Source organism: Bacillus sp. ISL-77, assembly GCF_018613105.1.
The window spans coordinates 720-58,390 of sequence record NZ_JAGGQY010000003.1 but is presented as its reverse complement, the minus strand read 5'-3'; the positions used below and the strand labels follow the sequence as shown (position 1 = coordinate 58,390).

The following is a 57,671-nucleotide window of genomic DNA, read 5'->3' as shown; positions in this document are numbered from 1 at the left end:
TTTTTGACGATTGCTTCAGGCCTTTTAAAGATAAAGTAATAATAATACCGCTAAAGATACTGGATAGGATTGCACTTCCTATCCCCATAAAAATAAGCCAAAGCAACTTATTATCAATTGATTTACGATACAAATCTTTCACCTCAAATGTATGCAATTAGAGGTATTATTTGTAAATTTGTTAGAAGTATGCAGATTCTATCTAGACAATAGTTACTTATTTCTAATTAACCTAATATGAATTGGTAGTATAAGACCGAAAGCAATAAGAAACACAATTATTGAAATTAACCAATTCCATCCTTTAAATTTCATATACCCAACATAGACCATCCCAAATTCTATACTGGAATGGTAGATGCCATGGCAAACTCTATAGTCAAAGTGATTCCTGATTTCCTTGCTCCTCAACTTCCATTTCTTGTTGGTTTAACGAGCATGCCATTCACTTTCTTTATGGCAAACGATCCTTACTATTTTGGTATTGTTCCTATTCTAGCTGAAACTGCTTCACAAATAGGAATCGATAAACTAGAAATTGCACAAGCATCACTTCTTGGACAGCCTCTTCATTTGTTAAGCCCGCTTGTTGGCTCTGTTTATGTATTAATCGGGCTTGTTGGTATAAATTTTCGTGATCATATTAAATTTTCTACTAAATACGCAGTCGGCAGCGCCCTTGTAATGATTGTTGTTGCTATTCTCTCAGGTGCACTGTCCCTTTAGTAGGATTTGCTTTCTGAAAATTCAATATCATCTTTGTACCTAAATAATCTGATTATATAAATAGGTAACCAATTAAAAATTAATGTTTTCAATATGTTTATTATATGTATCAGTATTTTAAGGTCATTAAGGTATATATGTCTTAAATGATGTACCTTGTGCTAGATTTCTCGAAAACTACTGTTTATCGGATACATATAAACAATGATAAAGGGTGCATCACGTCAACGCTTTTTTTCTGATACTGTATATAAGGGGCAGTTTAGTTTAAAAAAGAAAAAGCCTGTATCGATGATAACTTAGTTATTATCGATACAGGCTTTTAAATTTAATACTTATATATATTTAACTTCCTAGATGGTCGTTAAACGCGTTTTGTTCCAACATATCTTGGATGCCAATAGGGGTTGTTTGTGCTTGTAATCATGACTCCTTTTGAAGAAGAAGACATAATCATTTTACCATTCCCGATATACATCGCAACATGTGTCGGCTGACTTGCCTTGGTTGGAGCAAAGAACATTAAATCACCTGGTTGTATATAATTATAGATACGATATCCGTTTCCATAGAACATTTGAGCGGCTGTTCGGTTTAGCGTTCTTCCAGATTTCGCATAGGAATATTTAATAAGACCTGAACAATCAAAGCCACTTGTTGACATTCCGCCCCAACGATAAGGTACTCCTAAATTAGACTTTGCAACCGCAACTGCTTTTGAATTATAATATGCTGCTTCCGCTTTATCACCCATGTTAGCAAACAAAGAGCCGCAAGAAACGATAATGACAAATGCTACGATGAATTTCTTTAGCATGATTGTTACCTCCTAGTGTGATTTGTTAGTCTTAATATACTAGGAAGGTGTAACAGAGACATCACAGCCAAATTACAATTTCATTACAAAATTATATTGATATAATTTTAAATCGAATTTAAAGATCAACCCCAAACAACTTAAGCTCCTCCGGATCATGAGCGAGCACAATCATTCGTTCAAATTTCATTCCGACCTTTTCAAGCAGCCTCGATGAGCCATCATTATCCTTTGATGTAATAGCCACTATCCGCTTCAGACCGAGTTGTTCCCTTCCATGGACAAGCGTGGCCGAAGCGGCCTCAAAGCCATAACCCTTCGCTTGAAACCTTGTTAAAAAAGCAAAACCAAGATCGACATCCTCTAAAGAATCTCGTTTAATCAATCCGCAAATCCCAACCGGAGTCCTTCCCGCATCCTTAAGCTCCGTCATATAAAGACCAAAGCCCAGCTGGGAGTACATCTCCATCGGTCCCGTTACAATGTAGTTCCTAGCATCTTCTAACGTCCGCACCCCTCGATCACCGATGAACCGTATCCAAGAAGGATCATTCAAAAGCTCGAGAATAAACGCGGCATCCTCGGGTGTTAACCAGCGAAGGATCAACCGTTCTGTTTCAATCACTTTCAACTAAAATACACCTCATTTTATGGTTATTTTTGAAAAATCGCTAACTAAGTCAAACTATATCATGTATCCTGAAAAGGAAGATGCTATTTCAGCTACCATATCCTAACACCATCTTATTTCTGTAAAAAGAGGTGAATCCCTTGCTCTGGCTTCTAGTTTCTTTCATTGGATTAATCATAGTCATACTAACCACTCGATATTACTACAAAGAAAGTAAAGACATCAAAAGTAAAAGAAAGCGTTGTTTCATTTTTGTTTTGTTAATTATTCTTTCCGTAGCTAGTAAGTCTACAATATTTTATTTAGGATTATTACTTATCCTTTTTGGTATAGTGAAGGCAACTGGTTTACTTTAAAAAAATTAAAAAACAAGGATGAATACTGATGGAGCAGATTAATTTGTTAAAGTCTAAGGGAATTCTTGTGACCGAATTGAAGAACCAAAGAGAAGAGCTTCGGAAACAGTGGGAAGCCGCCTTTGCAAAGCACCTTAGTAAATCTCAAAAAAGCAAAATTTATTTCCATCAGCACTTCTGGCATGTATTTAGCTTTCATAAACTTTCCTTTTTAGAAAGTCAAAAAGCAAGGGATTCATTTAATAAGAAAAAGAAAGATGAATGTTATATTTTTTTCCAAGACAATGAACATGCTTTATTGCTTGAAAACGCTAGAAATTTAAAGGCGGAAGACATCATAAATGAAATGGACGGTTATATAGATGATGTCTATGTAGTGGATAAAGATTTTACATGGACCTATATCCTGACGCATGAATACTTTTGTGGACCCTATTTTTATCAGCCAGGGGAGGAATAGTCGTTTTATCTTATTCAGCAACGAGGATAATAGGAAATTATTCTAAATCTTGAGTTGAAGAAGCAATGATAAAATGAGAGAAAATCCAATTTATAGAGGTAGTAATATGGATATCCGGAAACTAAAAATAAAAGAAGAACCTCCAATAGAATTGTTGTTATTAGCTGATCCTTCTCCAACACTTGTTGAGGAATATCTGCATAGGGGAGAATGCTATGTAGCTGAGAGTGATAATCATATTATTGGGGTGTATGTGCTCCTGCCGACGAGACCTGAAACTGTGGAATTGGTGAATATAGCAGTTGCGGAAAACCAGCAAGGGAGGGGCATTGGAAAACAATTAATAATGAGTGCGATTCAAACAGCCAAGCAAAAAGGATACAAAACCATAGAGGTCGGTACTGGAAATTCCAGCATAGGGCAATTGGCTCTTTATCAAAAATGTGGTTTTAGAATAACGGATGTCGATATCGACTTTTTTATTAAGCACTACCCGGAAGAGATTTTTGAAAATGGGATACATTGTAGAGATATGGTTCGATTATCTCAAGATTTACGAGAGCTTTAATGTAATTGTATTAGAGAGGAGAGCACAATGACCACTAATTTTATAAAATTAACTGAACCTACCTCAAACATCGTAGAGGTGTTTAATCGTTGGGAAAACGACCCTGCATTAATTCCGTTGACTCGCCCGAACCAAAACCAATCAGAAATGGAACGTCGTGAAGAAATGTCCCTGGAGGACTTAACAAAACGCTTGGAAGACCATCACATCTATCTTATCTATCTCAATGACCAGTTAATCGGTGAAATGAACTATGTGGTCGATCCGAACTATCTCTACAAAAAAGAGCCTGGGACCGCCTGGATCGGGATCACTATTGGTGAATCCGAAGGACGAGGCAAAGGGATTGGTTATGATGCCATTCAATATTTGGAGAAACAGATTAAGAAGCAAGGGCTGAAGAGGATTGAATTAGGCGTGTTTGAATTTAACAAACAAGCACAAAAACTCTATCAGAAGTTAGGCTACAAAGAGATCGGCCGGATCGAAAAATTTACATATTGCCATGGTAAAATGTGGACGGATATTCGAATGGAGAAGTATCTATGATACTGAAGTAGTTGTAGGTAGATTTCCAACAAATCAATTCACATGAAAAAATAGCATATGAATTTGCTTTTATATTAATTACAAAAATTAACACATAAAAACGCTTATAATTTCCAAGCGTTTTTTGTCAGCTATTTATTCTTTGAAAATCCTATTATTTATGGAATAAATCTCATGATAAAAAAGCACGATAAAATTAGCTGCTAAAAATTACGTTTTAGGAAGCAAACGATTCCTACTTACGTTACTTCAAATGGTGGCTTATTTGAAACATCAGGGAAAATCTACGCATGATGACAGAGGAGGAAATACGATGACAAACCGAAATAACAATCGAAATCAGCCCCATACTGGAAGTAATAAGGCAGATACAGAATTTGGAGGCGAGCTGACACAAAGTAAAAAAGCTAGGAAACAAGCCGCAAGAGATAGTAAAAAATAGTTAAGTGTAATGGATAACCATCGTCTAAGGAATGGTTATCCATTTTATTCCGTCTTGATACTTTTACTTCCTGCGTTATCGACATCCCCCAGCTAATGGAGAATAGGCATGAAGACCGATCCCAATCGAAACCTCAGCGAGAATCATCGACAGAGAGTCCACATCGGTCAGGGCGGACAGTACGGACCGTACGGACAGGAAATTTTAAAAAAATGATCTCAATCTTCATTCCCTATACCTCACGCACGGCTGCGACCGATCCCTTGGCTTCGAGATGAATTCCAGACACTGAAAAACTAGACTCTGCCTAAGACTTGGATACTGTATCAAATCAGGGCTAATTAAGGGAATCTCCCGATTTCCTCCAAAACAAAAACCGCCTTTTAACAAAAAAGGCGGTTAAAAAACTAGAACGTTGCTTTCGGGTTTGGTCCAAATTGGTTGTCATCAGCTTGACTATCCGAACAGGTAAAGATAAGCAGGACAATCGCACCAACCAAAGGAATAAGGCTAATTAAAATCCATGCGCCGCTTTTGCCGACATCATGCAGCCTGCGAATTGTAACAGCTAGTGATGGTAACAGGACGGCTAAAGAATAGAGCCCATAAAATAATGGGTATGTACCTAAGACCCCATCAATAGCGGCTAAAATAAGCATGGCGATCATATTGAAGAGAACAAACATCCAATATTCCTTCCGTCTTGCTCTACCTGAAAAGCCTACATAATTCTTTAAGACTTTTAAATACCATTCCATTAAACGTGTGCCCCCTAAAAAATAATGATAAAAACTAGAATAATTGACTATTGTTTTATTAATATGCGATTAACATAAAAAAATTCCAACAATAATTTTTAGACTAGTCTTACCACTATTTTTTAGTAGAAACGCTTAAAACTCGCAAAGTGGGCTTGGTAATACGGGCTATTCAAATTAGAAATCATCACACCTGAATCATTGGCATGGATGAATTGGTTGTTGCCGAGGTAGATTCCTAGATGGGAAATCCCTTTTTTATATGTATTTTCGAAAAAAACAATGTCGCCCGCTTTTGGCGTATTGACATAATAGGTGCGGTCATAGAAGCCTGCAGCTGAAGTACGGCCAATTTCCATCCCTGCTTGTTTGGCAGCATAATAAACGAACCCGCTGCAGTCAAAGCCAGACGGGGAACTGCCTCCCCAGACATAAGGAACACCAATTAGTTTCTTGGCACTCGCGATCATCTTTGGCGCGAAATCAGAGTCAACGGTTGGTTCCGGCTTCGTCCCAGTTGCAGGAACCTTAATCTTTTGGCCGATATAAATTCGATCAGAGCTTAGTTTATTGAGCGTCTTTAATTCCTTGACCGAAAGCTGATAGTTCCCAGCGATTTTACCAAGTGTATCCCCGCTTTTAACGATATAATCCGTCACTTCCGTTTGTACAACAGGTGGTGGAGTAGCCGGTGTTTTCGGCGGTGTGGTTGTCACTGGCGGCTTCGGTGTTGCAGGTTTCACAGGAGTAGCAGGTGCCTTCTGTGCCGGAACCTTCAGCTTTTGGCCAACATAAATCATGTCGGATTTTAGTTTGTTAAGTGACTTCAGATTGCTTACCGTTGTTTTATGATTCCCAGCAATCTTGCCAAGATAGTCGCCACTTTTAACCGTATAGACGCTCGTCGCTGCTGTAGTTGTTTGTGGCTTGGTTGCAACTGTAGTTGTCGTCGCTACTGTTGTCGTCCGCTTTGGAGTTGGTTTTGCTGCGGTCGCTGTCTGTTTAGGAGCCGCCACTGTAAGCTTTTGACCGACACGAATAATCGTGGTATCAAGCTTGTTCCACAGCTTCAGTTCACCAACGGTCACATGAAAACGGTTGGCAATCTTAATCAAGGCATCACCTTTTACAACGGTGTAAGTGGCTGGCTGTGAAGCTTGAGTCAGTTTGCTAGCTACTGTAATCTTGAGCATTTGATTGACGGAGAGAAAATCCGACTTCAATCCGTTTGCTGATTTTATATCTTTGACACTCGTATGGTATTTTTGAGCGATTTTCGATAAGCTATCGCCTTTTTGGACCTTGTATGTATCGGCCAGGGCAGTTCCTGCAAAAACGGTCGAAAGCAGGGCAGCTGTCGATAAGGCGCGAACAATGGTTTTCTTCATCTAGCAAATCACCTCTTTTTCTACACATTTTTAATAATTTTACCATAGTTTGCTAGTAGTTAGATAAAAAAGTTACAAATCTTGACTGAATTACTAGAAAAGAGGTGAAAAAATAGAATAATTTGCTAAATTAACGGCAGAAAACACCCAACCCAAAACCTGCTTAATAGGACAATTTCCTCTCTAAATCGTTGAAATAATGACAATATTAGATAGTTTTCATAAAATTTCAACAAATATCAACTGGAAATGCATTTACAAGAAGCTATTGTTCTAGTAGAATTGGGAATTAGATTAAACTAAAGGAGGAAAAGAAAGGTGGATCGTACAGCAGAAACTAGAATCTCCAATGTTTCAAATTTCTCAGAGATCGTGAGAAGGGCATACGAAACGGGCAAAAACGAGAATGGCATCACCCTAGAAAAACTAATCGCAGACTTAACAGCAGACCTGAAAAACTTGATGGCTGTCTAATCATATATATAAACAAAGGGCTGTCGAAGTAAAACTGGACAGCCTTTTTTAAGTTAAAGAAAGGATAAAAAATCCTAGTTTCTTCTATTATATAGGTATTAATATTGGTAACGTTTGCAACTGATGAACTGAATTTCACTTTTATTGGGTTGCCCTGTTTTTAATTAACTTTAACCTTGCAGTCACCTAAATTAAAAAGAGCGAATCATTATTCTGATTCGCTTTTACTATTAGTTAGAAATTCCAGTATGTACTCGCTCCACACATGGTTGCCTTTTTCACTTGGGGCGCTCATGTCGGGTTGAAGATAATCTTTCATCGCGACAGTATTTTGATCAGGCCATGCTGTCCAGTGGTCGAGATAGGTAAGTTGCTTTTCCTGTGCATATTTTTTTAGCTCAGCTACCTGACGTGGGTAGATTTTAGCTTGATAAAGCGGGAAGGATGGCTGCAGGATAAAAGCTGTTTCAGGTTTGTTCTTCTTGATGTCATCAATGATTTTAGAGGTATTTTCTAAGGTATCTTTGATTAGGACTTCCCCATTATTCATGAGAATAAACGGTTCAAATATAATTAAATCAGCGTTCGCTGCCGCAATTTCCGTTTGTTTCTTCTGATAAAGCAATTGAGTGGATGATAAGTTAAAGGTTTTTAGCTCTACTTTGATATGCTGCTCGCCAAATGTTTTGATTAGCTTCTCTTTAATAAGCGGAAAAGAACCATCGGTCTCAGAACCAATCGCAGGAGAACCAGCAAAAAGAATCGTAAATGGCTTTTCCTCTTTTAAGGATTGCTTAAATTGATCAACAGCACTGGTAGGCCAATTACTTGTGAGTTTGAGTAATTCCTGTTCTTCAGGGTTCTGAGCATCTATCTTGGATGTGGACGACTGATGAAATGGTTTGCTTTTTGCCGTTGCTTGCCGTTCTTGGTTCCAATGGGATTGACCTAAATAGAGCGTAATAAGGAACCCGACAGCTAATAATGCCGTTAAAAATTTCTGCATAACGATATATACCCCCAAATATAGATTGCACTACAATTATAGCAGAAGGGAATCGAAAATTTGGTCAATTTCGATTTAAATCTACAATTATTTACAAAGAAGCGCTCAAATTAGTTTAGCTAGTTAAAAAATGAAATTTATGTAAATTAGCAATTACCACTTCAAATTTCTGTAAAAATGGTGTTTAATAAGTTAAGTGGTTATTAGATGACAAAAAAACACAAAACACGACAAATTATGGTATAATATACAATGTTTTGTATCGAAATTTTAGGAGGACGAAATGGAAGAGACTATTAGTTTAAAAGAGCTGCTCGAGACATTGAAAAAACGATTGCTATTAATCGTGTCAATAACATTAATTGCTGGCATTGTTAGTGGAGTCGTAAGTTACTTTTTATTAACCCCGATTTATCAAGCTTCTACACAGATACTTGTTAATCAAGCGAAAAATGAACAAGGATTATACAACTACAATGAAGTTCAAACCAATCTTCAATTAATTAATACCTATAATGTAATTATTAAAAGCCCAGCTATCTTAGATAAAGTGGTAGATGAACTTGATTTAAATATGACAACTGCCCAACTGAATGAAAAAATTACTGTTGGCAGTGAAAAAGATTCTCAGGTTGTCAACGTAGCTGTTCAGGATCCGAGTGCTAAAGTAGCGGCACAAATTGCCAACAAAACAGCTGAAGTATTCAAAAGCGAAATTTCAAAAATCATGAATGTTGACAATGTGAGCGTGTTGGCGAAAGCAGATATTACTGAAAACTCTGCTCCAATTAAACCAAGACCATTATTAAATGTCGCAATTGCAATGGTTGTTGGTTTAATGGCAGGTGTCGGACTTTCATTCTTACTTGAGTACTTTAATAACACGATTAAAAATGAACAAGATGTTGAAAAAATCTTAGGTCTTCCAATCTTGGGTGTAATTGCAACGATTGATGACCGAAAGATGGAAGAATCAGTAACTCGTCGCGCAGGAAGAAAATCAACGGTAAGAGGTGAGACACTTGGCTCTTAAAAAGAAGAAATTAGTCAGTAAAGATGCAAGACGTAAGCTTATCACAGCAGTCGATCCGAAGTCACCGATTTCTGAGCAATATCGAACAATTCGAACAAATATCCAGTACTCCTCGATAGATCAAGAAATAAGAACAATCCTTGTTACTTCTTCAGGACCTGGGGAAGGAAAATCTACAACTGCTGCGAATCTTGCGGTTACGTTTGCACAGCTGGGTAAAAAGGTGTTGCTAGTCGATGCAGACCTTCGTAAACCGACCGTTCATCACACATTTGGATTGAATAACTTATTTGGCTTTACGACCGTATTAACAAAGCAAAGGACACTTGAAAAAACAGTTCTTGAAACAGAGGAACAGGATTTATATATCCTGACCAGTGGACCGATTCCACCGAATCCTGCTGAGTTGTTAAGTTCAAAATCGATGGAACAATTTATTGAAGATGCAAAGGCGGAATTCGAGTATATTATCTTTGATACCCCGCCATTATTAGCGGTATCTGATCCGCAAATCCTTGCCAATCAGTGTGATGGTTCAATTCTCGTTGTATTTAGTGAAAAAACAGAAATTGAAAAAGCAAAAAAGAGTAAGGAATTGCTTGAAAATGCTCAAAGTAAACTACTAGGTGTCGTCCTAAATAATAAAGACGTAAAAAATAATGATTATTACTATTATTATGGTTCTAAGTGACAAGTTTCGACAAATTTCTTCCTTAACTAGTGCTACTATTAAAAAAGTCGTGAAAAAATAACAGTATTTTGGAAAGAGTGTGTGACCAATGATTGATTTACATTGTCATATATTACCTGGTATTGATGACGGGGCAAGGGATTTGTCGGAAAGTGTCAAGATGGCGCAGAAGGCTGTCGAACAAGGAATTCACACGATTGTTGCTACACCGCATCATATGAATAACCGTTATGAAAATCCTAAACAGACAATTATTGATAGAGTTAGAGAGTTAAACAAGGTTTTAATAGATGAAAAGATAGATTTAAAGGTGCTTCCAGGTCAGGAAACACGGATATACGGGGAAATGGTTGATGGTTATGAAACAGGCGAAATCCTCCCGATTGATCATACACAATATGTATTGGTTGAGTTTTCGTCTAGCCATGTTCCGAGATACACGGAGAAGTTGTTTTATGATTTGCAGACGAAGGGGCTTATTCCGGTGATTGTTCATCCGGAACGGAACCAGGAAATCATTGAACGCCCAGAACGTCTTTATCAGCTGGTAGAAAAGGGAGCATTAACACAGGTTACGGCGGCAAGTGTTTGTGGGGATTTCGGGAAGAAGATTAAGACATTTTCTCTCCAATTAATTGAAGCAAATCTCACCCATTTTATTGCGTCGGATGCTCATAATACGAGCAATCGTACGTTTAAGATGAAGGAAGCGTTCAGTATTATTCAAGCAAAGTATGGGAATGACATAGTTTTTTTGTTTAAAGAAAATGCGGAGCTTGTGATTGAAGGTAGTCATGTCTATAAAGAAGTACCTGTGCGAATTAAGAAGAAGAAGTTTTTTAACATTTTTTAACCGACTAAGCCGATAAGAGTTTGCAGATTATCATTTAGCAACTTTATCAGGCTAAATCGCCTGATCGGCGAGGCCACCTGCCCGTTATCGATGGGGGCGCTCGATTGTGCTGTGGGTTTTTTCTTGGACTTTAGACGCATGTCGTCGAAAGCATAATGTGAGGCCGGGTTAGATGCCCGATTTTAAAAAAATCAACCTTAAATATCTAATGAAAGAATAAGTGATGTAAGCACTCGCAATTCCATTAGGTATTTATTTTTTGCCCATAGTGCTTTAGTTAGTGAAAGGTTTTTTTAGATAAGCGAAATATTATTTGGGGGTATAAAGGATGAAAAGAGTAAGAAAAGCAATCATTCCAGCTGCAGGGCTGGGGACAAGATTTCTACCTGCAACAAAAGCGATGCCAAAAGAAATGCTACCAATTGTTGATAAGCCGACTATTCAATATATAGTGGAAGAGGCTGTGGCATCTGGTATTGAAGATATTATCATTGTAACTGGTAAAGGGAAACGAGCAATCGAAGATCATTTTGACAATGCTATGGAGCTTGAACAGAATTTAATAGAGAAAGAGAAATACGATTTATTAGAGCGAGTTCAGTATGCTACAAATCTGGCCGATATCCATTACATTCGCCAAAAAGAGCCAAAAGGCCTCGGACATGCTGTTTGGTCTGCAAGGAACTTTATTGGCAATGAACCATTTGCGGTTCTATTAGGTGATGATATTGTTCAGAGCGAGACACCTTGCTTACGTCAATTGATTAATCAATATGAAGAAACATTCTCTTCAGTAATTGGAGTGCAGCAAGTGGCTGAAAATGAAACACACCGTTATGGGATTATCGATCCTTCATACCAAGAAGGACGTCGGTACCAAGTGAGTAACTTCGTTGAGAAACCAAAACAAGGAACAGCTCCTTCTAATTTAGCGATTATGGGTCGTTACGTCCTAACACCAGAAATCTTTATGTTCCTTGACCGTCAAGAAAAAGGGGCAGGTGGAGAGATTCAACTAACGGATGCGATCCAACGCTTAAATGAAATTCAAAGAGTATTTGCGTATGACTTTGAAGGTAAACGATATGACGTGGGTGAAAAGTTTGGCTTTGTCAAAACAACCATAGAATTTGCCTTGCAACATGATGACCTCCATGACGATATGCTAGATTACCTAAAAAATCTAGTTTCTTCATTAGATAAAGAAAAAGTAATGATATAGAGAGAAGGAAGGGGTCACGGTTGTCTAATCTGGCAAATCAAGAAGTATCTTATTTAGAAAAGCAGAAATCACTTGTTAATGATGGGAAAATATACTTATTAACTAAACGATTAATAGATATTATTGGTTCTTCATTGGGAATTATTCTTTTAGGTTTCCTGTTTATTATAGTTGCTATTCTAATTAAATTGGAAGATCCAAAGGGAGCCATTCTGTTTTCACAGAAAAGAGTGGGACTGAATGGAAAAGAATTTAAAATGTATAAATTCCGTTCGATGGTATCCAATGCGGAGGAAAAGTTACAAGAGCTACTTAAGTATAACGAAGTATCTGGCGCGATGTTTAAAATGAAAGATGATCCTCGGATTACCAAAGTGGGGAAGTTTATCCGAAAGACAAGCATTGATGAACTTCCGCAGCTTTTTAATGTATTAAAGGGTGAAATGAGTTTGGTTGGACCTAGACCGCCTCTTCCAAGAGAAGTAGCCGTATATTCTGACTACGATAAACAGAGATTAAAGGTTACTCCAGGCTGTGCAGGCCTTTGGCAGATTAGTGGAAGAAATAGTCTTAGCTTTGGGGAAATGGTAGAACTGGACCTCGAATATATGCAAAAACGTTCAGTTCTTTTTGATTTAAAAATTATTTTTAAAACAGTACTTGTATTATTTGGTTCAAAGAATGCATATTAGATGATAAAAGGGATGCTTATAATACTCATATTTAGATAAAATTTTCTAAGAACCCTCTAATTATGGGGGGGGGGTGAGATATTTGTGAGTAATTTAACAGAGTTTAAGAAATCAAAGGATATTAAATGTCATGTAGCCTGCTTAGATGAAAATTATGATCAAATTGAGTATAACGGAGCAAGGTGTTATAACGTTAATATTCCAAATATTGGCCCTGTCAAGGCAGTTTATTATGACATTAAGTCCCTTGATTTAGTTTATTACTATATAAAAAATAATAGCATCAGTAATGCAACCAGTAGAATTTGCCCTTTTATGAAGTTTTACAAATATAAATTCATTCAAGCATCTCGGCATACCCATATATCTAAATCTTGATGGTCATGAATGGAAAAGAGCTAAATGGAATCTATTTATACGTTAATATTGGAAACTTTCAGAACTTTTGGTGGTTAAAAATACAGATTTAGCTATTTGTAACTCTAAAGATATTCAAAAGTATATTAATGATCAATATAAAACATACAATCCCATTACTACATTTATGCATATGGTGCAACGGTGGGAAAGTTGCTTCGATGTTGAACTCTCAAATATAGTGTAAACCTTATAAGTTTGGAACGAGCTGCACTTATCTATGATTTTTACGGTAGAAAATTTTAGTGGTCCAAAGGATTTTTGAAGGCTGATAGTGCTTACTTTAGGTAGATCATGGAAGATTATTCCTGCTATTAGGGTCTGTACCAGAAAAACAGGTTTCTACGAGGTTTATAAGTGTATCAATATTTCGTAGAAAAGTAAAAATGAGCTTTTTACAAAACTGATGAGTTTATCAGAAATTGAGAGTTTATAGAAAATCAAGGCGATTAAGGAAAAAGTCGGTGCAATATGGGCTGAATGGCTGTTTTTTGACCTCTGATATTGCGTTGTGTGAAAGATAAACACATGTAGATGATAGCCGCAGCATTTAATGCAGAAAGTTTAATTGGGGTTTGTGGGTGCAACGATGCAGGTTGAATTATTGCAGCGAGTGAGGAGCTTTCTCACAGATCCCTTTTATATAGTCGAAACACATATAAGAAAGTTTAACAAATTGATGGGAGCAATACAGAAATGAGTAAAGTTGATTTACAAAATAAAACATTTTTTGTGACCGGAGTGGCTGGCTTTATTGGCTCTAATCTAGTCAAAAGAATTTATCAAGATGTTCCTAATGCAAAGGTTATCGGTATCGATAATATGAATGATTATTATGATGTTAGACTGAAGGATGCTCGTCTGGAAGAACTGTCCCAAAATGAGTCTTTTGTGTTTGTAAAAGGAAGTATTGCTGATAAAGCTCTGATTACTTCTATCTTTAAAGAATATAGGCCACAAGTAGTTGTCAACTTGGCAGCGCAGGCGGGTGTTCGGTATTCCATTACAAATCCAGATGCATATGTGGAAGCAAATTTGATTGGTTTCTATAACATTTTGGAGGCTTGTCGTCATTCTTATGACAATGGTGCAATTGGTGTGGAGCATCTGGTATATGCAAGCTCTTCCAGCGTATATGGCTCCAATAAGAAGGTTCCATACAGTACTGACGATAAGGTGGATAATCCTGTTTCTTTGTATGCAGCCACCAAGAAGTCCAATGAATTGCTGGCCCACGCATACTCAAAACTCTATAACATTCCATCTACTGGACTGCGATTCTTTACAGTATATGGTCCTGCTGGTCGTCCGGATATGGCATACTTTGGATTTACCAATAAACTGCGTGAAGGCAAGTCTATTCAGATCTTCAACTATGGCAACTGCAAGCGCGACTTCACCTATGTGGATGACATTGTAGAAGGTGTTGTTCGTGTCATGCAAAAGGCTCCAGACAAAGTTACTGGTGAAGATGGTCTACCGTTGCCTCCATATGCTGTTTATAACATTGGAAACAATGAGCCTGAGAATCTTCTAGACTTTGTAGATATCCTACAGCAAGAACTAATCCGAGCAGGTGTTTTGCCAGAGGATTATGACTTCGATGCACACAAAGAACTGGTCCCGATGCAGCCAGGTGATGTTCCTATTACCTATGCTGATACCACTGCGTTGGAGCGTGACTTTGGTTTCAAGCCGAGCACCAGTTTAAGAGATGGACTTCGCAAGTTTGCTGAGTGGTACAAAACATTTTATATGTAATGAGAAATGCACTTATAAGATTTTGATATAGATCATGATTGGTCTTCTAAAGCCGTATAAAATATAACCCACGTGAGGAGTAATAAATTTGTTTAAAGATATGAAGGAACTGAAAATTGCCGTAGCTGGAACTGGTTATGTTGGACTGTCTATTGCTACTTTACTTTCTCAGCATCATAAAGTAATGGCAATTGATATTATTCCAGAAAAAGTTGAACTAATTAATGGCAGAAAGTCTCCTATTCAAGATGAATATATTGAAAAATACTTTGCTGAGAAGGAACTTGATTTGACTGCCACAGTTGATGCAAAAGCCGCCTATTCGGATGCTGATTTTGTTGTTATTGCTGCTCCTACTAACTATGATAGCAAGAAAAACTTCTTTGATACCTCTGCTGTAGAGACTGTTATTAAACAGGTTATGGAGTATGCACCACATGCCATTATGGTTATTAAATCAACAATTCCAGTTGGCTATACGGCATCAATTCGTGAGAGGACCGGTAGTAAGAATATTATCTTCAGCCCTGAGTTTTTAAGAGAATCTAAGGCGCTTTACGACAATCTCTACCCTTCTCGCATCATTGTCGGAACAGATATGGATGATGAACGCTTAGTAGAAGCAGCACATATATTCGCATCGCTTCTGCATGAAGGTGCAATCAAAGAAGATGTTGATACTCTATTCATGGGCTTCACTGAGGCAGAAGCAGTTAAACTGTTTGCTAATACTTATCTTGCCCTTCGAGTTTCTTATTTTAATGAACTTGATACGTATGCAGAAATGAAGGGCTTGAACACACAGCAGATCATTAACGGTGTTTGCCTTGATCCTCGTATTGGTAGTCATTACAACAATCCTTCCTTTGGATACGGCGGATATTGCCTACCTAAGGATACAAAGCAGCTGTTAGCGAACTATGTAGACGTTCCTGAAAATTTGATCCAGGCCATTGTTGAGTCTAACAGAACTCGTAAGAGCTTTATTGCGGATCGTGTTCTTGAGATTGCTGGAGCTTATGAAGCAAATGATAGCTGGGATGTAGGTAAAGAAAAAGAAGCTGTGGTCGGTGTATATCGCTTGACTATGAAGAGTAACTCTGATAATTTCCGTCAGAGTTCTATCCAGGGTGTTATGAAGCGTATTAAGGCCAAAGGTGCAACAGTCATTATATATGAACCCACTCTTGAGGAAGGCACCACCTTCTTCGGCAGCAAAGTAGTTAATGACCTGACGGCATTCAAGGAGCAGAGTCAGGCTATCATTGCAAATCGTTATGATAGCTGCCTGGAAGATGTTCAGGATAAGGTTTATACACGCGACGTATTTAGAAGAGACTAAGGAGGAATCTTAATGAAAGTTTGTCTTGTAGGATCTTCTGGTGGACATCTTACTCACTTATACATGTTAAAGCCTTTTTGGGAAAATAAAGAGCGATTTTGGGTCACATTTGACAAAGAAGATGCAAGAAGTCTTTTAAATGGCGAAAAGATGTATCCTTGTTATTTCCCTACAAATCGTAGCTTAAAGGCGTTATTTATAAATACTAAGTTAGCTATTAAGGTTCTAATCAAGGAAAAACCGGATTTGATAATTTCATCTGGTGCTGCTGTGGCTGTTCCATTCTTTTATCTTGGGAAATTGTTTGGTGCAAAAACAATTTATATCGAGGTGTTTGATCGTATTGATAAATCAACAGTTACTGGAAAGATGGTATATCCGGTTACAGATAAATTTATAGTTGAATGGGAAGAAATGAAACAGATTTATCCGAAAGCAGTAAATCTAGGTAGTATTTTCTAATAAGCAGGGGTGAGAAAATGATTTTCGTTACAGTCGGAACACACGAACAGTCATTTAATCGTTTAGTTGAAGTTATCGATAATTTGAAAGAAAAAGGGACCATTCAGGAAGAAGTGATTATTCAGACAGGGTTTAGCACTTATGAACCCCGACATTGTAACTGGAGCAAGCTGTTTCCATATCAAGAAATGGTCAAAAATGTGGCTGATGCGAGAATCGTTATTACACATGGCGGGCCCTCAAGTTTTATCATGCCGCTGCAAATTGGTAAGATTCCGGTAGTTGTTCCACGCCAGAAGCAATTTGACGAACATATTAATAATCATCAAGTTGATTTTGCAAATGAAGTAGCGAATAGACAAGGAAACATTATTGTTGTAGAGCACATTGAATCATTAGAGGACACTATTTTAAGATATGAAGATATTGTTCAGGCAATGCCAACTAATATTAAAAGCAATAATTCAAAATTTTGCCAGAATTTCGAAGAACTTGTTGATGGCTTGATGAAAAATAGGATGTAAGTGCGACCTCTGATTACTGAAAGAGAGGATTTTATGAGTGTAAAAGTACTGAATGTGATCACGGGTGGTTTAGGGCGTGAAGGCATTACAACAACCCAGCTAGAGTTCATGAAGGGAATGGACAAGAGCGAGATACAGATGGATATTGCTGCTGTTCATGACAATGAAGAAGATGTAATTAGTGAATTTGAAGCAACGGGATGTCGAGTAATGAGATTTCCTGATAGAAAAAGAGAACTATTAGCCTACATGAAACAACTTAATCATAGGATCAGAAGAGAACATTACGATGTAATTCATGTGCATGGTAGTAGTTCTATGATGTCTATTGAACTATTAATCGCAAAATTTGCAGGTGTGAAAACGCGCATCGCCCATAGTAGAAATACTCGCGCTGACCATGAAAAGGTTGATAAATTGTTGAGACCGGTGTTTGATCATTGTTACACACATGCTTTTTCTTGTGGAGAAGATGCAGGTAAGTGGTTATTTGGTGATAAAGAATTTACTGTATTGCATAATGGGAAAAACCTTGAAAAATTCCATTTCTACCAAGAACAGAGGGACTCTATTAGAACTAAATATGCCATTGGTAATAAAACGGCGGTTGGTTTTGTTGGCAATCTCAATGTTCAAAAGAATCTTCCCTTTTTGCTTGATGTTATTAGGCATAATAATATAAGCAACCCTGATTGTATATATTTTTTGATGGGTGATGGTCCGGAAAGAGAAAATGTTCGTGCGAAGCTAGAAGAATATGGATTATCTGATAATGTGATTATGACTGGCCGTATACCCAATATTCCAGAAATGCTTCAGGGAATGGATGTTATGCTTCTTCCATCGTTGTTCGAGGGATTACCGAATGTGGTGCTAGAATGGCAGGCTGCTGGTTTGCCTAGTTTAATATCTGATCAGATTACGCAAGAATGTAAGGTTTCTAACCTGGTGAAATTCTTACCAATTAATCAAGGAACAGAGATATGGGTTAAGGAGATAGAAAAGGTTTCCATTAATAACGATCGAAAAACATATTCTGAGGATGCATGTCGGTGTATGAAAGCTGCTGGCTTTGATCTTGAGGAAAATATTGAATTTGTGAGGAAATTTTATGTTGAAGCAGCACAAAGGTGAAACTGTGTATTTTAGGGGAGGAAGAGTGTGGAAAACAAACGTATTCTTGTGATTTCCAAAACTTTGACATCAGGTGGAGCGGAAAGAGTTGCTGCAAATTTAGCTACACAACTTAACAGAGGCAATGACAAGGCGTGGTTATTGGTTTTAGATGGTAGTGTTGCAACCTATAGTTCAGAGGCTCCAATTATTGATTTACAAATGCCTTGGGCGAGTACAACCATCGGAAAGATTAAGTGGTATTTAAAGGTTACTCGTTTGATTGCAAAGTATAAGCGTGATTTAAAGATCACACACGCGATTAGTTTTTTAAGTGAGCCAGACCTTCTTAATGTTTTTACTAAATTTTATGGAAAAGCTATTGTGTCTGTGAGAAATAATAGAAGTTCTTTAAATCGAAGCGTATTTAATAAGAAAAAAGATCAATTCATTTTTAATTCCGCTGAACGAATTGTTTCTTTATCACAGGGAGCAAAAGAAGATTTGATTGACTTTTATGGTACAGACGCTAATAAAATTGATGTGATTTACAACACATGTGATACGGAGAGAATTGAAAAACAGGCAAACTTAAAACCTGAAAACGGAATTGATGAAGAATTTGTCACAGGAAAAACAGTAATCACTGCAGGAAGACTTACAGGGCAAAAGGGCCATTGGAATCTCATTAGAGCATTTCAGTATGTTGTAAAAAAAGTACCTAGTGCGAAACTCTTGATTTTGGGACAAGGAGAAGAGGAAGTTTATCTTGCAAAATTAATAACTGATTTGGGTATGGCTGATAATATTAAATTAATAGGTTACCATAAAAACCCGTATTATTATTTAGCAAAATCAGATTTATTTGTATTTTCATCTAATTTTGAAGGATTTGGAAATATTTTATTAGAGGCAATGGCGTGTGGTCTACCTATTGTGTCTACTGATTGTATGGTTGGTCCTAGGGAACTTTTAGCGCCGGGAACATCTTATAAAGAGCGAGTAAAGGATTCTGCATTAAAGGCTGAGAATGGAATTCTGGTTCCTGTTTGTGATGGAACACGATATAGAGCTGAGGATCCGATTACAAAGGAAGAGCGTATAATGGCAGATGCCATTGTCGAAATGCTTACTGATGAAGAATTAAAGGAAAGATACAGGAGTAGGTCAAATATTCGAATCCAAGATTTTACAGATGAGAAAATTACGGAAGAATGGATAAAAGTTCTAGATCGATTATGATAAATAAGGTCGTGAAGTTATGAAGGGAGAAGTCAATGAATAAAAAGAATCCAATTTATCAAATAGCACGTACAGGATGGCTTTTTTTTAAAAAGGTGACTTCCTATATTTCTTATATCCCATATTATATTTTTAAACCTCAACTTCCTCAGAATAGTAAAGATACTCCCAAAATCGTTGTGTCATTTACTACCTATCCAGCTCGTGTTAAATGTTTACCGTTGGTCATTGGAAGTATTGTACGACAAACGAGACAGCCGGATATTGTAGTACTCTATTTAAGTAAAAAACAATTTTCTGATCTCGACAATCCCGTTTTTGATTCCATCAGAAAACAAGGGGTAAAAATTACATTAGTGGATGATGATTTGCGTTCGCATAAGAAATATTTTTATGCCATGCAAGAGTATGCAGAGAGTATAGTTATTACAATAGATGATGATATTATCTATGATAAGTACATGATTGAAGACTTATACAAGTCGTATTTAAAGCATCCTAAAGCAGTTTCTGCAAGACGTGTGCATAAAATAAAATTTGATTCTGAGAAGAAGGTTTTGCCATATTTAAAGTGGGCATATGATACCAAGGAACTTATTGATATTGAGTCGCTTGAATTAGTTGCAACTGGTTGTGGAGGTATCCTATACCCTGCAGGCAGCCTGAATAAGTCTTGGAATGATCCTGAGGGAATAAAAAGTACATGCTTACGCGCTGATGATTTATGGCTGAAGGTAATGGAAGTGCTAAATTCTATTCCGGTTGTTCTTGTCAAGAGTCGCTCATACAAATTGAAACATGTATGGGGGACAGATTTAGATGGCCTAGGAATTGATAATTTACTGAATGACGGAAATGATTTGCAATTAGCAAATATTTGTAAGTATTTGAATGTTGATTTGTATGGCTTAACTCACAGATAGGAGACCCAATAGTAATGAGATTGAAATATTATTTTGAGCGTCTTTTTTATAGAAATCCAGTCGATTATGCCAAACATATAGGTGTAAAAGTTGGGAACGGCTGTAGGTTTTCAGCTTTGCCGGATTTTGGCAGTGACCCGTTTTTGATTGAAATAGGTGATCATGTACTAATTGGAAGTGGCTGCGCATTTGTTACACATGATAGCGGAAATTGGGTGTTTAGAGAACAAGAGAGATATAAAAAAACAATGAAGTTCGCCCGTGTGAAAATTGGAAACAATTGCTATATTGGAATTAGATCCATTATTATGCCGGGAGTTACTATTGGTGATGGATGTATTATAGGAGCTGGAAGTATTGTTACAAAGGATATTCCAGAAGGGTCGGTTGCAGTGGGAGTTCCTGCTAGAGTTATTAAATCAGTAGATGAGTATGCGGAGAAACTACTTTCTCAGATGCCCGAATATGATGAAACATTAATGAAGAAAGATAGAACAAAAGCAATTCTCGATTTTGTTGAGAAATTTGAGAAAAAATACGAGAATAACATAAGAGGTATATAATGATCAAGACAAAAAAGGACTTAGAGTATTTTCTTTCTTGTGATGAATATGCTCGATTTGGGAAAAAAGTTTCATTTCTACGTAAATTACGTTTAGGAGAGATGTGGACATTCAACGTAAATTTACGAAGATTGGAATATTATACTAATAATAAAAAGAAGATAGCTGAGCTGTTTTATAAGTGGAAAGTAAAAAAACTGGGAATGAAATTAGGCTGGTCAATTCCCATTAACGTGTTTGGCCCAGGACTGTGTATTGTTCATTATGGAACAGTAATTGTTAATGGAGGTGTAAAGGTAGGCTCTAATTGCAGGATACACGCAGGTGTGAATATTGGAGCTAATGGCGGAGGCGACGATGATACCCCTATTTTAGGCGATAATGTATATATTGGCCCAGGAGCAAAGTTGTTCGGTCGGATTAAAATTGGAAATAATTGTGTTGTTGCTGCCAATGCCGTTGTTAATAAAAGCTTTGAAGAAGATAATGTGACAATAGGTGGAATGCCAGCAAAAATTATTTCCCGTAAGGATAGTAGCCGATTTATTAGTTCATTACCAATAGGTGTATGAATTGTACTTTGAAAGTATAAGTCTGAAGTAAATACTCTGGGTATTCAGTAGAAAAATGGGCAAAGCAAAACAAGCCACCCTTCGATGACTTCTTTAAAGATATTTGGTTAATAAATCAATCAAGATGTAATTGTCATCACACGAAAGCCTTGGCTTTTAGCAAGTAAAATTGCATGTACTACCGTGACCTCACGGTTTACTGGAAGTACTTCAGATTTTTTGTATAATTTCGGATTATACTTTTCTTTCTTTTTGAGAATGTTGTATATAGTTGTTAACAGCAATCGGGCAATGGCAATAATTGCTCGTTTGTGACCACACTTTTTTGAGTTTTAAATAGCGGTTTTGAATTTCGGGATGCTTTTTACTTTTAACCATAGGGGTAGCACACTGTACTAAAAGAGGTTTGATGTAGCAGCAAGCTCTCAAGATTCTTACTGACTTTTTTTGCCGGCACTCTCGTTATTAGTTGGTGTAAGTCCTGCCCAGAAACATAAATGCTTTGCTGGCGGAAACACGTCAATATTCGTACCAATTCCGATATAACAGCGATGGCGTTTTAGGCTACCACTTTGTTTGTTGAAGCAATTCAAGCAACAAGAAGGGTTTTGCAAACATCAATCCCACAGCAAATTGGATAAACAATTTTTAATCCCATAGGGATAAACTCTCTCACGTTAATATAGGGATAGACATCATTGACTGATTGCTCAGCAATAAATGAGTAATGTTTATACAAAGATAAGTCTGCATACTCGAAGTCACACTTATTTGTGCTTGGAAAGGCAATCTACACATATAAGAATACGGTCATTCCATAACTGAAGTAGCCCACTCACCTCCATGTGATGTGATTTGTAGTTGACTGATATCTCTATGACTTTAGTTTAATAGAAATAACGCTCAGGGTACAATTATTTTTTTGCGTTTTGTGCCTTAAGCATCGCGAAAGGAATGGGTATAAGTTTGAACACTCAGCATAGCGGTAAGATTGAAGTCAATCAATTAAGAATAAGTGCATATATTTTTTTACTATGCTTAAATGTGTGTTCAAGAATTGTGAACAGCTCCACATTAACTCATTTTTTATTTGTCGAAAAAGGTCTGTGGAGCGCCTTATTATCAAAAATTACAATAGTAGGTTGTCTTGCTATTTTCCTATCTTATAGAAGGCATTCAAAGAAAAAAATAATGATAATGATGGTGCTTTCAATTTTTGTTTTAATTATAACTGAAATGTCAAATAATATGGCGTTTTCACAAATATTTTTCTTTGTTATTGCATATCCGATTACTTTGGATGCCCGCAAAATAGCAAAGTGGGAAAGCTACTGTTTTATTGCAGTGACAGCGTTTGTGTTTTTGATGTATAAAGCAGGATTAATAAGCGGTAATGAAGATTTTAGAGAGGAAATAGTTAGAAATTCATGCGGATTTAGTTCTGCTAATGGATTTGCGAATATTATTTTACTTTCTCTTATTGCATTTGTTTATTATAAGCAAGACAGATGGAAACTAAAGCATAGCATAATCTGGAGTTGTGTAATTGTGTATGTATTTGCTTTGACAAATAGCAGAATGTCCTGCGTATTAGGATTGTTTGTTGTTGCTGTAATGACATTTTGGTATTTTAAAGGAAAACAAATAAAAAAATTCATTTATACGTTTTCAGAGTGCTCTTTTATAGTTGGTTTAGGACTATCTGTTTTAGCTACAGTTCTTTATGTTAATGGCTATTTTACGGTAGCACTTACGGCATTAAATTCTTTCCTAACGTATCGTCTTTCTTATATGTCTCAATATTTCTTAGACCCAGGTATCTCTTTGTTTGGTCAAGTTCTTGTTATGGTGTCTAAAGCTCAAATGTTAAACACAGGTGAAAGATGGAGTGGACTAGACAATAGCTATATGTATATGTTGTTAGCATGGGGAATTGTTGGAATAGCGATTTTCACACTGTTTATGGTATTTCTGGGTAAGTACCTAAAAAGGACTGAAAATTATTATGGTGCATTATGTGTATTAGTTCTTAGCATTGTAGGAATTACAGAAAACTACCTTTCAATTGTGCCGTATAATTTCTCAATTATTTTAATAGCACAAATGATTAGTGAGAGAATTTCAAACAAAAGGATAGACTATTATGAATAAATTCTTGAAATTGGCATTATCAGTTCCAAAAACATTATGGTTTAACTTTATTGTTTTTGGAGTAAAGAAGGGAATCCAATGTCCTGTGTTTGTTGGGTATGATGTAAAAATAAAAGAAATACATAGAGGTAGTATTATTTTTACAGGTACAACAAAAACAGGTGCTGTTAAAGTTGGAATTAACCATGGTACTGAAGGAATATTGGAAGCTAGTTCCAAAAGTTTTGTAAAAGTATCAAATGAGTCAAAACTAATATTTGAGGGAACAGCTGATTTTAAGGAAGGAATTAGCTTAATTGCTTCTTATGGAGGCGAAATCGTTATTGGGAATAATTTTTCCAGTAATCGTGGCTGTTGCATTTCAAGTGATACTAGTGTTCAAATTAAAGAAGATGCTATGTTAGGCTGGAATGTTCATATTAGAACATCAGATGGACATCCTATTTTTGCATTGGATGACTTATCACACAGAATAAATGAAAATAGGCCGGTATTTATTGGAAAACATGTTTGGATTGCATCCAATGCTAACATTTTAAAAGGGGCTATTATACCAGACAATTCTGTTGTTGGATATGGTGCGTGCGTTACACGTGGATTTAATGAGAATAATTCAGTTATTGCTGGTTGCCCGGCAAAGATAGTAAGAACAGGGGTACATTGGGAAAGGGAATGAGAAATTATTTCGAGTTAGAGGAGTTTTTTCTCATGTCAATATAGGTGAGAATATATGAAGCAAGAACTCAAAGAAACAATTCAAGCGGATATTTTTCGTAATTTGGGATGTGAATTGAGTACAGGGCAAATCATAAAAAAATTTTTATTTGAAGAAAGTAGACCCTGGAAGTTTATTGTGATGTTTCGTTTGGCTCATGAATATGATGCCAAAAAGGGAATTATTGGCAAAATTATTAAAAAACTATACAATTATTTTGCCTTTAAATATGGATATGAAATCGCGCCACGTACTCAAATTGGAAAAGGGTTCCGCTTGCCTCACAGAGGGGGCATTATTGTAATCCATGCAAATGCTGTTATTGGCGAGCAGTGTGAGATTATGCAGGGTGTGACAATTGGTAATAATATTATGAAATCGCGTAATGCTGTGGCGGTAATAGGTAATGGTGTGACTTTATGCGCTGGTGCAAAAGTGATTGGTGATGTAAGAATCGGAGATAATGTCATGATTGGCGCAAATTCAGTTGTTACTAAAGATATTCCTGCGAATTCTATCGCAGCCGGAATGACTGCTAGAGTAATTAAAGCAAATGTAACCCCGCCGATAGTCTACGATTTGAAAAATATTTCTAAATAATACGAGGCGCATTTATGGAAGAAAAAAACTTTTTGAAACATTTTGCTGTAATTGGCGGTGGAACCTTTGCCAATATGCTTTTGGGATTGTTAACAACTCCTATTATTACTAGGATTGTAGATCCTGAAGAATATGGCCAGCTTTCAATTTTTACATTGTATTCAGGAATTATGCTAATGGTTTTATGCTTAGGCTTAGATCAGGCATTAGTAAGATATTACTATGAAAAGGATTCCGAGGGATATAAAAGAGCGCTGCTTTTAAAATGCATTAAGTTGCCAGTTGTTATTAGTTTGCTGGTAAGCATTGTGTTTATTTGTTTATCGGCATTTAATGTAATTCAGTTTGAATTTGACACCTTGGTAATATCTCTTCTATGTATTTATACAATTATTCAATTAATATATAGATTTAGTCTTTTATTGGTGAGACTTGCATATAAGAGTAAACTTTATTCCAAATTAAATATTCTCAATAAACTTACATATATTGTTGTAGCTCTTCCATTAGTGTATTTTATTGGGCATGATTATCTCTTAATGCTTATTATTGCCACTATGGCTTCTGGGTTTGTATGTATGATTTGGAGCATGTTTGCTCAGCGTAGCCTATGGGATTTAAAAAATGTTGATTCGTCTGAATGCTATATTTCCGGTAAAGAGTTATTGAGATATGGTTATCCATTTATTATTTCAATGGGAGTAACCACATTGTTTCAGGCTATAGATAGAATTTTCCTGAGTATATATAGCACTTATTCTGAGGTTGGAATTTACTCTTCAACCATGACACTTGTAAATATATTTGCAATTGTCCAAACAACATTCAATACGTTATGGACACCTATGTCTGTTCAGCATTATACAAAAGATAAAGATGACAGAAGCTTTTATCAAAAAGGAAACCAGATTATAACAATTGTTATGTTTTTCATTGGTTTAACATTGATTTTGGGAAAAGATATCTTTGCAATTTTGCTCGGTGAAAAATATCGTGCCGCTGCCTATATATTGCCATTTTTAATTTTCAACCCTATTATGCTCACTATATCCGAGACAACAGTTAGTGGGTTAGTTTTCTTAAAAAAGAGCAAATTGCAGGTTGTAGTTGCTGTAGGAGCCTGCATTACAAATATCATCGGAAATACATTGCTTGTTCCTAAATTTGGCAGTCAAGGTGCTGCTATTTCTACTGGACTTTCTTATATTGTATTTTTTACACTTAGAACAGTATTATCAAATAAGTTTTTCTATGTGAACTATAGATTAAAAGCTTTTTATCTAATGACTGCTGTGACTGCTATCTATGCTTTATATAATACTTTTATCGATTTCAATATAGGATCAGTAATTGGATATGTGATTTGTATCACCATGTTAGTGGCTCTATACTGGAATGAAGTAAAATGGGGAATCAATTATCTTTTAAATACAGGAAAGGCTCTACTGAAAAGAAAAGGTAATTGACTAAACAATGGGGGACAGGCACCATCCAGAAAGTTTCCAGTTTAATTAGTTTAAGTGGTTCTTGTTATTTATTTGTTGTTTATTGTTACTGACGTTCTATTTTTGCAAGAAATTGATGGAATCATATGTCCTAAATATTACGGAAATATTGATCGATATAAAGGGGAAGCCAGCAACTCCCATTGGCTTCCCTTCAATTAAATATAAACCTGATAGGTTCTACTTTGGTGAAGGAGGAAATATTCGCGAGTTGGCTGTATGAGATGGTTAATGGTATTAATTTTTCTGGAAATTGAAGTATGAGAATGAAGTGGCTCTTCAAATTGCAGTGAGTGTTGAAAAAGACGTCTCCCATTATGTATTACTGTGACCAAAGCTATATGGGAGGCGTCTCACAAAAATAAAGAGGTTATTATATCAGATTACAAGTTTATTGAAAATTCCTAAAGATATTTATTTGAGTATGCAGGGAGATTCCCTTTTCCGGTTGTGGAAAACCATGATGGTTGTTGGACTAAGAGGAAGAAAATGCAAAGAAACATCTGCGTAGATAAGAGTCTATACTATTCACCGGATAGCTTGTGATAAATTGTATAAAATTCATCATGAATTACCTAAATTTCTTAGTGTGTTATAACTTTTCTAACCTGAAAAAAGATTATTTAAATAATTACATATAACTTATTCTTATTATTAATATTTTGTTACAATCATCTTCATAATAACTTTTCTGGATATTATCTTAGTAGGAAAGAGTTAGAATATCAGATTATAGGAGATGTATCATTTGAATAAAGTGTTGGCATTAATTATTTGCAATGTATTACTAATTTTATTGATTTTTGGATTTTTATTGAATGATTTGTTGGAAAATGAGAATAAAAATGGATTATTACAAAATTCTCTGATCAATGTAATTGATTTAGGAGCAGATCCTAATGGAGATACTGATAGTACTAGGGCATTTCAAGATGCCATTAATTTAGCGGGTAAATCTAAAGGAATTGTTTTTATTCCTAAAGGGAAATATATTTTATCACAAATAAAAATACCATCTTATGTCGAGTTGCTTGGAACTGGAAATGATACTGTGTTAAGAATGAAAGAGAATAACAATAAAGCTTTAATTGTATTAAAATCAAAAGTTACTCAAATGGTACATTTACGAGATTTTATGATTGATGGGAATCGTAAGAATCAAACTTCTACAGAAGCAAGAGGAATTGAATTCATTAACACATCTGATTCAGTAAAAATGAGAGAATCAAGTAAGGTAGGAGAACATGATGCTCGTCATTTAATTGAAAATGTCTACATATCAGAAACTAAGGGAGATGGGTTATATATTGAGGGGCGAGGAGAAAGCCGAATTAAAAATGTTCAAACAATGAGAACTGATGGGGTAGGTATTTATTCTAATGCTTTTGACAACTGGTTTACAGATTGTTCAACAGGAGCCAGTGGACTTGATGGGATTTATATTGGTAATTTATCAGCTAATAGCCGATTTGTAAACTGTAAATCTTGGTTTTCCGGAAGAATAAATCCTGAAAGAGGAAATGGGTATTTTATTAATGCTAATCGGATTACAATTACAGGATCAGAGGCACAAGATAACAGTAAATATGGGTTTGTTTTCGCAGCAAATGATATTATTGGTTCAGGTTTAATGGCTGAGGCAAATGGATGGCATGCGAATAAAATACGACCTGATGGTACGGGATTTGTTTTATATGGGTCAAAAAATTGTAATATTCAAGGTGTAGCAGCGGATAGATTCAAAAATATAAAAAGTCATCAAACTTACGCTTTACAATTTTTAGAGGACCCAAAAGGTAATTTTGTGCAAATATCTTCTGAGGGGATGAGGTTAGGGGCATTACCAACACTGAATATTAAAAATAACAAAGTAATGATTATTGAAACTCGTTCTGATGGGTCGGTAAATAATTTTCAAAATTTTAACTAAGTTTTTGTTTGAACTATTGAAAATAAGTATCAGATTGTTTATATAACAACCACATTTTTTACTTATATTAAAATGGAAAAGAAGGTTCTTTTTTAAACAAAGTAGTCTGAATTGGCCATTCAATATGGTGAGGAGATTGGCGCAAATATTCTTATGGCTACAGATCTAGATGTAATCGATTAGGTTTAGCGGTGAAAAACAGTTCTGTTGTATATGCCGTTCTAACTGGTAACCAGATGGGTGCCTTAATGCTTGAGTATCTACTATCTCAAAAACAAGCTAAAAGCATTCCCTGTGAATGGTGTGGTAATTAAAACGATTGTCACCTCCGAAATTGGCCGTAAAACTATTGCTGAACATTATGGGATTCAAGCAATAGATACACTCACTGTTTTCAAATTCATCGGCGAAAAGATTAAAGAATTTGAACAAACGGGCCAGCATACCTTATTATTTGGCTATGAAGAAAGCTAGGGTTATTTAATTGGGGATTTTGTCTGTGATAAAGATGCAGTTAAGTCTGCCATTTTTGCAGCGGAAGTAGCTGCTTATTATAAATCAAAAGGCATGACCATATATGAAAGTCTATTGGCTATCTTTGAAAAGTATTGTTTTTACCAGGAGTCACATTAATCAATTACCTTAAAAGGGAAAAATGGATCTGAACAAATTGCTGGGTTAATGGAATCATTCAGAAATGAAATCTTAGGCGATGTAGCACGAATAAAAGAGAAGCAGTGGAAGACTAAGCCACTTCTGTAAGAAAAACAGGTGGTCAGGAAAATAAGATTAACCTGCATCAATGTATTGAAGTATTATTTATCGTAAGGTTCCTGGTTCTGTCTGCATCCGTCTGAGAACAGAGCCTATTTTCTATTTCAACTAAGAGGAGAGCAAGAGTCCGGATCCTTGTCTTTTATGGCAGGGTATCTTTTTTCTATGCTGTCAAAAAATAATATGGAGATGAACACAATTGAAAATAACAATTGCTGGAACAGGATATGTAGGGTTATCGAATGCTATTCTATTAGCACAACACAACGTAAGACCATGGGGACGGTTCTATCGGCTTTTATCCAGATTTTTTAAGCAGAGTATAAGCAAAAAATGAATGAAGTATTTTGAAAATTAGTGTATGATTGGTTTGATAGAAACAGTTTACTCCTTTCTTTTCGCTAAAGATCCCCTCGTGTGTTTATCCACCAATGGAAACATATCATCTATCTGTTTAATCCCATTTCAACCTTACTACCCTATCCAATCCTTTATTCAAATTTTTCACCACTTGACCCCATGATCCAACTACTCTTGAATACTTCACCATTGTGTACTAGTAACTATTCATAATCTCCATTTTGAGGAATAGAAAATATCCACTATATATTCGAGGAGGGAATTTAAACATGTCAGTAAAAGTTACAAGCATTGGACTAAAGGGCTTGGATGGGTATCGTGTCCAAGGGGAGGATCAGGTGAAAGAGGGAATTGAATCCATTGTGATTGTCGGGCTCCCTGATGCGTCGGTAAAGGAATCAAAGGAACGGGTTGCAGCTGCCCTGCATAGTATGGGGAATTCTTTAGTAGATATGAAAGTAACCATTAATCTATCGCCTGCCGAACAAAAGAAAAATGGTCCATTATTTGATCTAGCGATTGCTATTGGAGTATTAATAAGTGGGAAGTTTGTAAAGGAGAAAATTCCTAACGATACTGGTTTTATTGGAGCTATATCATTAGACGGAACAATACTTCCGGTGGAAGGAATGATTGCAGCTATCCTAGCAGCGAAAAAACTGAAGTTAAATAAGCTATTTCTCCCCTTTGACCCTACCATTCCTAAAATTGAATTGACTGATTTAGAGCTAGTTTACATAGAGACGATTCAAGATGTCATGGACCATTTAGCGGGCAGGCCAATGCTTCCTCTTCTTCAACCAATTGACCTGCTGGAAGATCACATGGTGGTAGAAAGGGATTTTAACCAAATTATAGGACATGAATTTGCAAAAAGAGCACTAGAAATTGCTGCAAGTGGTGAACACTATGTTTTGATGGATGGTCCACCCGGATGTGGTAAGAGTTTACTAGCTGAAACCTTCCCCTCGATCCTCCCTTCCTTATCCAAAGAAGCTCAGTTGGAGAAAATAAGTCTCTACCAACTAGCCGGTGCTCCCTATCATTCCCTTTCCTTACCTTCATATCGTCATCCACATCATTCTGCCTCATCTGTTTCGATTATCGGTGGTGGTACCAATCCGAAACCTGGTGAAGTGTCGTTAGCCCATCGGGGTGTTCTTTTCCTAGATGAATTAGGGGAATTTTCAAAGAAAACATTAGATATGCTAAGACAGCCATTAGAAAATGAGAAGGTAACGATCAGCCGTGTCCATTCTACTGTGACGTATCCCGCAAAGTTTATTTTTATCGCTGCCATGAACCCCTGTCCTTGCGGTTATTTTGGTTCCAGTCAGCAATATTGCACCTGTTCTGAAAATAAAATTAAATCGTATCAAAATCGCGTCTCAGGCCCTATCTTAGATAGAATTGATATTCTGCTATCTTTAAAGCCAGTTAATCTGAAGGATCACGATTTCAAAGGAATTGAATCATCAGATGAAGCACAAAAGCGGGTTATCGCTGCTAGAGAAACACAATATAAACGGTACGGTAAAGAGATTTGTAATGGAAGTGTCCCATTTGAAAAGCTGATTGGTGAATCTCCTTTAACAAGCAGACAGCAGCAATTCCTACAATGTATGTCAATCAAGCAAGGACTTAGTAACCGTGTGCAAATAAAGATCATCCGCTTAGCAAGAACGATTGCTGACTTAAATGGGGAAAAATCAATATCGGATGAGGCTCTTAGGGAGGCTATACAATTAAGGAAAATAGATAAGCCAAAAGAAATGGCGCCTCGTGAAACAAAGGCAGGGGAGAAGAGTGAATGGAACTATCAGTGAGCAGAGAAAAAGAAAATCTAATATTGGTGTTTGCTTGCTCTTTTAGAAGAATAAAGCAAAAGTATAGGCCGATGTTTTCCTGTAGTGATTAAGATGCCTCGAAGAGCTAGGGTGAAAAGCGGGAGCGGAATCTACCATATTATGCTGAGAGGTGCCAATAGACAGGAAATCTTCCACGATGATGCGGATTGCTTGAACTTTCTTGATTTATTACATAAATATAAGTTGAAAACTAAGGTGAAGATTTACGGTTGGTGTTTGATGAGTAATCATATACACCTGCTATTAAGAGAGGGCAATGAAGATATATCGACTACAATGAAGAGAATAGGTGTTAGTTTTGTCATGTACTATAACTGGAAGTACGGAACATCAGGACATCTTTTTCAGGACAGGTTCAAGAGTGAGAATGTAGAAAATGATCAGTATTTATTAACCGTGGTAAGATACATCCACCAAAATCCACTTAAGGCAAGAATCGTCAAAAGGGTATATGATTTGGAACTGGAGCAGTTGCCGTCAATATTACGGTACTCACGATGAGGTAAGGAAACTGCGGGACTCTGAATTCATTTTGGGAATGTTTTCTGAGGATAACATTCTGGCCAGAGAGAGATTTAAAGAATTTAATGAAAGGGTCAATCAGGACCAATGCCTAGATGACCAAATGAATGAAAAAAGATTAACAGATGAGGAAGCAAGGGAATTGATTAAAATGCTGCTTAACGGAATTGAAATCGCCCAAGTTAAGAGTTTACCAAGACTCAAAAGAAATGAAATTCTCAAAAAAACAAAAGGAATCCAAGGCCTGTCGCAACGCCAAATATCAAGAATCTTAGGGGTTTCACGAACACTTATATCTAAAGCGTGACCAGTAAACAATTCTTGTGGTCGGTACTAACCTCATTAAAAACAATGAGAACCGTCCCTGTAGATATCCTTTTGTCTCCTAACCCATGCATGAATATTTCTTTAAACTATTATTATCCCGGGAACTCTTCCATCCATTCATGTAAATCATTAATGGCTAAATTAATACTCTCTTCTTTATTTTCATGAAATCCAGATCCTAATAAATCACCGTGGTGAAGATAGGAGTTTCTAGCGAAGCTTTTGTACCCTTCAGGCACAGTAAATACCTCTACAATAATCGTGAAACTATTGTCTATGTACATTTTTCTAATTTCTAGTTCATCACCGTATAATTCTAATTTTATCCTCATACAATTAATCTCCTTTCTAGAAAGTAATATGATTCATAGCTTCAGATTTTTGAAAAATATGATTCCATATACTAATATACGCCTAAAAATAGGAAAAGTAAGAGCAGATTTAACTCTTACTTTCCTAAGGTTAGCTAAATTAGAGATATCCTTTCTTATTTGTCAGGCTCTTCTTCGAAGAAACGTGCGAAATCAATGATTTTGTCCATTTCACTAACCAGGTCTTTTGTCTCCATACCTAATCCCATTGCGAGCATAATGATGGTTGCAAAGGATGGACTTTTTTTGTTTCTTTCAAGGTCGCTAATATACGAGCGATCTAATTTGCAGTGATGAGCCAATTCTTCTTGAGACATACCTGTAGCAAGCCGCAACGGTTTTAGTGCTTCACCTATGTAAAGGGCCTTTTCTTTTTTCAAGGAAATTCTCCTTTTTAAGACCATTACATAACTTGACACAATATTGCTCTACGGGCTGTAGCCTACAAAACACACAGAATTGGAAATATAATTTAAATTTGTACGGTTTAACAGCTAATCTCACTAAAATAGACACATATAATGGGTACTAAAAGTATTTATTTTCCAATCAGGTTTTGAAATGCCTGGCTTTTATTTAAATATTAGTATTAGTCCATATTATCGGAATAATCCTTTACCCACTTGTTCTCGGTATGTTGTTCTACTTCCATTAACATTTCAGAAGCTTTCATTTCTAAACCGGTGGCAAGAGCAACGATGGTATCTAGGCTAGGGTTTTTAAGATTTCTTTCCAGTAGGCTGATATAGGATGGATGTCGACTGCAGCGGTCAGCCAACGCTTCTTGGGAAAGCTGCTGCGTATTTCTTAATTTCCTTAATACAATTCCAAAATGAACATATGAATAAGTATCCAAAGAGTTACTCCTTTTTTATCAATCGATCGAACCGATTGACTCTTTTATTTTTTGGCTATCTTCTAAGTTACTAAAATTGTATTTCCCTGTTTTCTCTTTGGTTATTTGATGTCTTTTTTTGGGTTCGAGGCAAAAAAGGATCTGACCTGGATGATTTCCTCTTTTCATAGATATCAGCATCAATTGATTGGCTTTATGAATCCTATTGTTAAAGAAAGTTAATTTTGAGTCGACAATAATGGAAAGACCGTTACTTAATTCGACCTCAGTCTTATTTCTCAGTGCTTTTGTTCTCACAATATGTTCGGGATTGAACCAAATACAATCCACGTTAAAAGGTGATTTGTTTGGAAACAGGCAAATACCCAGGTAAGGATTGACGATGATTGGACACCTCGCTCGCTCGCCAAGAATCAGTTTGGCGCTTGCCATTGCACCCCTTAAATCAAATCCTATGTATGTTAATGTGTCGTCTAAAAGTTGTAACGGTGTTCGATCGACTAGAAAAGATGATTTTCCTGCCATGACTCGTGCACACTGCTTGCCATAATGGTTATATTCTCCCATCATTAAGATCATTTTCTTTTCAACATAATAGTTTTTTTGCATAATAATAGTCTTCCTCCCCTTTAAATCTGATTGATTTGTGTAAAGGCTTACCTACTACTATAACTGTTATATACTGCCTGTTGGAAAGGAAGGCTGTGAGCTCTTTAAATGTATGGAAAGTCTCTAACTACTTTGGCAGCTTGCGGGTAGCTTTCTCACTTAGCAGGTAATATTGTTTAACCTATTTTCTTATTCGAGATTATTTTGAAAATATGTTAAGCATTGCCTCTCGTCTTTATTAAATAATAATCGGGACTTTATTACCACGGACTATAGTGCGTGGATTCCCCATAATTCGCCTATTTTCGTGACAATCCAGTGACAGAATAAAAGTGTCTGTCGCAGTCAGAAATGGGACTAGTCCATAGGGCTGTAAATATAAAGTGATACCACAAAACATTATCTTGTCACAAAAACCGCATAATTTGTCACTAAAGGGTTAATGATTCAGAATCAATCCCAGACCAAACACAATTTTCTCATCATTCACATCAAATTTCTTTTCGAGTGCTTCGTGATAAAGTATCAAAAACTTATTATTTAAGATTCCATAAAAATAGGCGAATGGGTTTTTGATGTTGCGGTTGAACTTCAGCTTCCGGATTAGCTGCTTAAAGGATTGGATGGCGACATCTAGGGTTAGTTCGGGTTCATTTTCCCAATGGTGTTGATAGGCGGTGATTTTCACCATTTTCCAATACTCTTCGATTGTCTTTGCTTCAGGAAAAAAGCACTTTACCAGCTGAACAAAAGGCTGTGGAACTCGGTCGCTCACGTAGGTATGATCTAATACTGACGGTTCTTCTTTACGTTCTTTAATCTTTTGATCTTTTTCAGTTTTTAAAAGATTATTAGTTTCTTTAGGGTGGTTCATGGTTTCCTCTTTGGGTAGTTCATTTGAAGGAAAGCGATTAAACGAATACAAGTTACTAGACTGGGAACCATCTTTTCTTTCTGTTTCATAATCTGTTAGGATTCCCAAGTCCTTTGCTTTTAGAATCATTCGTTTAAAGGTAGAGCGTGAGATTCCATGATCGCTGTATTCTTTATGAATTGCTTTTAATATGGTCCCTATTTTAGCATTGCAGACGCCAGGTATTTTGGCAGAAAAACGAACCAGCCTTTTCAATCCAATCAGTGCTCCTTTTGAAAAATCATGCTTGTGTACCGCTAACCACTTCTCGATATGGGTATTCAATTCCTGTAGCGAACTAAATTGTGAAAACTGCTTGAATCCTTCAATACTGCCAGATTTTAAACCAACCATTTCATAACACCCTTCCACCGCATTTTAATGCTTCCAATCGTCAAGTTAACGATTCCAGCACCTCAACGATATCGGGTTTAGCTGTGTAAATCGAACGGCTAAAATTCACTTTTGGAGCCGTTTTTGTAATGAAACGTGTCATTTTTGGGGGTCAAAAGTGATTTTTGAAGCCGTTTTTTGCATTTTCAGCTAATTTTCATATCATTTCGCATCTTTAACCCCGGAAGGGGTGTTCGTTCCTCATTTTGATAACCTTTTATATTTATTCTGTTAACTAGGTTTAATAGAGGACACTCAGTAAAAGGCCACGTATTTGAATGGGGAGAAATCCTAATTCAGCTGCCCACATGGGTTCCTTTTTCAAAAATGCATGGTTGGAGACAGCAATCGACAGTCTTTTCACGCGTTTGAAGTGATAAATCCAGTAATGACGGATGCTGAGGCAAGTTTTAACCAATCGTTTGTGTAAAAGGAGAAAAACAAGGTATTTGCCAAAGAATGCAGTATTTAGACGAAAAAGATCATTATTGCTAATCTGGAGGAATAATCAATTAAAATCTAGTCAATCACCGACAATTATTTTACCTGAATCAAGAGCGAAAGCTTTAAACAACGGGATTTATGCCATTTTTACACAATCGTTTGATTAACATGCCAACTTGGAAGAACCCGTCGATGATTGTAGAAAGCCATTTTTATTGGCTAGCTTTGTAGTATTTGAGAAGAAAGCAGAGCATTTCTTCGACAAGAAAATCTCTTGAATCGAGGCAAAAGTTCTTTTTTCAAAAGGGTTTGTGGCACTTTCAATCAAACGTTTAATTAGGAAGAATGTAATCGTAATTTGTCGAAGATGGCGGGTGCTGATTGGTGGAAAATGGTAGAGTGAAAATGTTAGCTGAAATGAAAACGATGATGATTGATGTATTTGCTAGTATTGGGGGAATTTAATTGAGTAAGAAGAGAACAAAGAAACAACAGAAAGATTTAGATAATGGTTTATACTTATTCTTTTTATTAGTTGCTGGAGTTTCCTACTATTTTACCCAAAAACTTTATTTAACATTAATGATTGTAGGAGTAGTCGTGATATTGATCATTGGTGTAGTTGTATATAAAGTTAAAAGGGAAAAAGAGCGGTTAAGGAATTCTGGAATTGAGGATATTGATGCAATGGATGGCATTCAGTTCGAGCATTATCTAAAGGAACTTTATTTATCGAGAGGATATGCTGCAGAGGTAACAAGTGCCAGTGGTGATTATGGTGCAGATCTATGCTTAAGAAGAATGGAAAAAAGATTGTTGTTCAAGCAAAGCGGTATGCAAAGGATGTAGGCATAAAAGCAGTTCAAGAGGTAATGGGAGCAAAATCGTATTATCAAAAGACCGTGGGGACGGTTCAGGTGGTCGGAGCAATAACCACATCAAAAACCATGAGAAGCGTCGAACCGTCCCTGTGGAGATGCCCAATATGAGAATGCTGTTGAAAATGATAGGATAAAGAGATATGCGAAAAAAGCTGATTGAGTTAATAACCAATCAGCTTTTTCATAGATTACTTAAATTCTAATTGCGCCTTCAATTCGGTCTGGACCCTTTGCTTTTCAGCTAGTGAAACTAATCCATAATAAATTTTATTGATTTTTGTTCCTTGTTCTTTTATCTCCATTTGCTGAATGCTTTTTCCAGCCTCTTTATAATTCTTTTGAATATCTACCATTTGGTCAAAGGTAAGATTGGTTTTTACATTTTTCCCTAATGCAGTAAAGATATCAGAGAAGTTAGTTAAGGTTGAAACACTTGCTCCTTCATTTATGACAGCTTGGATTATTTGTCGTTGTCTTGTTTGACGACCAAAATCGCCTCTAGGATCTTCATATCTCATTCTAGAGTAGCTTAGAGCCTTTTCTCCGTTTAGCTTCAAATTACCTGTTGTAAAATGAACTCCTTCATAAGTGAAGTCGAGATCATTATTGACCGAAATTCCACCCACTGCATCAACAATGTCCTTAAACCCTTCCATATTAATCTGAATATAATAATCAATTGGGATATCAAGGAAGTTTTCGACAGTATCCATAGCCATTGGAACGCCGCCAAAAGCATAGGCATGGTTAATTTTATCCTCTTTCCCTTTTCCGATTATTTCAGTGCGGGTATCACGTGGAATGCTGAGCATTTTTACAGAATTATTTTTAGGGTTAACAGTCAACACAATTAATGAGTCAGAGCGGCCACTGTCACCTTTCCGCTTGTCAACTCCTAGCAGCAGTACAGAAAACGGATCTTTTTGGTTGAATGTTACTGGGCTTTGGCGTTTTTCAGATTGTTTTCTCTCGATTGGCTGGTGCATGGTATCAACAGCACTTTTGAAAGATTTATAGACAGAAAAGCCATATGCTCCACTAGCAACCAGTAGGATTAAAAGGATAATTCCAACAATTTTTGGCCATTTTCTTTTCTTAATATTTGATTTCATTCGACAAATCCTCCCAATAATATGCAAATTTCTTACATCTAAACAATAGAATAGCAAAAAAATAGGTAAATAGATAGATAAAGAATGTGGAATTTATTAGAATAGTCATTCGAATCCCTATAAGGAAATATTTAGAATTTATATATTTGTAGAACAGTACGGTAACCAGGTGTGGAGTGAGTATCTAAAGTATTAAATAATCTGACTCGTGAAGATAGTGAAATGTTACTGTAATATTTTACTTTGCATTTTACTTTTTTAGGTATTTTCTCCTGTTATTTAAAAGTCTATAATAATATAGGAATTAATGAATTAGCATAAATAGGAAGGTGATATTTTGGTAGAGAAATAATAGTAGTAGCCTTTTATAAATGAAATTATACCGGGGGATAAGGATGAAAAGAAAAAGTATTTTGATATTTATTGTAATGTTTTATCTATTATCTATTAGTTTAGGAAGTATTCCCGCTAAAGCAAGTACTATTAATGGGATTTTGTCCATCTCAGTTGAGGAAAAAAATATCTTAATACCTGATTATCAAACTATAAAAGTCAATCTTGAAGATAGCACAGGAGTCAGTTACATCCAGGTTGGCTATAAGCTGCCATCTGAAGGTTATACTGGCGTTCAGCTTTATAGAAATTCCACAGGTTCCTTTGAAGGGGATATGCCAACCTTTTACAATGACGCTGGAAATTGGAATGTATCTGATATTATTGTATTTTATAACAGCGGCGGGTTTAGATTTTATGAAGATATAGCCGAAGGCGGAAGCTATGAACTGGATGATGGAAATTATACTGTTTATTCATCAGATACAACTGGACCAATTCTTGACAACATATCTATTGATAACTCTAATATATTAGTTGGGGGTTCTGCAACGGTTACTTTTGATGTACATGATGAACTTAGTGATATTCAAAGTGTTAGGGCTACATATAGGTCTCCTGATAATTACTATATTAATATGGAAACAATGAGTGTTGGAGATAATCAATTCCAATTAATCCTTCCGTATTATTTAACAGGTGGAATGTATGGGATCGGCAAATACGATTGTGTGTCAATTACCCTTAGAGATTCTAAAGGTAATGAGACCACTCTAGAGGATTATAGCTATTACAGTACAAGAGACTTAAGTGGCGGAGACTTTATTGTAAAACCCGAGGCTGATGCACCAGTAGTAAAAAATATCTCAGTAGACAAAAAAGAAATCCCAAGTGGTGACTCCGTTAAGCTAACAGCAGAGGTAGAAGACGCTTCAGGAGTCTCTGATGTAAAAGTTGTCTTCCATCAACCTAGTGGAATGACATATACAGCCATATTAAGCCACTCCTATGGCGACGTTTACGAGGGAGAAGTTCCGAGCTACGCTACATCCAATGTCATTGGAAATTGGACTACTCATTTTGTTTGGGTAAATGATATTTATGGAAACTCATCGTACATTTGGAGTAATTTGGTCTACTCGTGGGGACAAGACCTTTCAAACGGAAATTTTTTAGTAAAAGAACGGGATATCACGCCTCCAGATTCGCCTACGGCATATGGGATAACAGAGGATGACTCATGGATTTACGGTTATACTGAACCAGGTTCATTGGTTCAAGCAAGATTAAATGGCTCTGTTATTGGAAGCGGATATGCAGATAGTTATTATGGTTTTTATCAAATCTATATCGGAAAACAAAATGCAAAATCAACCATTTATATTATAGCTACGGATTCAAGTGGAAATACTAGTCAGGCAACTTCTCTTTATGTTCGTGATGTAACACCTCCCGCTAAACCAGATGTAAGTCAGTTTGATAACAGCTCTAACTATGTTAGTGGATGGGCTGAATCAGGTTCAACAGTAAACGTCCTTGCTGGTGGAAATATAATTGGATCAGGCATTACTTATTCAGGTGGTTACTTTTTTGTATACGTCCCTTATCAAAAGGCTGGAACAGAGTTAACCATTACCGCATCGGACGATTCTGGTAATGTATCAGAACCTGCAAAAATTGTTGTATTAGATAGAACATCACCACAAACCCCTGTTCTCGCTGAAGAGGTAACAGACCAATCAAGCATTGTTAAGGGTCAAGCGGAAGCAGGTTCACAAGTTGAAGTTAGATCTAGTGGAACGGTCATTGGATCTAGCACAGCAGACCAAAACGGCAACTTTACTATTAATATTCCTGGTCAATTAGCTGGGACAGAGTTGTACATTTTATCAACGGATAGTTCTGGGAATACCAGTTCGATAATGACTTCTGTTAAAGATGCAACACCTCCTATTAAACCGACTGTTAATGAAGTAACTGATAAAGATACTTCTGTTTCTGGACTAGCTGAATCTGGGGCCAATGTTGAAGTAAAAGTTAACGGTGAAGTTCTTGGCTCAACAGCTGTTGATTCAGTCGGCAATTTCACAATAATAATTCCTGGTCAAACTGCTGGAACAGAGTTAACCTTTACCGCCACTGACAAGGCGGGTAATGTGGGTGAATCAACTACAATTGTCGTAAAAGATGTAACTTCTCCTGCTAAACCAGTAGTATATGAAGTCACGGAAAAAGATGCTTCTGTTACGGGAAAAGCGGAAGCAGGGTCTAAAGTAGAAATCAAAGTAAATAGTTCTGTAGTTGGTTCAGGTACAGCCGGAACCGAAGGCAAGTTCTCGATTACGATCCCTGTTCAAAAAGCGGGCACACAAATAGTCATTACCGCTACAGACAAGGCAGGGAATGTGAGCGAAACAACTACTGTTGTCGTTAAAGATGTTACCTCTCCTACTAAACCTGTTGTAAATGAAGTAACGGAAAAAGATGTATCTGTTACGGGAAAAGCGGAAGCAGGATCTAAAGTAGAAATCAAAGTAAATAGTTCTGTAGTTGGTTCAGGTACAGCCGGAACTGATGGCAAGTTCTCGATTACGATCCCGGTACAAAAAGCGGGCACACAAATAGTCATTACCGCTGCAGATAATGCAGGTAATGTGAGCGAAACAACTACTGTTGTCGTAAAAGATGTAACTTCTCCTGCTAAACCTATTGTAAATGAAGTAACGGATAAAGATACTTCTATTTCTGGTCAGGTAGAGTCGGGATCTAAGGTTGAATTTAAAGTGAATGGTTCTGTAATTGGCTTGGGGACGGCTGGAACCGAAGGAAGGTTCTCAATTACGATTCCGTTGCAAAAAGCGGGCACACAAATAGCCATTACCGCTGCAGATAAGGCAGGGAATGTGAGCGAAACTACTACTGTTGTCGTTAAAGATGTTACATTTCCTGCTAAACCAGGAGTAAATGAAGTAACGGATAAAGATACTTCTGTTTCTGGTCAGGCTGAGTCAGGGTCTAAGGTTGAGATTAAAGTGAATGGTACTATGGTTGGCTCAGGTACGGCTGGAACTAATGGTAAGTTCTCGATTTCTATCCGGGTGCAAAAAGCAGGGTCAATATTGCTGGTCACGGCTAAAGATGCAGCAGGAAATATCAGTACTGCGAAAACCGTAATCGTTGTTGATAAGACAGCACCATTAGCCCCATTAGTTAATTCAGTAACAGATAAGGCGAAAGAAGTTAACGGAAAAGCAGAAGCCTCTGCAACTGTAATAGTAATGATTGGAACAAAGAAGTATCAGGCTAAGGCCGATATAAAAGGAAATTATAAAATTTCCATTCCTCAGCAAAAAGCGGGAACAAAATTAACCATAACAGCTGCAGATGCAGCAGGTAATATCAGTGCTGCGAAAACCGTAATCGTTATTGATAAGACAGCACCATTAGCCCCAATTGTTAATACAGTAACAGATAAGGCGAAAGAAGTTAACGGAAAAGCAGAAGCCGCTGCAACAGTAACAGTAATGATTGGAACAAAGAAGTATTACGCTAAGGCGGATGTAAAAGGAAACTATAAAATTTCCATTCCGCAGCAAAAAGCGGGGACAAAAGTGACCATAACGGTTACCGATGCCGCTGGAAATGTGAGTACAGCAAAGAGTGTAATCGTGCTCGATAAAACTCCCCCATCTGCGCCAAAGGTAAACACTGTAAAAAGCACCACAACAACCGTAACTGGTAAGGCTGAGGCCAATGCAACGATTAAGATTAAAGTAGGAAGCAAGGAAATTGGGAAAGCCGCTGCCGATAAAAATGGTAACTATAAAGTTAAAATCAAAGCACAAAGGAAAAACACCCTTTTAAGCATTACCGCAACTGATATAGCTAAGAATGTAAGTAGAGCGACGAACTTAAAAGTAAAATAGCTATTTCAAAGTTAAAAAGCACACGTAAAATCCTATTGCGATTTAGGATATTTACGTGTGCTTTATTTATGACACTACTATTTTATTAGTCTTATGTATAACTACCGTTACTAATTTTACCCCCTTTATAGTATTTTTTTGGAAAATAGAGGAAATATGCTAGCAATAGATATATTATTAATCTAAGAAACTATTAGAAAGGGTTTTTATATGAAAAAATTATTTATCTTTTTGATTGCAACCATTGTCTTTCTTGGGATTGTTCCTAGTTATAAAGAGGCGGCAGCGATTGCTAAAGAGCCACAGATTCAGGTAAAGTTAGTCAAATATTTAGGTAATCATTCAAGTATTTCATTGAAAATAGTGGGAAGCTACTATTTAAACGGAAATTCTTCAAATCGATTAATTCCTAATAAAAGCTATACGGTAAAGGTAGAGAATGGCACTCTTAGCTTATATGATGGAAATACGAAATTAGCCTCCGAGGCGGAAATATCGATTACGCCGGTCGATCACATTGACCATGCGATCATTAACGACCGTGAATACGCAGGCAGTTTTCGTTTTACGGTAGAAAATAATCAATATGTTAGACCTATTAACACCATTAATCTCGAAAATTATGTTAAAAGTGTGGTTCCGGTTGAAATGTATGGAAGTTGGCCGATGGAAGCTCTGAAGGCTCAAGCTGTTGCGGCACGAACCTATGCCTATTATCGTTTGAATAAAACGATCAATGATACCACCTCCTATCAGGTATATGGAGGTGTTACAAGCGAATATCCTAAATCATCGGATGCCGTTGACGCGACCGCTGGTGAAATATTAACCTACAATGGCAATGCAATAGATGCTGTCTTCTCAGCATCAAACGGTGGAAAAACGGAAAACAAGTTTAATAACTGGACCAGCAACACCTTTCCATATTTTAAGGTTCAAACCGATGAGTATGATACGACCATCACCTGGAATGTTGCATTACATAAACAGCAAATCGATTACACTTCATTGGACCTAAAGAATCCAGATAGCTGGTGGAATTCAACAAATGAAATAGATGCTGATTTCACTAGCAATATAAAAAAATGGATGATGAATCATCTCCCAGGACTCAGTAATAAACAAATCAAAATTGTTTCAATACCTAAGGTTACTTTTTCTGCTCCTACCGAAAGTGGTCGATTTTCAGTAGGGGAACTATCGGTCGAATTTTTTGTAAAGGACGAATTCAATCCCAATGGGGAGCTTGAACTTCAAACCACTAGTACCGGTATCATGCTTGCAGACAATATTCGTGCGGTCATCAGTTCAAAAAACCTGAAAAGTAATTTGTTTACTCTCAACGAAACCACGGATGCTTATTTGTTTTCAGGATTAGGGAATGGCCATGGCGTTGGCTTAAGCCAATATGGTGCGTATTATCGGGCCTCAGCAGGAATTTTATACAAGGACATACTATCCTTTTACTATCCAGGGACTGTTTTATTTAAGCAATACAAATCCGCACCTGAACGTGCCATTGTATACGAAGTAACAGATAAAGATACTTCTGTAACAGGCGAAGCGGAAGCAGGGTCAATAGTAGAAGTAAAAGTAAATGGATCCACCATTGGATCAGCGAAAGCCGGTACAGATGGAAAATTTACAGTGGTCATTCCGGTTCAAGTAGCAGGAACGGAATTGGTCATCACAGCAACTGACATTGCAGGAAATGTAAGTGATAAGACTGTCGTAGTCGTGAAAGATGCAATAGCCCCTACGAAACCAGTAGTAAAGCAAGTAAGTGATAAAGATACAACTGTAACAGGTCTAGCGGAAGCTGGGACCAAAGTAGAAGTGAAGGTAAAGGGTTCAGTAATCGGTACAGGCAGAGCTGGAGAAGATGGTCAATATAAAGTGACAATTCCAGCACAAAAGGCAGGTACTGAATTAGTTATTATTGCAACAGACAATGCTGGAAATATAAGTAATGCATCCACCATTAAAGTCATAGACAAAACCGCTCCAGCAGTTCTTACTGTAAATACCGTTTCAGACAAATCAACTGGAGTAACAGGAACAACTGAAGCTGGAGCAACTGTTATAATAATAATTGGGACAAAAAGTTATACAGCTAAAGCTGATTCCAAAGGGAACTACAAAGTTATCATTCCAGTGCAAAAAGCAGGTACAAAGTTAATCATAACTGCCAAGGATGCAGCGGGTAATGTGAGTGTCGCAAAAAGTATCACAGTTCTTGATAAAACAGCACCAGTTATTCCAACTGTTTCCACTGTTTCAGACCTAACGAAAGTGGTAACTGGTAAAACAGAAATTGGGGCCGCTGTCACTATTACAATCAGAACGAAAAAGTACACGGCAAAAGCAGATGCAAAAGGTAACTATAAGGTAACGATTCCAGTTCAGAAAGCAGGAACAAAATTAATTGTGACTGCGAAAGATGCAGCTGGAAATATCAGTATAGCTAAGAGTGTATTTGTGATTGACAAAACCGCTCCATTGGCACCGAAAATCAAAACTACAGTTAAAAGCACAACAAAAGAAGTTACTGGAACTGCCGAAGCCTACTCTACTATAACGATCAAAGTCGGAAGTAAAGTCATCGGCACAGCCAAAGCAGACTCCAAAGGGAATTTTAAAGTGAAAATTAAAGCTCAAAAGAAGAAAGCAATTATTAGTGTGACAGCGACAGACAAGGCAAGAAATATTAGTAAGGCTACCACGGTTAAAGTTAAATAATTTTTTTAAAAATATTAATCCCCTACACGCAATGTGGAGGGGATTTCTTGTGCGCCTGGCAGTGCATGTCAGTGTGGTTGTATGCGGAGAGTTTATGAATTTTTGCATTGGAAGTTGAAGAGGAGAGGCTCTCGGTTCCTCTCCATTTTTATTTAAGCAAACCTTAGATACTTACTGCATATTTATGGAGAATTACTACATAAAACCGAATACTTACTACATAATTTATGAAACTTACGACATTTGATGGATAAAAATTGGGAATTATCGCGAACCTCAAATACTTACTACATATTTTTTTGAACTTACTACATTAAACTAGACAATTACTACATAAAACCAGACACTTACTACATAATTTATGAAAATTGCGACATTTTCTGGAAAACAAATGGTGATTTATTGAATCTTATCTCAGGAAGAGGAAGGTAATTCCAAATTGAACCCCTGACCAAATACAATTTCCTCATCATTCAAATCAAACTTCTCTTCGAGTGCTTCACGATAAAGTATTAAAAACTTATGGTCTAAGATTCCATAAAAATAGCCGAATGGATTTTTGATGTGGCTGTTGAACTTCAGCTTCCTGATGAGCTGCTTAAAGGATTGGATGGCGACATCTAGGATTAGTTCGGGATCATTTTCCCAATGGTGCTGATAGGCAGTGATTTTCACTATTTTCCAATACTCCTCGATGATCTTTGCTTCAGGAAAGAAGCATTTTCCCAACTGAACAAAAGGCTGTGGAACTCGGTCGCTTACATAGGTATGATCTAATTCGGACGGTTCTTCTTTACGTTCTTTTATCTTTTGATCTTTTTCAGTTTTTAAAAGATTATTAGTTTCTTTAGGGTGGTTCAAGATTTCCTCTTTAGGTAGTTCATTTGAAGGAAAGCGATTAAACGAATACAAGTTACTAGACTGCGAACCATTTTTTCTTTCTGTTTCATAAACCGTTAGGATTCCCAAATCCTTTGCTTTGTGAATCATTCGTTTAAAGGTAGAGCGTGAGATTCCATGATCACTGTATTCTTGATGAATCGCTTTTAAAATGGTCCCTATCTTCGCATTGCATACGCCAGGTATTTTGGCAGAAAAACGAACCAGCCGCTTCAATCCAACCAGTGCTCCTTTTGAAAAATCATGCTTATGTGCCGCTAACCACATCTCGATATGGGTATTCAATTCCTGTAGCGAACTAAATTGTGAAAACTGCTCAAATCCTTCGATATTGCCAGATTTTAAACCTACCATTTCAAACACCCTTCCACCGCATTGTGTTGTGCTTCCAATCGTCAAGTTAACGATTCCAGCACCTCAACGATATCGGGTTTGGCTGCGTAAATCGAACGACCAAAATTCACTTTTGGAGCCGATTTTGTAACGAAACGCATCAAAAAGGGGGTCAAAAGTGATTTTTGAAGCCAATTTTTGCAATTTCAGCTAGTTTTCATATCATTTTGCATCTTTAACCCCTGAAGGGGTGTTAGTACCTGATTTTGATAACAAATCTATATTTATTCTGTAACTAGGTTACTAGAGGGCACTCAGTAAAAGGTCACATATTTGACTGGGGAGAAATCCTAATTCAGCTGCCCATTTGGGTTCCCTTTTTCAAAAAGCAGGGTTGGAGACAGCGACCGACAGTCTTTTCACACATTTGAAGCAATAAGTCCAGTCATGGTGGGTGCTGAGGCGAGTTTTAACCAATCGTTTGTGTAAAGGGAGAAAAACAAGGTATTTGCCAAAGAATGCAGTATTTAGACGAAAAAGATTATTATTGCTAATCTGGAGGAATAAACTATTAAAATCTGGTCGATCACCGACAATTATTTTACCTGAATCAAGAGCGAAAGCTTTAAACAACGGGATTTATCCTATTTTTACACAATCGTTTGATTAACATGCCAACTTGTAAGAACCCGTCGATGATTGTAGAAAGCCATTTTTATTGGCTAGATTTGTAGTATTTGAGAAGTAAGCAGAGCTTTTCCTCGACAAGAAATTCTCTTGTATCGAGGCTAAAGTTCTTTTTTCTAAAGGGTTTGTGGCACTTTCAATCAAACGTTTAATTAGGAAGAATTCTATCGTCATTTGTCGAATATGTAGAGTGCTTATTGGTAGAAAATGGTTGAATGGATGTGTTAGCTGAAATGAAAACGATCATGATTGATGTATTTGCTAGAATTGGGGGGATTTAATTGAGTAAGAAGAGAACAAAGAAACAACAGAGAGATTTAGAAAATGGTATATACTTATTCCTTTTCTTGCTTATTGGCGCTCATATGAGCGTAAATATTCATGGTTGTGTTAATGTCTGTATGTCCTAAACGCTGCTTAATCTTCTTTACTCCCACGCCCGCTTCAATCAATAGATGTATGTGTATGGCTGAATGACTAGGGGTAATATTTTTATCATAGAAGATTACTACTCGCGACTAGTTGATGAAATTCACGAAAATGGAAGTCGATGTAAAATTTAGGGTGACAGTCTTTCATTTGCTATTGTGCTAAAGTATTATTGTGTTAAAATTCTGAAAAATTAGTTGACAGATAAGGTTACGTTACATAGAATAATTATCATAGCAATAGGATTATAGAATATGAATAAAGGAATGATTACCCATGAGGCTGCGAAAAAAAATAGTTCAATATTCAAGAATGGTTATAAAAGAGGCTGGACTCCAATTCTAATAGGAATCGGAATCCAGCCTCTTTCTTTATTATACTAAAGTGCTAGAGGAGGAACGTTAATGATAACATTAACAGGTCAAAGTTTAACATTAAAACAAATGAAGGAAATTTTATTCGGAAATCAGAAGGTAAGCGCTTCAGAAAGGAGTATGGAGGCTGCTAGAAAGAGTCGGGAAGCAGTAGAAAGAATAGTTTCAGAATCAAAAGTAGTCTATGGGATTACAACAGGGTTTGGAAAATTTAGTGACGTCCTTATTAATAAAGATCATGTTCAAGATCTTCAGCTTAATTTAATTCGTTCACATGCTTGCGGCGTAGGTGAGCCGTTCCCAGAGGTTGTTGCAAAAGCAATGGTTCTTCTTCGCGCTAACGCACTTTTAAAGGGCTATTCTGGAATTAGGCCGCTTGTTATTGAAAGGTTATTAGATTTAGTAAACAAGGATATTATCCCTGTGATTCCGCAGCAAGGTTCCCTTGGAGCAAGCGGAGATTTGGCACCGCTTTCACACCTGGCGTTAGTGCTAATCGGGGAAGGAGAAGTATTTTATAAAGGAAATCGAATGGATTCACTTGAAGCCTTACAGCAAGAAGGAATTTTCCCAGTAACACTTGAGGCAAAAGAAGGCCTTGCTCTTATCAATGGAACCCAAGCAATGACAGCAATGGGAGTTGTCGGTTATCTAGAAGCAGAACAACTCGCATACCAAAGTGAGTTAATTTCCTCTATGACCATTGAAGGATTACATGGGATTATTGATGCCTTTGCTGAAGAGGTTCATATCGCACGGGGTTATCAACAGCAAATTGATACCGCAGCACGAATCCGAGGTTACCTAAGCGATAGTTTATTGACGACGACACAGGGGGAATTGAGAGTACAGGATGCTTATTCCCTTCGCTGTATCCCGCAAGTTCATGGTGCCACGTGGCAAGCACTTGATTATGTAAAAGAAAAATTAGAAATTGAGATGAATGCAGCAACGGATAATCCATTAATTTTTGATGATGGTGAAAAAGTAATTTCCGGTGGTAACTTCCATGGACAGCCAATTGCTTTTGCAATGGATTTTATGAAAATTGCTGTTGCGGAAATGGCAAATATATCAGAAAGACGAATTGAACGATTAATCAACCCACAGTTAAATGATTTACCGCCTTTTTTAAGCCCCGAACCGGGACTACAATCTGGTGCCATGATCATGCAATATGTTGCCGCATCTCTTGCATCAGAGAACAAAACGCTAGCACATCCAGCAAGTGTAGATTCGATTCCTTCTTCGGCGAATCAAGAGGATCATGTAAGCATGGGAACGATCGGTTCAAGGCATGCTTATCACATTATTCAGAATACTAGAAGAGTCCTCGCAATTGAGTTCATTTGTGCGATGCAGGCGGTTGAATACCGTGGAGTTGAAAAAATGGCAAGCCAAACAAAACGGCTTTATGAGAAAGGAAGAGAAATTGTTCCTTCGATTAAAAAAGACCGTATATTCTCAAAAGATATTGAAAAATCTGCTGAAGGTCTGAAAACAATGAATCTGTCAAAATTACTTCAGCAAGTGGACAAAGTAAACAAATAAGAATGATAAGAGGTGTTATATGCAAAATACTGCACTTAAATCCCAAGAAACAGTACCCGAACACAAGTATGGAGGACATTTAGAAAGAAAGCTTAAAACACGGCATCTTTCCATGATTGCTATCGGAGGAACAATTGGAACAGGGTTATTTTTAGCCAGTGGAACCACGATTCATGATGCTGGTCCTGGTGGAGCTTTAGCTGCCTATATAATTGCAGGAATAATGGTATATTTTATCATGGGCAGCTTAGGAGAAATGGCATCTTTTATTCCGATTTCAGGTTCTTTTAGTACGTATACCTCAAGGTTTGTCGACCCTGCACTGGGTTTTGCTGTTGGTTGGAACTATTGGTACAATAATGCGATTATTTTTGCTTTGGAATTATCAGCATCGGCATTGATCATGAAATATTGGTTTCCCGATGCCCCAGGTATTATTTGGAGCGCAGGTTTCCTTATACTTATTTTTGGCCTAAACTTTTTATCCGTTAAGGGTTACGGTGAATCAGAATTTTGGTTTTCAATGATTAAAGTTGCAACCATTTTAATCTTTATTGTTGTTGGATTATTAATGATCTTTGGAATATTGAAGGGTCATACTGGCGGTTTTGAAAATTTCACAAAAGGAGAAGCACCATTTAAAGGCGGCTTGTTATCCATATTTAGTGTATTTATGGTAGTAGGATTTGCCTTTCAAGGCACGGAGCTTGTCGGAATTACAGCCGGTGAAAGTGAAAATCCTGAGAATAATTTACCTAAGGCAGTGAAACAGATCTTCTGGAGAATTTTATTGTTTTATGTTATAGCGATTTTTATTATTGGATGTTTAATCAGCTATACCGACCCCAAATTATTAAGCGCAGATTTAGGGAATATTGCAGTGAGTCCGTTTACTTTAGTATTTGAAAATGCAGGTCTTGCCTTTGCGGCTGCTGCCATGAATGCAGTAATCCTTACTTCAGTTCTGTCAGCAGGAAATTCCACTTTATACGCCGCTTCGCGCGTCCTTTGGGTATTAGCGGAAGAAGGAAAAGCTCCGTCATTCTTGAAAAAAGTAAATAAAGGCGGTGTTCCGATTTACGCATTATACATGTCAACCCTTGTTGGGATGCTGTGCTTCCTTACCTCCCTTTTTGGTGATGGAACTGTCTATTCTTGGCTATTAAATGCTGCTGGTTTAGCTGGTTATATATCTTGGTTAAGTATTTCGGTTACACATTATCGATTCCGAAAAGCTTATGTTGCACAAGGAAAAGATTTCAAAGACCTGCCCTATAAAGCAAAGTGGTTCCCATTAGGTCCAATTTTGGCGACAGTATTATGTTTAATCGCTATGCTTGGAACAAATTATGGGGCATTTATCGGCGCTAAGGTTGACTGGTATGGTATGTTGGTTTCTTATATTGGACTACCTCTATTCCTAATGAGTTATTTAGGCTATAAAATTGTTAACAAAACAAAAATGGTTCCATTAAAAGAGGCGGATTTCAGCAGAAATTAAGTATTTATTTTCATCTCATAGCATTCTTTTCATCTGTTATAAATTATCCAGGTGCCTGTCACGTCCCGGAATTTGTCGAAGATTGCTAGGTTTTTAGATTGTTGAAAATGAAAGATAAAGACAAGAAACCACCTTTCCTCTACTTAATAGTAGAGGAAAGGTGGTTTCTGGGTCTTTCTTAAGATCCGAGGCTAGAATAATTTATTTACTTTTGATCCTTCACTTTGACCAATCACTATTATTCTATTCTCCTCCTAAAAATTTTTTAAGAGCCTCTTTATTTTGATGAAAGTCCACTTCTAATACTTCACCAATCTCTTCATGACGTTTATTTTGAAAACTGCCATCTTCAGGGATTCGAATGGTTTCTATGTCTCCACTTTTCTTAGTCAAAATGTCTTTTCCAATCGTCAAAAGTGTGTAAGTATCAATATTTGTATCGATGTATGTTTTTAGAAGACCTAATAGCTCAGGAAGTTTCACCACAATATGTGGACTTACAGCTTTTTCTTTTAATTTTGAGATCACTTCTTGCTGTCTTTGTACCCGTCCGAAGTCACTTAAACGATCATGACGAAAACGGACATATCCTAACAGCTCTTTACCATGCAGTTGTTGCTTTCCTTTTTCTAACTTCATTCCTATGCCAGAAGACATCTCATATGGTACGTCTACTTCAATTCCATTTGGAACGAGGAGATCGACCGCTTTTTCGAATCCTTTAAAGTCGACTATCGCATAATAATGAATATCTAGCCCGAAATTTTCTTTAATGGTTTCCTTCAGTAGTTCTGGACCTCCATATGTATAAGCTGCATTTAATTTTTGTGGTTTATGTCCAGGTATAGAGACATACATATCACGCATTAGGGAAATAAGTTTCACCTTATGAGTGTGTTGATCATAATGTGCAATCATGATCGTATCAGTTCGAGCTTGTTTTTCTCCGCGGGAGTCACTTCCTAATAATAGAACATTTACTGCATCATTTTTATTTTTCTCCCCTTGAAAAGAATGTTTTGCTTCAACATTTTTAAGTGGTTGGTTCAGTTCTTTTATAGTTCCTTCTATGTACTGAAATACAGTAAAAAGACCAACCAAAAAGATACCTATGAGAAGGAGGGCGTTAAATAATCTACCCCATCTTACTCTTTTTCTTTTCTTTCTCGTCCGTACCAAACTTTGCACCACCTAGGCTGAATAATAATTAATTTACACGATATTCATATGTATCTATTAGATTATGGACGCTTCTTCCGTTTCTGAAAGGGTTAAACAGAAAAAGAAGGAGTTTCGATCTTTTTTAACAAACTCTTGAAGTAGTCATTATCCCATATTTACTTTACATCTTTTTGAATATTAGGTTACATTTTTTTGAAATTTGGATTAAATCGTGCATGTCACGCCCCGAACTTTGTCGAAGATTGATAGTCTTTTAGATGGATTTAAAGTGAAAGAATAGAGTTGCAGCTGAATATTGTTGGGGTGGTTGGTTGTCTCTTCTTTCCGTTATTAGGAAAGGAGGTGATAATCATGGAAACATTTCTTGAAATTCTACGAGAAATTCTGAAGGGAATTGCGCGGGAAGTATGTGCATATTTTTTCGGAAGAATGTTCTAGAATACGAGAAAACCACCCTACGCCGTCGCAAGCAAAAGGGTGGTTCTGATAATAATTAACCTAGACAACCATCACCCTGCGGTAGAGGCTGCAGAAGAGGAGTGCTAGCAACACTTCTCTCTTTTTTATTATATCTCCATTATACATAAAAATATTCCTGTTGAGAAGGTAATATCCCCTGCCACGCACTAGATATAATAATGAATTTGTAAAGTGGTGAGCAGAGGGAAGCTTTTTGTCTGTTTTTGTTATAATATTAAAGGAATTTTGATTTTATTGTAGAAATTAGTATTTATTAACCAGTATTCTGGACTCCGAATATCTGCATCCAGAGGCAAGTGGATTCAGCAATTTAAGAGACTGGGAAGGAACCATCATTCGATTTGAATTGGAAGAAGTTTCGGAGGGGAATTCCGTATTAAACTTTACTCATATTGGGCTATCAGAAGAACTAGAATGTTATTGGGTTTGTGAAAGAGGATGGAGCTCCTATTTAACCAGTTTGCAGCAGTTACTAGTAAACGGGCAAGGAAATCCTTATAAGGAAATTAGTCATGAGAACAGCTAACCGACCCTTATAAGTTAAAGGGAGTCAGGGATGGTGTTTATTTTAATTAAAATCTTATCAATGGGGGAGTCTCTATGGGTTATTGTGAAGTTATCAGGAAAATGATTGGGAATTCTCCATTAATAATTGTACGTCCGAGTGTAGCGATTGTGAATCGTGATCAAGAAATTTTATTGAGTAGATATTCAGGTACTGCCTGGGGGGTACCTGGTGGAATATTGCAGTTAAATGAGTCAGTTGAAGAGTGTATTTCACGAAATGTCCTTGAAGATATAGGAGTAAAAATAAATGCGTTAGCATTAGTCGGTGTCTATTCAGGCAAGGAATTAATCAATCGAGTCGAGGAAAGTGGTGACGAGTATCATACTGTTGCCATTGGTTATTTATGTACCGATTACGAAGGAGAAATAACTCCTGATAAGAATCAAGGAATAGAGGCCCAATTCTTTAGCTTTAATCAATTACCTCAAGAGATCGATCCTTTTATAAAAAACAAGTTAGTTGAATTAAAAGGGCAACTTGAAAAAATTAATAGTACTAATTAAGTCGAATGGTTAGTGAGTGAACCTATTAGAGAGATTTTGCTGGGATTTGATGAATAGAGAAAAGCGCAAAGCACCATAGGATCTATGTTTAAGGCAATGATGCCTCGCGCTGTTTCATATTATCAAATAGTGGCGTAAAACCTCTTTCTTGATAAAGCTGTAGAAAATAAAGATCAATCTAGTCATGATCACCTTTCAACAAAAGAAAAAAGTCATGAAAGTTCAAATCTTTCCTCTTCAGATCATATTTTGCCTGCTAGTGATAAGAGGGTGGTGAGTGAAGAAGACATTGCTAATCTTACAAAAGGGCAGCTGCGTTTAGCCAGAAATGAAATCTATGCACGTCATGGGTATGGCTTTAAATCACAGGATCTGCAAACATATTTTTCAAGTAAGTCTTGGTATCATCCAGACCCTTCCTTTGATGGCTCTTTAAATGAAGTAGAAAAAGAAAATGTAGACTTCATAAAGGTGAGAGGGGACAGTCTTTAGTGAGTTTCTTTTTTAGGAAGACCCAAGTGATTGATCTTCACTTGGGCCGGTGTAATCTATAAAACATCATAGTCTAACCTTCACCTCAGTACCGTCTTTAGCTTTGACATCTACCAGCACGATCCCTTTATGATTTTTCAGTTCCTTTAAGATTGGTTTTAGCGTTTCTTTGTCTATCAGTGGAATGGTAAAGTCCAGTTTTTTTCTTTCGAAGTGCTCTTTTGTCCATTTGTTTGCATGGTGATGAAGCAATTTCGAAGACAAAATGGATATACCCATGTTTAAAATGGTATATGGAATGGGGATGGTGAGCCGAACGTCTTTTGCTTTCACTTTTAAATGCAGCATAAGCAACTCACTATTCAATGATGACAGAAACGGTATCTCCGTTTGCCGATTTAACATCAACAATTTGGCCATCCAATTCGTTTTCCATTGCTTCAATAATCAGGTTTATGTCTAGATCCTTTACATATTTTTCTGATTGAGGAATACTCCCTGCGATGCTGTGTCCAGCCTTTAATACTACCTGGATAAGTTTTATGGGCAAATTGACCGTGACGTTATCATTTTCAGCTGATACCACACGAATTTTTAATGTTTTATCTAAATATTTAGTCGGTTTTTCTACTAGCTTACTTCCTGCTTCTTCTTTTTCTTTTAATACTTGGATAAGTTCTGATCCCTTATCTGCATCAATTTTTCCTTCTTGGACCATTGTTAATACTTTTGCAATTTCCTCTCTCATGGTAAATTCCTCCCTATTCGTCTTTTAAGAGCTTAATGGCTTCTTCAGGAGTGATTTCGCCATTTTCCAACATGGCGACAACCTTTTTCTCGTCTACTTCATTTTTCTTCTTCTGCCCATATCCAAGGGATGAAATGATGTCTGTTAGCTTGCCTCGAACGACGGTAGTTCAATATGGCTAGTTAGCTTCAGAAGTTATTAAAATATTATTGATCTTCAACAAACGGGCGCGTTTCTGAAATAAGCAGGAACTCTTTTTACTAATGGGAGTTAGTTTAAGAAGAAATGTTGCAGCTGTTCAATTTAAGAATAGTTTTTTTCAATAAATCTTTACTTTATAAAGTAGATTAACCCCCGCAAACATTGCGGGGGCTATATAGTGTTTTTTCTTCTTCAACTACCGGGTCGTTGAAGAAGAATTAAGTGATTTTAGGATTGAGACCATATTTTAGTTATTCCATTAAAGGGCACTATAGTTGACTAAAGGGATTTAAAACAACTTTTTGTCACATGTTTTTGGTTCAATCAAGAGGAATTTCTTAAAAGTAAACAACTCTTTTTTTTGAATGAGCCGTATTTTTCAACGGAAATATACTGCTGCTAACCGTTAAAAGAAACATCTTTATTTGTATATAAGAATTAACCGTTCTTTCGCTGCTCTATGGGCTAGACAAAGAAAATCCAGCAAAGAGAACAGCTGTTAAAAATATTATTTGTAGAATTGTTCGTGGTAGCAGAGAGGACGTGGGTTTTCCGCCAATTTTGACCTTTAGTTTTGCAGCACGAATATTTGCTGGAAACATAACAACCAGTAGAATGGCCAAACAGATCGAGGCCATTCTTGAAGTAATCGGTACCAGCAGACCTAAAGCACCAACAATCTCCAAAATACCCGTAATAGTCACGATGAAACTCGGATTCGGTAATGAAGGAGGCACCATTTTAATAAGATCCGGGCGTCTCTTTCCCCAATGAGCCATTCCTGTAAATAAAAACATGACTGCAACAGCAATGCGTAAAGATGTCTGCCATTCACCCAAAGGTAGTTCTAAAAAACCAATCAAACGAAAAAACAAAAATGATGCAATCAGTACAATAAATGGAGCCATTCGTATCCCTCCTCTACATTAAAAACCTTTTATAATCATAAAATACAAAATAATGACAGGTAATAAAGTAGCTGTAATCCCAAAGATTGCCCAATATCGAGATGCTTTCCGGTACGATTTAGAAATGTCGCCTTCCTCTATTGATTGGGCGCTGTGACGAATCATGCTTCGCTGTATGGGCAGCAATAGTAAAAACCATAAAACTCCAGTAAAGACAAACAAGATCAGTGAAAGGGTAAGCCAATTCAAACCAGACATTGAATAACCTGCTTGAACAGCCATTAGAATGCCGGAAACAATGATTAAAATTAATCCTGGCAGTGTGAAGATGAAATCAGCCAACATCACATTTTTCACGGTGTTATGAATCAATTCAGGGTCTCCCTTTATGTCAGCCCTTATTTTCCAAAAGGCCGCGGTAATGATGTTTCCTAAAAAAATAACAGCCCCCAACACATGCAAAAACAACAGAAATTCCATGTGGTTCACACCTTTTCTTTTATTCTTTATTTTAACGGAGAATGTCGGTTATTAATGTCGAGAAATCGTCTGTATTGAATGCGTATGAATCTGTCGAAATGGTACTTCGTATACGTAGTCCGTGCGAAAGCAAAATAAATAATTCAGCTGTCTTATCCGTATTCACTGACAAAGGAATGACCCCGTTCTGCTGACCGACTACAATCCACTGTTTGGACAGCTTGACTGCCTGATCGTAAAATTGGCGAATTACATGGCGAACAGCTTCATCGTTCTGTCCTAACAAATAAATAAAGATTTGATTGGTTGCATCTTGCGGATCTTGCAGGGTAGGTAAATTTTGAAGGATTTCTTCCAGTGGTCCCTCCAGTTCCTTATTTCCCTTTTCTACTTCGGCAAAGAAGCGATCGTTGATATCTTCAATCCTTTCCTGTAACACCATAGCCAGAAGTTCATCCTTGCTCTTTACATAATGGTAAATAGCTCCTTTAGAAAGCCCAGTACGTTCCATAATGTTGCTTAAGGTCATTTTACTACAACCTTTTTCGTGGACCAATTCCTTGGTTACATCCAAAAGCAACTGTTTTGTTTGTTGTCGTTTTGATTCCCGATCCAATTAATTTCCTCCTAATTTATTAGTATGCGGTTCCTCTAAGTTTAAATTGTGTTTTTACATACCGAAGGTCGGTTTGTAAATAGGTGAATAAAATTCCTTTGAGTCACTGAAAATATAAAACCCCTATTGGTTATGAAGGATGGTGGCGATGTTCCTACAAATCATTATTTAATTGAATTATTCATATTTCTTATTCAAGAATAGGGAGCAATTCTGCAGCAAGAATTGTGCTCTTTCTTTATGTAAAGGGCCATTTAGTTGAAGATCTCATCAGATAAGTAATAATATTTAAAGGAATAATTCATTCTAATAAGGAATATTAAAAAATGTGATGATAAGGAGGCGATTGTATGGTTAATCATGTAGAAAATCTATATAACTATCATGTATGGGAAAATCAACGGATTATTGATCATCTTAAGACACTTTCTCCTGAGAAATATCAAAAGGAAATGAAAAGTGTCTTTTCTTCTGTTTCAAAGGTTTTGTCACATATCTATTTAGTGGACTATGGATGGCTTAATATCCTCGAAGGTCAGAATATGAACGAAGCAATGCAATCTTCATTACAACTTCAAGAAAAGATAGAGAAACTGCCCATTGAAGACTTAGAAATGGAATTCCACACTTTATCAACTCGGTTTAAATCCTTTTTGGAAAGTCAGGAGGATATAGAAAAGAGAATAATGCTGGATAATCCATGGGCAAGTTTAAGAGAAACAAGTCTATCTGAAATGATCTTACATGTTGTGAATCATGGAACCTATCATAGAGGGAATATTTCAGCTATGTTGCATCAATTGG

Annotated in this window: 57 protein-coding genes and 4 pseudogenes; 40 read left to right on the top strand and 21 right to left on the bottom strand. The window is 36.8% G+C overall.

Annotation, left to right across the window (positions count from 1 at the left end; translation table 11 throughout):
* The first annotated feature begins 363 nt into the window (after positions 1-363).
* The gene (locus tag J7E77_RS01335) at positions 364-726 is read left to right on the top strand and encodes a transporter permease (RefSeq protein ID WP_214711872.1); all 363 of its coding nucleotides are present in this window, start codon (positions 364-366) and stop codon (positions 724-726) included.
* Positions 727-1,090: 364 nt separating this feature from the next.
* Here J7E77_RS01335 and J7E77_RS01330 read toward each other — a convergent pair whose 3' ends face one another.
* The gene (locus tag J7E77_RS01330; protein ID WP_214711870.1) at positions 1,091-1,543 is read right to left on the bottom strand and encodes a C40 family peptidase; all 453 of its coding nucleotides are present in this window, start codon (positions 1,541-1,543) and stop codon (positions 1,091-1,093) included.
* 118 nt (positions 1,544-1,661) lie between these two features.
* On the bottom strand, positions 1,662-2,174 hold the full coding sequence (locus tag J7E77_RS01325) for a GNAT family N-acetyltransferase (RefSeq protein ID WP_214711868.1): 513 nt from the start codon (positions 2,172-2,174) through the stop codon (positions 1,662-1,664).
* 384 nt (positions 2,175-2,558) lie between these two features.
* Here J7E77_RS01325 and J7E77_RS01320 point away from each other — a divergent pair, with 384 nt between their 5' ends.
* From J7E77_RS01320 to J7E77_RS31040, 4 genes are all read left to right on the top strand, one after another.
* Positions 2,559-2,990, top strand: a complete 432-nt coding sequence (locus J7E77_RS01320; protein ID WP_214711867.1) for a DUF4275 family protein — start codon at positions 2,559-2,561, stop codon at positions 2,988-2,990.
* A 106-nt stretch (positions 2,991-3,096) separates the two neighbouring features.
* Positions 3,097-3,558 (top strand): GNAT family N-acetyltransferase, encoded by a 462-nt coding sequence (locus J7E77_RS01315; RefSeq protein ID WP_214711866.1) that lies wholly within the window; start codon positions 3,097-3,099, stop codon positions 3,556-3,558.
* 27 nt (positions 3,559-3,585) lie between these two features.
* Positions 3,586-4,107 carry a GNAT family N-acetyltransferase gene (locus J7E77_RS01310; protein ID WP_214711865.1) on the top strand — a complete coding sequence of 174 codons (522 nt, stop codon included), beginning with the start codon at positions 3,586-3,588 and terminating at the stop codon, positions 4,105-4,107.
* A 313-nt stretch (positions 4,108-4,420) separates the two neighbouring features.
* The gene (locus J7E77_RS31040; RefSeq protein WP_285290454.1) at positions 4,421-4,549 is read left to right on the top strand and encodes a hypothetical protein; all 129 of its coding nucleotides are present in this window, start codon (positions 4,421-4,423) and stop codon (positions 4,547-4,549) included.
* A 407-nt stretch (positions 4,550-4,956) separates the two neighbouring features.
* On the opposite strand, the gene J7E77_RS01305 is transcribed toward J7E77_RS31040, so the two are convergent.
* The gene (locus J7E77_RS01305; protein WP_214711864.1) at positions 4,957-5,307 is read right to left on the bottom strand and encodes a DUF805 domain-containing protein; all 351 of its coding nucleotides are present in this window, start codon (positions 5,305-5,307) and stop codon (positions 4,957-4,959) included.
* Between the two features lie 122 nt (positions 5,308-5,429).
* Entirely contained in the window at positions 5,430-6,695 is a 1,266-nt protein-coding gene (locus J7E77_RS01300) for a C40 family peptidase (protein WP_214711863.1), read from the bottom strand.
* A 318-nt stretch (positions 6,696-7,013) separates the two neighbouring features.
* Here J7E77_RS01300 and J7E77_RS01295 point away from each other — a divergent pair, with 318 nt between their 5' ends.
* Positions 7,014-7,169 carry a YwzD family small protein gene (locus J7E77_RS01295; protein ID WP_214711862.1) on the top strand — a complete coding sequence of 52 codons (156 nt, stop codon included), beginning with the start codon at positions 7,014-7,016 and terminating at the stop codon, positions 7,167-7,169.
* Between the two features lie 208 nt (positions 7,170-7,377).
* Here the strand turns inward: J7E77_RS01295 and J7E77_RS01290 are convergent, their stop codons facing one another.
* Positions 7,378-8,175, bottom strand: coding sequence for an SGNH/GDSL hydrolase family protein (locus J7E77_RS01290; RefSeq protein ID WP_214711859.1), 798 nt, complete (start codon positions 8,173-8,175; stop codon positions 7,378-7,380).
* A 283-nt stretch (positions 8,176-8,458) separates the two neighbouring features.
* Here J7E77_RS01290 and J7E77_RS01285 point away from each other — a divergent pair, with 283 nt between their 5' ends.
* The 16 genes and pseudogenes from J7E77_RS01285 to J7E77_RS01210 all read left to right on the top strand — a co-directional run bounded on the left by J7E77_RS01285 (position 8,459) and on the right by J7E77_RS01210 (position 21,585).
* Complete coding sequence (locus J7E77_RS01285) at positions 8,459-9,208, top strand: YveK family protein (protein ID WP_214711858.1); 750 nt, start codon at positions 8,459-8,461, stop codon at positions 9,206-9,208.
* Entirely contained in the window at positions 9,198-9,899 is a 702-nt protein-coding gene (locus J7E77_RS01280; protein ID WP_214711857.1) for a CpsD/CapB family tyrosine-protein kinase, read from the top strand. The genes J7E77_RS01285 and J7E77_RS01280 overlap by 11 nt, the downstream gene beginning before the upstream one ends.
* An 88-nt stretch (positions 9,900-9,987) precedes the next feature.
* Positions 9,988-10,752 carry a tyrosine-protein phosphatase gene (locus J7E77_RS01275; protein ID WP_214711856.1) on the top strand — a complete coding sequence of 255 codons (765 nt, stop codon included), beginning with the start codon at positions 9,988-9,990 and terminating at the stop codon, positions 10,750-10,752.
* A 328-nt stretch (positions 10,753-11,080) separates the two neighbouring features.
* Positions 11,081-11,974, top strand: a complete 894-nt coding sequence (galU, locus tag J7E77_RS01270; RefSeq protein ID WP_214711855.1) for a UTP--glucose-1-phosphate uridylyltransferase GalU — start codon at positions 11,081-11,083, stop codon at positions 11,972-11,974.
* Positions 11,975-12,003: 29 nt separating this feature from the next.
* Positions 12,004-12,666: a sugar transferase gene (locus tag J7E77_RS01265; RefSeq protein ID WP_214711899.1), complete on the top strand. Its 663-nt coding sequence runs from the start codon at positions 12,004-12,006 to the stop codon at positions 12,664-12,666.
* A 75-nt stretch (positions 12,667-12,741) separates the two neighbouring features.
* Positions 12,742-13,044, top strand: a pseudogene (locus J7E77_RS01260) (DUF1972 domain-containing protein); the annotation flags it as partial.
* 70 nt (positions 13,045-13,114) lie between these two features.
* The gene (locus J7E77_RS31590; RefSeq protein ID WP_374102938.1) at positions 13,115-13,270 is read left to right on the top strand and encodes a hypothetical protein; all 156 of its coding nucleotides are present in this window, start codon (positions 13,115-13,117) and stop codon (positions 13,268-13,270) included.
* Between the two features lie 509 nt (positions 13,271-13,779).
* Positions 13,780-14,844 (top strand): NAD-dependent epimerase/dehydratase family protein, encoded by a 1,065-nt coding sequence (locus tag J7E77_RS01250; protein ID WP_214711852.1) that lies wholly within the window; start codon positions 13,780-13,782, stop codon positions 14,842-14,844.
* Positions 14,845-14,953: 109 nt separating this feature from the next.
* Positions 14,954-16,186 (top strand): nucleotide sugar dehydrogenase, encoded by a 1,233-nt coding sequence (locus J7E77_RS01245; RefSeq protein ID WP_214711897.1) that lies wholly within the window; start codon positions 14,954-14,956, stop codon positions 16,184-16,186.
* 12 nt (positions 16,187-16,198) lie between these two features.
* Positions 16,199-16,648, top strand: coding sequence for a PssD/Cps14F family polysaccharide biosynthesis glycosyltransferase (pssD, locus tag J7E77_RS01240; protein ID WP_214711851.1), 450 nt, complete (start codon positions 16,199-16,201; stop codon positions 16,646-16,648).
* Between the two features lie 17 nt (positions 16,649-16,665).
* Positions 16,666-17,172, top strand: a complete 507-nt coding sequence (locus J7E77_RS01235) for a glycosyltransferase (protein ID WP_214711850.1) — start codon at positions 16,666-16,668, stop codon at positions 17,170-17,172.
* Between the two features lie 33 nt (positions 17,173-17,205).
* A complete protein-coding gene (locus tag J7E77_RS01230; RefSeq protein WP_214711849.1) occupies positions 17,206-18,306 on the top strand; it encodes a glycosyltransferase family 1 protein in 1,101 nt (366 codons plus the stop codon).
* A gap of 27 nt (positions 18,307-18,333) precedes the next feature.
* On the top strand, positions 18,334-19,527 hold the full coding sequence (locus tag J7E77_RS01225; protein ID WP_214711848.1) for a glycosyltransferase: 1,194 nt from the start codon (positions 18,334-18,336) through the stop codon (positions 19,525-19,527).
* 35 nt (positions 19,528-19,562) lie between these two features.
* Positions 19,563-20,450, top strand: a complete 888-nt coding sequence (locus J7E77_RS01220) for a hypothetical protein (RefSeq protein ID WP_214711846.1) — start codon at positions 19,563-19,565, stop codon at positions 20,448-20,450.
* Positions 20,451-20,464: 14 nt separating this feature from the next.
* Positions 20,465-21,013, top strand: coding sequence for an acyltransferase (locus J7E77_RS01215; RefSeq protein ID WP_214711844.1), 549 nt, complete (start codon positions 20,465-20,467; stop codon positions 21,011-21,013).
* Positions 21,013-21,585: a serine O-acetyltransferase gene (locus J7E77_RS01210; RefSeq protein ID WP_214711843.1), complete on the top strand. Its 573-nt coding sequence runs from the start codon at positions 21,013-21,015 to the stop codon at positions 21,583-21,585. Before J7E77_RS01215 ends, J7E77_RS01210 begins: the two co-directional genes overlap by 1 nt.
* A 434-nt stretch (positions 21,586-22,019) precedes the next feature.
* On the opposite strand, the gene J7E77_RS31360 is transcribed toward J7E77_RS01210, so the two are convergent.
* A complete protein-coding gene (locus J7E77_RS31360; RefSeq protein WP_308160339.1) occupies positions 22,020-22,103 on the bottom strand; it encodes a transposase in 84 nt (27 codons plus the stop codon).
* Positions 22,104-22,551: 448 nt separating this feature from the next.
* Between J7E77_RS31360 and J7E77_RS01200 the strand changes: the two genes are divergently transcribed.
* The 9 genes from J7E77_RS01200 to J7E77_RS30325 all read left to right on the top strand — a co-directional run bounded on the left by J7E77_RS01200 (position 22,552) and on the right by J7E77_RS30325 (position 32,317).
* Positions 22,552-23,736 (top strand): hypothetical protein, encoded by a 1,185-nt coding sequence (locus J7E77_RS01200; RefSeq protein ID WP_214711842.1) that lies wholly within the window; start codon positions 22,552-22,554, stop codon positions 23,734-23,736.
* Complete coding sequence (locus J7E77_RS01195) at positions 23,729-24,412, top strand: acyltransferase (protein ID WP_214711841.1); 684 nt, start codon at positions 23,729-23,731, stop codon at positions 24,410-24,412. Before J7E77_RS01200 ends, J7E77_RS01195 begins: the two co-directional genes overlap by 8 nt.
* Before the next feature lie 54 nt (positions 24,413-24,466).
* Complete coding sequence (locus J7E77_RS01190; protein WP_214711840.1) at positions 24,467-25,051, top strand: serine acetyltransferase; 585 nt, start codon at positions 24,467-24,469, stop codon at positions 25,049-25,051.
* Positions 25,052-25,065: 14 nt separating this feature from the next.
* Positions 25,066-26,517 (top strand): lipopolysaccharide biosynthesis protein, encoded by a 1,452-nt coding sequence (locus J7E77_RS01185; RefSeq protein WP_214711839.1) that lies wholly within the window; start codon positions 25,066-25,068, stop codon positions 26,515-26,517.
* 796 nt (positions 26,518-27,313) lie between these two features.
* Positions 27,314-28,486, top strand: coding sequence for a glycosyl hydrolase family 28-related protein (locus J7E77_RS01180; RefSeq protein WP_308160338.1), 1,173 nt, complete (start codon positions 27,314-27,316; stop codon positions 28,484-28,486).
* A gap of 252 nt (positions 28,487-28,738) precedes the next feature.
* On the top strand, positions 28,739-28,960 hold the full coding sequence (locus tag J7E77_RS31035; protein WP_285290452.1) for a hypothetical protein: 222 nt from the start codon (positions 28,739-28,741) through the stop codon (positions 28,958-28,960).
* A gap of 929 nt (positions 28,961-29,889) precedes the next feature.
* On the top strand, positions 29,890-31,446 hold the full coding sequence (locus J7E77_RS01170) for a YifB family Mg chelatase-like AAA ATPase (RefSeq protein ID WP_214711836.1): 1,557 nt from the start codon (positions 29,890-29,892) through the stop codon (positions 31,444-31,446).
* Between the two features lie 93 nt (positions 31,447-31,539).
* A complete protein-coding gene (locus J7E77_RS30330) occupies positions 31,540-31,989 on the top strand; it encodes a transposase (protein WP_308160333.1) in 450 nt (149 codons plus the stop codon).
* Positions 31,940-32,317, top strand: a complete 378-nt coding sequence (locus tag J7E77_RS30325; protein WP_251027962.1) for a hypothetical protein — start codon at positions 31,940-31,942, stop codon at positions 32,315-32,317. The genes J7E77_RS30330 and J7E77_RS30325 overlap by 50 nt, the downstream gene beginning before the upstream one ends.
* 112 nt (positions 32,318-32,429) lie before the next feature.
* Here the strand turns inward: J7E77_RS30325 and J7E77_RS01160 are convergent, their stop codons facing one another.
* The 5 genes from J7E77_RS01160 to J7E77_RS01140 form a co-directional block, all read right to left on the bottom strand.
* Positions 32,430-32,669, bottom strand: a complete 240-nt coding sequence (locus tag J7E77_RS01160; RefSeq protein WP_214711834.1) for a hypothetical protein — start codon at positions 32,667-32,669, stop codon at positions 32,430-32,432.
* A 155-nt stretch (positions 32,670-32,824) separates the two neighbouring features.
* A complete protein-coding gene (locus tag J7E77_RS01155; RefSeq protein ID WP_214711833.1) occupies positions 32,825-33,088 on the bottom strand; it encodes a helix-turn-helix domain-containing protein in 264 nt (87 codons plus the stop codon).
* A gap of 209 nt (positions 33,089-33,297) precedes the next feature.
* On the bottom strand, positions 33,298-33,564 hold the full coding sequence (locus J7E77_RS01150) for a helix-turn-helix domain-containing protein (RefSeq protein ID WP_214711832.1): 267 nt from the start codon (positions 33,562-33,564) through the stop codon (positions 33,298-33,300).
* 18 nt (positions 33,565-33,582) lie between these two features.
* Positions 33,583-34,173: a competence protein ComK gene (locus J7E77_RS01145; RefSeq protein WP_214711831.1), complete on the bottom strand. Its 591-nt coding sequence runs from the start codon at positions 34,171-34,173 to the stop codon at positions 33,583-33,585.
* Positions 34,174-34,612: 439 nt separating this feature from the next.
* Complete coding sequence (locus J7E77_RS01140) at positions 34,613-35,440, bottom strand: hypothetical protein (protein ID WP_214711830.1); 828 nt, start codon at positions 35,438-35,440, stop codon at positions 34,613-34,615.
* A 488-nt stretch (positions 35,441-35,928) separates the two neighbouring features.
* Here J7E77_RS01140 and J7E77_RS01135 point away from each other — a divergent pair, with 488 nt between their 5' ends.
* Positions 35,929-36,090, top strand: a complete 162-nt coding sequence (locus J7E77_RS01135; protein ID WP_214711829.1) for a hypothetical protein — start codon at positions 35,929-35,931, stop codon at positions 36,088-36,090.
* Positions 36,091-36,505: 415 nt separating this feature from the next.
* A pseudogene (locus J7E77_RS31585) lies at positions 36,506-36,912 on the top strand (restriction endonuclease).
* Positions 36,913-36,992: 80 nt separating this feature from the next.
* Here the strand turns inward: J7E77_RS31585 and tagU are convergent.
* Positions 36,993-37,916, bottom strand: a complete 924-nt coding sequence (gene tagU / locus J7E77_RS01125) for a polyisoprenyl-teichoic acid--peptidoglycan teichoic acid transferase TagU (protein WP_251027958.1) — start codon at positions 37,914-37,916, stop codon at positions 36,993-36,995.
* 395 nt (positions 37,917-38,311) lie between these two features.
* On the opposite strand from tagU, the gene J7E77_RS01120 reads away from it, so the two are divergent.
* Both J7E77_RS01120 and J7E77_RS01115 read left to right on the top strand, forming a co-directional pair.
* Complete coding sequence (locus J7E77_RS01120; RefSeq protein WP_214711828.1) at positions 38,312-42,175, top strand: Ig-like domain-containing protein; 3,864 nt, start codon at positions 38,312-38,314, stop codon at positions 42,173-42,175.
* Between the two features lie 210 nt (positions 42,176-42,385).
* Complete coding sequence (locus J7E77_RS01115) at positions 42,386-44,914, top strand: Ig-like domain-containing protein (protein ID WP_214711826.1); 2,529 nt, start codon at positions 42,386-42,388, stop codon at positions 44,912-44,914.
* Between the two features lie 414 nt (positions 44,915-45,328).
* On the opposite strand, the gene J7E77_RS01110 is transcribed toward J7E77_RS01115, so the two are convergent.
* Both J7E77_RS01110 and J7E77_RS30320 read right to left on the bottom strand, forming a co-directional pair.
* A complete protein-coding gene (locus J7E77_RS01110) occupies positions 45,329-46,168 on the bottom strand; it encodes a hypothetical protein (RefSeq protein WP_214711824.1) in 840 nt (279 codons plus the stop codon).
* Between the two features lie 1,001 nt (positions 46,169-47,169).
* Positions 47,170-47,328: pseudogene (locus J7E77_RS30320) on the bottom strand (tyrosine-type recombinase/integrase); the annotation flags it as partial.
* A gap of 339 nt (positions 47,329-47,667) precedes the next feature.
* On the opposite strand from J7E77_RS30320, the gene hutH reads away from it, so the two are divergent.
* Both hutH and J7E77_RS01100 read left to right on the top strand, forming a co-directional pair.
* Positions 47,668-49,188: a histidine ammonia-lyase gene (hutH, locus tag J7E77_RS01105; RefSeq protein WP_214711823.1), complete on the top strand. Its 1,521-nt coding sequence runs from the start codon at positions 47,668-47,670 to the stop codon at positions 49,186-49,188.
* A 19-nt stretch (positions 49,189-49,207) separates the two neighbouring features.
* The gene (locus J7E77_RS01100) at positions 49,208-50,689 is read left to right on the top strand and encodes an amino acid permease (RefSeq protein WP_214711821.1); all 1,482 of its coding nucleotides are present in this window, start codon (positions 49,208-49,210) and stop codon (positions 50,687-50,689) included.
* Between the two features lie 243 nt (positions 50,690-50,932).
* Here J7E77_RS01100 and J7E77_RS01095 read toward each other — a convergent pair whose 3' ends face one another.
* The gene (locus J7E77_RS01095; RefSeq protein WP_308160332.1) at positions 50,933-51,877 is read right to left on the bottom strand and encodes an LCP family protein; all 945 of its coding nucleotides are present in this window, start codon (positions 51,875-51,877) and stop codon (positions 50,933-50,935) included.
* Between the two features lie 1,074 nt (positions 51,878-52,951).
* Between J7E77_RS01095 and J7E77_RS01090 the strand changes: the two genes are divergently transcribed.
* Positions 52,952-53,422 carry an NUDIX domain-containing protein gene (locus tag J7E77_RS01090; protein ID WP_214711817.1) on the top strand — a complete coding sequence of 157 codons (471 nt, stop codon included), beginning with the start codon at positions 52,952-52,954 and terminating at the stop codon, positions 53,420-53,422.
* A 249-nt stretch (positions 53,423-53,671) separates the two neighbouring features.
* A complete protein-coding gene (locus J7E77_RS01085; RefSeq protein ID WP_251027956.1) occupies positions 53,672-53,914 on the top strand; it encodes a YARHG domain-containing protein in 243 nt (80 codons plus the stop codon).
* A 66-nt stretch (positions 53,915-53,980) separates the two neighbouring features.
* Here J7E77_RS01085 and J7E77_RS01080 read toward each other — a convergent pair whose 3' ends face one another.
* The 6 genes and pseudogenes from J7E77_RS01080 to J7E77_RS01055 all read right to left on the bottom strand — a co-directional run bounded on the left by J7E77_RS01080 (position 53,981) and on the right by J7E77_RS01055 (position 56,867).
* On the bottom strand, positions 53,981-54,262 hold the full coding sequence (locus J7E77_RS01080; RefSeq protein ID WP_214711815.1) for a hypothetical protein: 282 nt from the start codon (positions 54,260-54,262) through the stop codon (positions 53,981-53,983).
* A gap of 10 nt (positions 54,263-54,272) precedes the next feature.
* Positions 54,273-54,662, bottom strand: a complete 390-nt coding sequence (locus J7E77_RS01075; RefSeq protein ID WP_214711813.1) for an SHOCT-like domain-containing protein — start codon at positions 54,660-54,662, stop codon at positions 54,273-54,275.
* 13 nt (positions 54,663-54,675) lie between these two features.
* Positions 54,676-54,822: pseudogene (locus J7E77_RS31915) on the bottom strand (SHOCT-like domain-containing protein); the annotation flags it as partial.
* A gap of 499 nt (positions 54,823-55,321) precedes the next feature.
* Positions 55,322-55,771, bottom strand: coding sequence for a DoxX family protein (locus tag J7E77_RS01065; protein ID WP_214711812.1), 450 nt, complete (start codon positions 55,769-55,771; stop codon positions 55,322-55,324).
* 18 nt (positions 55,772-55,789) lie between these two features.
* Positions 55,790-56,251: a DUF2269 family protein gene (locus J7E77_RS01060; RefSeq protein ID WP_214711811.1), complete on the bottom strand. Its 462-nt coding sequence runs from the start codon at positions 56,249-56,251 to the stop codon at positions 55,790-55,792.
* 31 nt (positions 56,252-56,282) lie between these two features.
* The gene (locus tag J7E77_RS01055; RefSeq protein WP_214711810.1) at positions 56,283-56,867 is read right to left on the bottom strand and encodes a TetR/AcrR family transcriptional regulator; all 585 of its coding nucleotides are present in this window, start codon (positions 56,865-56,867) and stop codon (positions 56,283-56,285) included.
* A gap of 350 nt (positions 56,868-57,217) precedes the next feature.
* On the opposite strand from J7E77_RS01055, the gene J7E77_RS01050 reads away from it, so the two are divergent.
* Positions 57,218-57,671 (top strand): DinB family protein (locus J7E77_RS01050; RefSeq protein WP_214711809.1); only part of this gene is annotated, 454 nt, incomplete at its 3' end.

Bases quoted from the DNA above. Each gene is read 5' to 3' on its own strand.
- J7E77_RS01335 (WP_214711872.1), top strand. From the start codon at position 364: ATGGCAAACTCTATAGTCAAAGTGATTCCTGATTTCCTTGCTCCTCAA.
- J7E77_RS01330 (WP_214711870.1), bottom strand. From the start codon at position 1,543: ATGCTAAAGAAATTCATCGTAGCATTTGTCATTATCGTTTCTTGCGGC.
- J7E77_RS01320 (WP_214711867.1), top strand. From the start codon at position 2,559: ATGGAGCAGATTAATTTGTTAAAGTCTAAGGGAATTCTTGTGACCGAA.
- J7E77_RS01315 (WP_214711866.1), top strand. From the start codon at position 3,097: ATGGATATCCGGAAACTAAAAATAAAAGAAGAACCTCCAATAGAATTG.
- J7E77_RS01310 (WP_214711865.1), top strand. From the start codon at position 3,586: ATGACCACTAATTTTATAAAATTAACTGAACCTACCTCAAACATCGTA.
- J7E77_RS31040 (WP_285290454.1), top strand. From the start codon at position 4,421: ATGACAAACCGAAATAACAATCGAAATCAGCCCCATACTGGAAGTAAT.
- J7E77_RS01305 (WP_214711864.1), bottom strand. From the start codon at position 5,307: ATGGAATGGTATTTAAAAGTCTTAAAGAATTATGTAGGCTTTTCAGGT.
- J7E77_RS01300 (WP_214711863.1), bottom strand. From the start codon at position 6,695: ATGAAGAAAACCATTGTTCGCGCCTTATCGACAGCTGCCCTGCTTTCG.
- J7E77_RS01290 (WP_214711859.1), bottom strand. From the start codon at position 8,175: ATGCAGAAATTTTTAACGGCATTATTAGCTGTCGGGTTCCTTATTACG.
- J7E77_RS01285 (WP_214711858.1), top strand. From the start codon at position 8,459: ATGGAAGAGACTATTAGTTTAAAAGAGCTGCTCGAGACATTGAAAAAA.
- J7E77_RS01275 (WP_214711856.1), top strand. From the start codon at position 9,988: ATGATTGATTTACATTGTCATATATTACCTGGTATTGATGACGGGGCA.
- galU (WP_214711855.1), top strand. From the start codon at position 11,081: ATGAAAAGAGTAAGAAAAGCAATCATTCCAGCTGCAGGGCTGGGGACA.
- J7E77_RS01250 (WP_214711852.1), top strand. From the start codon at position 13,780: ATGAGTAAAGTTGATTTACAAAATAAAACATTTTTTGTGACCGGAGTG.
- pssD (WP_214711851.1), top strand. From the start codon at position 16,199: ATGAAAGTTTGTCTTGTAGGATCTTCTGGTGGACATCTTACTCACTTA.
- J7E77_RS01235 (WP_214711850.1), top strand. From the start codon at position 16,666: ATGATTTTCGTTACAGTCGGAACACACGAACAGTCATTTAATCGTTTA.
- J7E77_RS01230 (WP_214711849.1), top strand. From the start codon at position 17,206: ATGAGTGTAAAAGTACTGAATGTGATCACGGGTGGTTTAGGGCGTGAA.
- J7E77_RS01220 (WP_214711846.1), top strand. From the start codon at position 19,563: ATGAATAAAAAGAATCCAATTTATCAAATAGCACGTACAGGATGGCTT.
- J7E77_RS01215 (WP_214711844.1), top strand. From the start codon at position 20,465: ATGAGATTGAAATATTATTTTGAGCGTCTTTTTTATAGAAATCCAGTC.
- J7E77_RS01210 (WP_214711843.1), top strand. From the start codon at position 21,013: ATGATCAAGACAAAAAAGGACTTAGAGTATTTTCTTTCTTGTGATGAA.
- J7E77_RS01195 (WP_214711841.1), top strand. From the start codon at position 23,729: ATGAATAAATTCTTGAAATTGGCATTATCAGTTCCAAAAACATTATGG.
- J7E77_RS01190 (WP_214711840.1), top strand. From the start codon at position 24,467: ATGAAGCAAGAACTCAAAGAAACAATTCAAGCGGATATTTTTCGTAAT.
- J7E77_RS01185 (WP_214711839.1), top strand. From the start codon at position 25,066: ATGGAAGAAAAAAACTTTTTGAAACATTTTGCTGTAATTGGCGGTGGA.
- J7E77_RS01170 (WP_214711836.1), top strand. From the start codon at position 29,890: ATGTCAGTAAAAGTTACAAGCATTGGACTAAAGGGCTTGGATGGGTAT.
- J7E77_RS30330 (WP_308160333.1), top strand. From the start codon at position 31,540: ATGCCTCGAAGAGCTAGGGTGAAAAGCGGGAGCGGAATCTACCATATT.
- J7E77_RS30325 (WP_251027962.1), top strand. From the start codon at position 31,940: ATGATTTGGAACTGGAGCAGTTGCCGTCAATATTACGGTACTCACGAT.
- J7E77_RS01160 (WP_214711834.1), bottom strand. From the start codon at position 32,669: ATGAGGATAAAATTAGAATTATACGGTGATGAACTAGAAATTAGAAAA.
- J7E77_RS01145 (WP_214711831.1), bottom strand. From the start codon at position 34,173: ATGCAAAAAAACTATTATGTTGAAAAGAAAATGATCTTAATGATGGGA.
- J7E77_RS01140 (WP_214711830.1), bottom strand. From the start codon at position 35,440: ATGGTTGGTTTAAAATCTGGCAGTATTGAAGGATTCAAGCAGTTTTCA.
- tagU (WP_251027958.1), bottom strand. From the start codon at position 37,916: ATGAAATCAAATATTAAGAAAAGAAAATGGCCAAAAATTGTTGGAATT.
- J7E77_RS01120 (WP_214711828.1), top strand. From the start codon at position 38,312: ATGAAAAGAAAAAGTATTTTGATATTTATTGTAATGTTTTATCTATTA.
- J7E77_RS01115 (WP_214711826.1), top strand. From the start codon at position 42,386: ATGAAAAAATTATTTATCTTTTTGATTGCAACCATTGTCTTTCTTGGG.
- J7E77_RS01110 (WP_214711824.1), bottom strand. From the start codon at position 46,168: ATGGTAGGTTTAAAATCTGGCAATATCGAAGGATTTGAGCAGTTTTCA.
- hutH (WP_214711823.1), top strand. From the start codon at position 47,668: ATGATAACATTAACAGGTCAAAGTTTAACATTAAAACAAATGAAGGAA.
- J7E77_RS01100 (WP_214711821.1), top strand. From the start codon at position 49,208: ATGCAAAATACTGCACTTAAATCCCAAGAAACAGTACCCGAACACAAG.
- J7E77_RS01090 (WP_214711817.1), top strand. From the start codon at position 52,952: ATGGGTTATTGTGAAGTTATCAGGAAAATGATTGGGAATTCTCCATTA.
- J7E77_RS01080 (WP_214711815.1), bottom strand. From the start codon at position 54,262: ATGCTGCATTTAAAAGTGAAAGCAAAAGACGTTCGGCTCACCATCCCC.
- J7E77_RS01075 (WP_214711813.1), bottom strand. From the start codon at position 54,662: ATGAGAGAGGAAATTGCAAAAGTATTAACAATGGTCCAAGAAGGAAAA.
- J7E77_RS01065 (WP_214711812.1), bottom strand. From the start codon at position 55,771: ATGGCTCCATTTATTGTACTGATTGCATCATTTTTGTTTTTTCGTTTG.
- J7E77_RS01060 (WP_214711811.1), bottom strand. From the start codon at position 56,251: ATGGAATTTCTGTTGTTTTTGCATGTGTTGGGGGCTGTTATTTTTTTA.